Here is a 55959-nt window from a genome sequence, read left to right as displayed (position 1 = left end):
GGCCGATGCCAGGCATGACGATGTATTTGAAGATGTCGCGGCCCGTTTTGCGGAGCCCCTTCCGCCACGCAAAGTACGCGATGACCGACGCGTTCACGAAGCTGAAGGCGATGAGCGCACCGAAGTTGATGAACGCAGAGATGAGCTCAAGCGAGAACTCGATAGCGAGCAGTGAGACGATGCCGACGAGCACGACGTTGAAGACCGGCGTGTGGCTCGTCGGGTTGATGCGGCCGAACCACTTGCGGGGAAACACGTTGTTGCGTCCCATGACGAGCAGCATGCGCGACACCGACGCGTGCGACGCCAGGCCCGAGGCGAGCGTCGCCGTAAAGCCGGCCGCGACGAAGATGACCTGGAACACCTGACCGCCGACGATGAGGCCAATCTGAGGGAGCGGGTCGTCGGTGAATTCGCCAAACGGGGTGTTGTCGGGGAACCGAAGCTGGGCGAAGTAGCTCGCGACGAAGAAGATCGCGCCGCCGATCAGCACCGTGAGCAGGATCGCACGGGGCATGGTCTTCGCGTCCTTCGCCTCTTCGGCGTACATCGTGATCGCGTCGAACCCGATGAAGCTGAAGCAGACGACGGTCGCCGCCATGAGCAGCGACTGCGAGTTGAGCCCCTCGTGTACGAACGGCCGCGTGCTCGCGAGCGTCGCGAGCCCCTCACCCGCGAGCACCTGCTGCACGACGAGGCCGATGAAGACCAGAATGACGATGACCGCGAAGCTGAGCAGCAGTGCGTTGAAGTTCGACGTGCCACGCATGCTGAACGCAACGATCGCGGTGACGGCGATGCAGTAGAGCACGACCCAGATCCACGGCGGCACCGTCGGGAACATCTGCTCCATGTAGAGGCGAATGATGAGCGCGTTCACCATTGGCAGCAGGATGTAATCGAGCAGTGAGGTCCAGCCGACCATGAACCCGAGGTTCGGATGCATTGACTCACGAACGTAGGTGTAGGCCGACCCGGCGCTCGGAATCTCGCCGGCCATTTTGCCGTAGCTGATCGCCGTAAACAGCATGACGACGAGGGCGACAAGGTACGCCATCGGCACGGTGCCGTCGGTGATCTCAGAGACGATGCCGAACGTGTCGAACACGACGGTCGGGGTCATATACCCGAGGCCGAGGCCAACGATGGCCCACATTCCGAGATTGCGGCGCAGCGCGCCTTGTTGATGCACAGCAGACATAGACGAGGTCTTTCTCGCAAGGACTCCGGGGAGTCGGAACTGCTCCGGAGACGACCGGATTGGGTCGACTTTAAACCAGCGCAGCGCGATTCATGGTCAAGGAATCACGGTGACTGCGTGCAGATTTTCTCCCGCGAGCCGAGTGCGACCGCCGAGCGCTTCGAGCTCGAGCACGACGGCGATTCCGGCGACCTCGTAGCCGAGTTCGCGCACGAGCTCGCAGCTCGCCACGAGGGTGCCGCCAGTCGCGAGCACGTCGTCGAGAATCAGTACCCGGGTGCCGGGCGCGAGGTCGCGCTGCAGCTCGAGCGTTGCGGTGCCGTATTCGAGCTCGTAGGTACGGGATGCCGCGGGCCGCGGTAGCTTGCCCGCCTTGCGAATCGGCACGAGACCGCACCCGGTGCGAGCGGCCGCCGCGCCCGCGAGCAGGAACCCGCGGGCCTCGGCGCCAGCGACAACGTCGAAATGTCCGTTGAAGGGTGCGAGCAGGGCGCGCAGCACGATATCGAAGGCGTGCGGGTCGGCCATGATCGGCAGAATGTCGCGAAACATCACTCCCGGTTCGGGGTAGTCAGGGATGCGCGCCGTCAGCGCGAGGGCACGCTCGGCCTCGGCGGCGGTCGGTGCCGCAATATCGCGTGGCATCGCCCTACTCGCCCTGGCCCAGGCGGTGGAGCAGCTCGGTCATGCGCACGTGTACCTGTTCGATGTTGGGGATGTCGTCAAGGTAGAGCGGGTTGTCCGCCGAAGTCTCGAGTACGAGCGTGCCGCAGCGGAACATCCGGTCGATCAACGAGCGTTCGTACGCGACGTTCGAGACGCTGCGCAGCGGAATGTCGTGGCCGCGCTTGTTGAAGACACCCGCGCGCGTGATGACGCGGCGGTCGGTGATCGTATAGGTCGTCGTGAACCAGTTGATCCAGGGAACGAGGGCGACCGGAACCAACACGACGACGCAGACGCCCCAGATGATGTACGAGCCGATGGGTTGCGCATCGGCGGGCATCAGAATCGTGCCAACGATGGCGGCCGCGATGACGAGGAGGCCGAGCAGAAGCCAGCCGAGGATGCGCTTGATGTGCGTGCGGAGGTGAAACACGATGTGCTCGTCAGCTCCGAGCAGTCGACGCGGGATTCCCATGCGGCAAGCGTACCGGGCGGTGAGGCTCGCCGGGTGCCCCGCCGCTAGGCTCAGAGCATGACCACCCTGCGCGAGCTCCAGGCGACTATCGACGACTATTTCCCCGAGGCAGACGCGGAATCGTGGGATGCGGTCGGGCCCGTCTCGGGCGACCCATCGCGCGACGTTTCGCGGGTGTTGCTCGCGGTGGACCCCGTGTCAGCAACGGTCGACGAGGCGATTGAGTTCGGTGCCGACCTGCTCGTGACGCACCATCCCCTGCTCCTGCGAGGCGTCACATCGCTTCGAGAAGACCGAGCGAAGGGCGCGGTGCTGGCCCGACTAATTCGCGCCGGCTGCGCCCTGCACACGGCACACACGAACGCCGACATTGTCGAGTCGGGACCAACCGGCGTCATCTTTGATCGTCTCGGCATCCCTGCTGCCGGACGCGCGCCGATCGAGCCGAACTCCCGGCGCCCGGAGCGGGGCATCGGGCTCGTCGGCGAGCTCGAATCGCCGGTCACTCTCCGCGAGTTCGCCGAGCGGGTCGCCCGGGTCATGCCAGCAACCGCGGGCGGTGTGCGGGTCGCGGGCGATCCGGATGCGCCCGTCCGTCGGGTCGCGTGCTGCTCGGGTGCGGGCGATAGCCTGCTCGCGCATCCCCTCGTCACCGGCGCTGACGTGTATCTCACCTCCGACCTCAGACACCACCCCGCCTCGGAGGCGCGTGAGCAGGCACTCCTCGATGGCCGCCCGGCCCTCGTCGACGTGTCGCACTTCGCGAGCGAGTGGCTCTGGCTCGAGGGCCTCGCCGAGCGGCTCCGCGCCGACCATCCTGGCCTCGAGGTGCGCGTCTCGACCCGAAATACCGACCCGTGGACGTTCCTCGTCACCCAGTAGGGCGCCGAGAAGTTTGGGAGAATGGACGACTATGAAGGCTTCACAACAGCACCAGCTCCGGCTGCTCGAGCTCGCAAACCTCGACGCCGCGCGGGCTCGGCTGCAACACACCGCGAAGAACATCCCCGAGCAGCTCAATCTCGAGAAGATCGAGGGTGACCGCCGGGCACGCCGCGCAGCAACCGCGCAGGCGCTCGGCGAGCTCGAGGATGCACAGGCCCAGTTGCACCGCGTGGAGTCGGACGTCCAGACCGTCGTCCAGCGACAGCATGCCGACGAGGAGAAGCTCGAAAAGTCCACCTCCACGAAGGAAGTGACGGCGTACGAGACCGAGCTCGCTTCACTCCGGCGCCGCCGCGACCGCCTCGAGACCGAACAGTTCGAGCTCGAGCAAGAGGTCGAACGGCTTCAAGGCATCTACGACGAGGCGAGGGAGACGATGCGGGAGCTCGAGACACTCGCGACCGACCTGCTCGAGCGGCGCGACCTCGCGCGCGAGAACCTCAAAGCCGAGGCCCAGGAACTCGCGACCGCCCGACGCACGCTCGTCGATGGCCTGCCTCGCGACCTGTTCGAGCTGTACGAGGGCATCCGTGGGAAGCTCGGAATCGGCGCGGCCGAACTCGTCGGAAACGTTTCGATGGCCTCAAATGAGACCCTCGAGGTCGTTGACCTCGCAAACGTTCGCCGTGCCGCGGCCGACGAAGTGCTGTTCTGCCCCATGACCGGCGCGATTCTCGTGCGCACCGAACGATCGGATGTCTAGCCCCGTGAACCTCATTGTTGAAGCCGACGGCGGCTCCCGCGGAAACCCCGGCATCGCGGGTTCGGGCTCGATCGTGATCGACGCGGCGACGGGCGAGGTACTCGAGACGATTCCGCGCGCCCTCGGCGTCTGCACCAACAACGTCGCCGAGTACACGGGGCTCGTGCTCGGCCTACAGGCCGCCTTTGCGCGCGATCCCGAGGCGAGCGTTGAGGTGCGCATGGACTCCAAGCTCGTGGTCGAGCAGATGTCTGGACGCTGGAAGATTAAGCACCCCGACATGCAGAAGCTCGCAGCCATCGCACGCGAGCTCATCGCCGGCCGCGACGTGCGCTTCACCTGGATTCCGCGCGCGAAGAACGCCCGCGCCGACGCCGCCGCAAACGCCGCGATGGATCGCCCGGGCGACTACCAGGGCCCGAACCCGCTCGCGGGGGACTCGCTGTTCTGACCGGCTCCCCGCCGCGCGGTAGACTTGCCGGTCGAGTGGGTCGGCCAGACGGTCGCGTGTCGCCTTCGGGCGGCCCGAGGAACGTCCGGGCTCCGCAGAGCAGGATGGTGGGTAACGCCCACCCGGGGTAACCCGCGAGACAGTGCCACAGAAAGCAAACCGCCCGAAAGGGTAAGGGTGAAAGGGTGGGGTAAGAGCCCACCGGGGGAGCGGCGACGTTCCCCGCAAGGTAAACCTCGTCTGGAGCAAGGCCAACAGGAAGCGTTGACGCGGCTCGCCGAGCTTCCGGGTGTGCTGCTAGAGCGGCGGGGTAACTCGTCGCCGAGATAGATGGCCGTCGGGGAGGCAACTCCTCACAGAACCCGGCGTACCGGCCGACCCACTCGGCCGCACCCGACCGCGTCTACGTCCACCCTTCCTCGGCGAGCAGCGCGGCACCGACGATGCCCGCGTTGTTCGTGAGCTGTGCCGCGTCGATTCGGGTCGGCACGTCGATGAACGGCAGGAACTCGTCAGCCCGCTTCGAAATCCCGCCCGAGACGATGAACAGGTCGGGGGAGAAGAGCTGTTCCAGCTTCGCGAAGTAGGGCGTGAGGCGCTTCTTCGCCCAGTGCTTGAGGGGTAGGTCTTCTTTCTCGCGCACCTTCGCCGACGCGTATTTCTCGTAGTCGCCGTGCTTGCCGAGCGACAGGTGGCCGAGCTCCGTGTTCGGCACGAGGTTGCCGTTGTGGATCAGGGCCGAGCCGATGCCCGTGCCGAGCGTGATCACGAGTAGCGCGCCGTGGGCGTCCTTTGCGTGACCGAACATCACCTCGCCGTAGCCGGCCGCATCCGCGTCGTTGATGAGCGATACCGGGGTGCCAAGGCGCTCCGAGAATGCCTTTGCGGCCTCAAAGCCAATCCATTCGTCGGCAATATTCGCCGCCGACAGCGCCACTCCACGGCGCACGACCGACGGCATGCACATGCCGATCGAGTAGTCGCTGCCGGACGCCTCGGGTTGCGCGAGGATTTTTCCGCGCAGTTCCTCGACGGCGTCGAGCACGGCGTCGATGGGGGCGCCCTCCGGCGTCTTGACCTTCTGCCGTTCACCGACGAGCGAACCGTCGTCGAGATTCACGAGTGCGCCCTTGATCCCGGTGCCGCCGATGTCGATGCCGATGCCGACCGGCGATTGCGTCTGTGCCATGCGCCTAGCCTACGCAGTTCACGAAGCGAGATACCCGAGGCGCGTCACAGTTGTGACGGCGGGAGCGTGAGGATCTCGGGCCCGTCCTCACGAATCACGATGGTGTGCTCGAACTGTGCGCACCGCGAGCCGTCGCGGGTCACAACCGTCCAGTCATCGTCCCACTGCTCCCAGTCCTGCGACCCAGTGACGAGCATCGGCTCGACCGTGAAGATCATGCCGGGCTCGATCACGTCGGTGAAGCGGTCGGTGTCGTAGTGCGGAATGATGAGGCCCGAGTGGAACGAGCGGCCGACGCCGTGCCCGGTGTAGTCGCGCACCGACTCGTACCCGAAACGACTCGCGTACTTCTCGATGACGCGGCCAATGACGTTCACCTGACGCCCGGGTTTCGCGGCCTTGATGCCTCGCATCGTCGCCTCGTAGGTGCGCTCGACGAGCAGGCGCGACTCCTCGGCCACATCTCCAACGAGATACATGCGGTTCGTGTCGCCGTGCATTCCCTCGAAGTATGCGGTGATGTCGATGTTGAGGATGTCGCCGTCTTCGAGCACCGTGTCGTCGGGAATGCCGTGACAGATGCACTCGTTGAGCGACGTGCAGATCGACTTCGCGAAGCCGCGATACCCGAGGGTCGAGGGATACGCGCCCCTGGCAATGAGGAATTCGTGGGCGAGCTCGTCGAGCCGCTCGTGCGTCGTTCCAGGAACCACGAACGGCTCGAGGTACTCGAGCGCTGCCGCAGCGATGCGTGACGCCGCCCGCACGCGACCGATCTCCTCTTCGGTGTAGAGGTCGCCCGTGCCGTCGGGTTCGTTCGGCGTCTGCTTGCCCACGTATTCGGGGCGGGGGATGCTCGCCGGCACCCGGCGCTCGGGCGTGACGATTCCGGGAACGAGCAGACCTGTTTCGGAGTTTTTCGGCATATCGTCGAGTCTATGACTGATCAGCAGCCCGAATTCTGGTTCAACACCCGCACCGGCGAGGTCGAGGAGGGAAAACAGTCGATCTCGTCTGAGCGACTCGGGCCCTTTGCGAGCCGCGACGAGGCCGCGCACGCCAACGAGAAGCTCGCCGCGAACGCCCGTAAGTGGGCTGAAGAAGAGGCGGCTGAAGAGGCCGAGTAGCCGCGGCCCTCAGTTCGACTTCGGGTACTAGTAGCTCTCGTCGGCCGACGGATACGCGCCCTCGTGCACGTCGTCGACGTAGCGGCCGACTGCCTGCGCGAGCTGATCGGCGAGGTCGGCGTAGCGCCGTACGAACTTCGGTGAGCGGCCGGTCGTGTAGCCGAAGGCATCGGTCCAGACCATCATCTGGCCATCGCACTCGGCCCCGCCACCGACGCTGATGGTCGGGATATCGAGCGCCTTCGTGACGCGACCGGCAACGTCGGCCGGCACCATCTCGATGACAACGGCGAACGCGCCGGCCTCCTGCACCGCGAGGGCGTCCTCGAGCAGCTGCTGCTCCGCCTCGCCGCGGCCCTGGATCACGTGACCGCCGAGGTTGTGCTCTGACTGCGGGGTGAAGCCGATGTGGCCGAGCACGGGGATTCCGGCCTCGGTGATGCGGCGAATCTGCTTGCGCATGCGCACGCCGCCCTCGAGCTTCACGCCGTGGGCACCCGCCTCCTTCATGTACCGCACTGCGGTCTGGAGCGCGTGCTCGGTCGACTCCTCGTAGCTGCCGAACGGCATGTCGGCGACGACGAAGGCGCGCTCGGCGGCACGCGCCACCGACCGGGTCATCGTAATCAGTTCGTCGACGGTAATCGGCAGTGTCGAGTCGTACCCGAGCATGACGTTCGCCGCCGAGTCGCCCACGAGCAGCAGGTCGACGCCCGCCTGATCAAAAACCCGCGCCGTCGGCGCGTCGTAGGCGGTGAGGCCGGTGATTTTGATTCCGTCACGCTTCGCTGCGGCAAAGTGGCGGGTGCGGACGCGCTTGACTGGGGTCTTCTCCGACATGCCCGCCATCCTATCCCTGCGCGTACGGAGCCGGTGTCTCATAAGCTCGTACCTATGAGCCAGCAGCAGGATTACGTGCTCCAAGCCATCGACGACAACGACATCAGGTTCGTGCGTCTCTGGTTCACCGACGTGCTCGGCACGCTGAAATCGGTGGCGCTCACGCCCGCCGAGGTCGAGGGGGCGTTCGCCGAGGGAGTCGGCTTCGACGGCTCCACAATCGAGGGCCTCACCCGGCGCAGCGAGTCCGACATGCTCCTGCGGCCCGACCCCTCGACGTACCAGCAGCTCAGCTGGCACGGCGTTGAGCGCAGCGCCCGGATGTTCTGCGACCTCAGCACGCCCGACGGCCAGCCAGCGCTCACCGACCCGCGCAACGTACTGCGCCGCACCCTCGAGCGGGCCGCATCGCTCGGGTTCGACTGCTACGTGCATCCCGAAATCGAGTTCTACGTGCTCGGCCAGATCGGGCTCGGGGCGGGGGATGTCGAGCCCATTGACTCGGCCGGGTACTTCGACAACATTTCAGGCGGCATCTCTCACGCGTTCCGCGGTCGCGTCGTCCGGCTGCTCGAGGAGCTCGGCATCGCCGTCGAGTTCAGCCATCACGAGGGTGGCCCGGGCCAGAACGAGATTGACCTCCGGTACGCCGACGCCCTCACGATGGCCGACAACCTGATGACGTTCCGCACGGTCGTGCACGAGGTCGCCGCCGAGCACGGCGTGCACGCGACCTTTATGCCGAAGCCGCACGTCGACTGGCCGGGCTCGGGCATGCACACCCACATCTCACTGTTTGAGGGTGAGACGAATGCGTTCTACGAGCCCGGCTCGCAGCACCAGCTTTCGCGCACGGGGCGCCAGTTCATCGCCGGGCTGTTGCGGCACGCCCGCGAGATCACCGCGATCACCAACCAGTCGGTGAACTCGTACAAGCGACTCTGGGGCGGCGACGAGGCGCCGAGCTACATCTGCTGGGGCCACAATAATTCCTCGGCGCTCGTGCGCGTGCCGACCTACAAGCCGAATAAGTCGCGTTCGGCCCGCCTTGAGTACCGCGCGATCGACTCGCACGCGAACCCGTATCTCGCGTTTGCCGTGCTGATCGAGGCCGGTCTGCGCGGCATCGAGGGGGAGTACGAGGTGCCCGAGGAGATCGACGGCGACCTGCGCGACCTCTCGGTGCGCGAACGCCATGTGCTCGGCTACGACGACCTCCCACACGACCTGGACGAGGCGCTGCTCATCACCGAACAGTCTGAGCTCGTCGCGCAGACGCTCGGGGAGCAGCTGTTTGAGTTCTTCCTCGAGAACAAGCGCAACGAGTGGAAATCGTTCCGCCGCCAGGTCACCGAGTTCGAGCTGCGCCAGGGGCTCGGCCTCTAGACCCGGCCGCAAGATGATGCGCGAGGGCACCCGAACCCGAATCCTCCGAGCCGGCTTCAGCGACTCGCGTCGAGCTGGCGAACTGCTCGACGAGCTCGCCGGCCTCCTGCAGCTCGACGACGAGACCACGCTCTCGCTGTTCGAGACCTTCGACCCAGAGCCCGAGGTCGCGCTTCGGGAACTCGTCGAACTGCTGCAGCGCGAGCCCGATCTCGCCAAGACCTGGGGGAGCGAGCTCGACAAGCTCCGGTCGGTGATTACGCTCTTCGCGACCTCGACCCGCCTTGTCGAGCTCGTGCGTCGGCATCCCGACGTTGTTGATGAGATCTACACGGGCTCACCGGAACTCCCGACCTCGGCGGGAATGGATCGCCGACTTCGTGCCGCGGTCGAGGACCTCGAGGGCGACGACGCCGTCGAAGCGCTCCGCATCCGCTATCGGGTCGAACTCGCCCGCATCACCCTCTATGACATGCGCCTGCCGCAACCCGAGGTGTCGATCCACCGCATCGGCGAGGCCCTCGCCGACCTCGCCTCGAGCACGATCGACGTTGCGCTCGATCTCGCGCGCAGGGAGATTTCCGCGCCCGCGGCAAGCTTCGGCAAGTACCCGGCTGACGAGGTTGCCAACGTGCGGCTCGCCGTGATCGGCATGGGAAAGTGCGGCGCACGCGAGCTCAACTACATCTCTGACATCGACGTCATGTTCGTCGCTGAACCGGCCGAGGGGAGTGGCCTCGAGGTGCCGCGCGCCATCGAGATCGCGACCCGACTCGCCTCGCGAATGATGCACATCGTCATGGACTACGCGGTCGAGCCACCCCTGTGGGAGGTCGACGCGAACCTGCGCCCCGAGGGCAAGGACGGAGCTCTCGTCCGCACGCTCGACAGCTATCTGCAGTACTACGAGCGCTGGGCCGAGAACTGGGAGTTCATGGCCCTGTTGAAGTCGCGCGCCATCGCCGGCGATCTCGAGCTCGGTACCCGGTTCACTGACGCCGTTGCGCCCCTCGTGTGGAACGCGGGCGATCGGGACGACTTCGTGCTTGGCGTGCAGCGAATGCGCAAGCGCGTGATCGACCACATTCCCCGTGAGGAAGTCGACCGTGAGCTGAAGCTCGGGCCCGGTGGCCTGCGCGATATCGAGTTCCCCGTGCAGCTCCTCCAGATCGTGCACGGACAGGTCGACGAACACCTGCGGGTGCGGAGCACGCTCGATGCCATCACCGCACTCACCGCGGAGGGGCACATTGGCCGCGACGACGCAGCCCAGTTTTCGAACGACTACCGATTCTTGCGCCTGCTCGAGCACCGTGTGCAGCTCCGACGCCTGCAGCGCACCCACCTCGTGCCAGATGACCAGGCGGCCCTTCGTGCCCTCGCCCGCGGCGCCCGCAGCGAGAGCGTAGGCCAGCTGCGCAGCACACTCGCCGAGGTGCGTCGGCGCGTGCGCCAGCTCCACGAAAAGCTCTTCTTCCGGCCCCTCGTCGCCGCAGCCTCACGCCTCAGCGCCGACGAGTTCCAACTTGCCGACGAGCGCGTGCTAGTTCGTCTGCGGGCAATCGGCTACCAGGATGCGCGCGGCGCGCTCGCGCACATCCAAGCGCTCACGCAGGGGGTATCCCGGCGCGCAACCATGCAGCGCAACCTGCTCCCGGTGCTGCTCGAGTGGCTCGCGGAGGGAACCGATCCCGATCAGGGGCTCCTCGCATTCCGGAAGCTCTCCGAGCAGAACGGCGAGGCGTCCTGGTACCTGCGGCTACTCCGCGACTCGAACCTCGCGGCACGCCGGCTGTGCGCCGTGCTCGCAAACAGCTCGTTCTGTGCGACGTTCCTCGAGCTGTTCCCTGAGGCCGTCAAGTGGCTCGACAGCGACAGCGCCCTGCGTCCCCGCACCGAGCAGGAGCTCTGGCCCGAGTTCGAGGGAGCTTTGAAACGACATGACGACGAGGTTCGTCTCGGCCGAATACTCCGAGGACTGCGTCGTCGCGAGATGCTCCGAATCGCGCTCACCGCGGTTCTCGGGGGAGACGAGCTCGACGCGATCGCACAGGGGCTGACGACGGTCGCCGAGCTCACGATTCGCGGCGCAATCATGGCCGTGCGCCGCATCGATGAACGGGCGTATCCGCCCTTTGCGGTCATCGCCCTCGGCCGGTTCGGTGGCCGAGAGCTCGGTATCGGCAGCGACCTCGACGTGGTGTACGTGTACGGCACCGACGGCTACGAGGGGGACGACGCCGCGGGCGCGGCACGCACGTTCGTGCGCCGCATTCAAGAGGTGCTCGACGACGCCCGACTGCCGATCGACCTCGACGCCGATCTGCGACCCGAGGGGAAAAATGGCGAGCTCGTGCGTTCGCTCACCGCCTATGACAACTACTACGCGAAGTGGTCACTCGGGTGGGAGGCACAGGCGCTCCTGCGAGCCCGGGGGATCGCCGGCGATCAAGACCTCATTGACGGGTTCATAGAGATCGCGGATCGCACGCGATACCGCTCGAGCGGACTCGCGGCGAAAGAACTCATGGAGATTCGCCGAATCAAGGCGCGCGTCGAAGATGAGCGGCTGCCTCACGGCGTCGATCCGAGGCGTCACCTCAAGCTCGGTCGTGGTTCGCTGAGCGACGTCGAGTGGCTCGTGCAGTCGATTCAGCTCGACCGCGGACACGACATCCCCGAGCTGCGCACCACCTCGACGCTCGATGCACTCGAGGTCGCGCGGCAGCACGGCATCGTCTCGTACCAGGACGTCGAGACGCTCAGGGCGGCGTGGGTGCTCGCGAGCCGAGTTCGCTCGGGTGTGCTGCTCTACTCGAACGCGCAGACCGATGTGCTGCCAGGCGACCCCTTCGCGCTCGAGGGCGTGGCCCGCATCCTCGGCTACGAGCCCGGCTCCGGCGTCGAGCTCGAGAACGACTATCTGAACGCGACCCGCCGCGCGCGTGCCGTGTTCGAGCGGGTCTTCTACGGCGACGAATAGCCTCCGAATAGCGAACCGGCCCCGCGTCTCAGTGTGAGACGCGGGGCCGGTTCGCTGTTCAGCGGGCTACTAGCAGCCGAACGTGAGGTCGAACTCGTACGGGTGCGGGCGCGCCGCAAGCGGGGCGACCTCGGTCTCGAACTTGTAGTCGATCCAGGTACGGATGAGGTCCTCGTCGAACACGTTGCCCTTGAGCAGGAACTCGTGGTCGGCCTCGAGCGCGCGCAGTGACTCGACGAGCGAGGTCGACAGCTGCGGGATGCTCTTCGCCTCTTCGGGCGGAAGCTCGTAGAGGTCCTTGTCAATAGGCTCGTGCGGCTCGATGCGGTTCTGAATCCCGTCGATACCGGCCATGAGCTGCGCGGCGAACGCGAAGTACGGGTTCGACGACGCGTCAGGCGCGCGGAACTCGATGCGCTTCGCCTTCGGGTTCGTGCCGGTGATCGGGATGCGGATGGCCGCCGAGCGGTTGCCCGCCGAGTAGACCAGGTTGATCGGCGCCTCGTAGCCCTTCACGAGTCGGTGGTACGAGTTGGCGCTGGGGTTCGTGAACGCGGCGAGGGCGTTCGCGTGCTTGAGCACACCACCGATGTACCAGCGGGCCGTGTCCGACAGCGAGCCGTAGCCAGCCTCGTCGTAGAACAGGGGCGAGCCGTCCTTCCAGAGCGACTGGTGGGTGTGCATGCCCGAGCCGTTGTCACCGAAGAGGGGCTTCGGCATGAACGTGGCGACCTGGCCCCAGTCGTTCGCGACGCCCTTGACGAGGTACTTGAACTTGAGGATGTCGTCGGCCGCGTGCACGAGCGTGTTGAACTTGTAGTTGATCTCCTGCTGGCCGCCGGTGCCCACCTCGTGGTGCGCACGCTCGACCTCGAGGCCCGCGTTGATGAGTTCAAGCGTGATTGCGTCGCGCAGGTCGGCCGTCTTGTCGACGGGGGAGACGGGGAAGTAGCCGCCCTTGTAGGGCGTCTTGTTGCCGAGGTTGCCGCCGTCCTCCGCACGTGCGGAGTTCCAGGCACCCTCGACCGAGTCGACCTGGTAGAAGCTCCGGTTGCCCGTCACCTCGTGACGCACGTCATCGAAGATGTAGAACTCGGCCTCGGGCGCGAACAACGCGGTGTCGGCGATGCCGGTCGACGCGAGGTACTTCTCGGCCTTCTTCGCGGTCTGGCGCGGGTCGCGCTGGTAGATCTCACCGGTGCGCGGGTTGTAGATGTCGAAGATCATGACGAGCGTCGGTTCCGCCCGGAACGGGTCGAGGTACGCCGTTGTGACGTCGGGGATCAGCTGCATGTCCGACTCGTTGATCGTTGCGAAGCCATCGATCGAAGAGCCGTCGAAGAGCTGGCCGTTCGTGAAGAAGTCCTCATCGACGGTGCTCGCTGGAATGTTGAAGTGCTGCTGCACGCCCGGCAGGTCGGTGAAGCGGATGTCGAGGAATGCGACACCCTGCTCCTTGATGTATTCCAGCACTTCACTTGGTGTTTTGAACATTTCGCTCCATCTCGGGAGGTTGACACGGGTCAGCGGGCATCTTCAATACTACGTGGCGCCGCGGGCCGGGTCGCTCGATGACACGGGAACGCGTCCGATCGGCCGATAGGATGGGGCAATGCCCCCGAACGCTGCCGATAGCTCTGTTCCTTCGAGTGCCTACCCCGGCGATCGGCTCGGTCTTCCCGAGAGCGGACCCGGGTCGCTCGCGAGCTTCGGGCGTCGCTTCGCCGGACTCGTGGTCGACTGGGGCATCGCGGTTGCGATTGCGTACTTCGCGTTCCAGTACAACCCATTCGCGGTGATGGGTGTCTTCGTTTTGCTGACGTGGCTGAGCATCGCGCTACTCGGCGGCTCGATCGGGCACATCGCGCTCGGCATGCGCCTGAACACAGTTGCGGGCGCCACCCCGGGATGGTGGCGCCCGCTTGTGCGTCAGGTGCTCGTGCTGTTGGTGTTGCCGCCCCTCGTCACCGATGAAGACAGCCGCGGCATGCACGACATCGCAACGAGCCTCGTGCTTCGCCGCTACGTGCGCGGCTAGCGCAGCTGCGACCGCGAGGGCCGAATCTTTGCGGGGTCCATGCCCTTCGGGATCGGCAGCTCATTACGCGAGAGCGACTGGAGCCGGGCCTCAACGGCGAGAATCTCGTCGCGACGGAGCTTCTTGGGGAGCCGCTTCACCTCGCGCTTGAGCTTCCCGAGCGGAACACCGCCCTGGCCAACGAGGATGTGTGTGACGGTCACGGTCGGCACGACGCGCTGCACCTTCCGCCGCTCATCGGCGAGCAGCTTCTTCGATGCGGCGTTGTCCGCCTCGGTGAACAGCACGATGCCGGGCTTCCCGACTGCGCGGAACACGACGTCCTGCGTGCGAGGGTTGAAGGCAACCGGCATGTCGCTCGTGCGCCACGTTCCACGCAGGCTCGACTGCAACACGGAACCGGTGGCGCCCTGGCGGCCCTCGAGCTGCGAATAGGCGACCTTCTCGGCTCGGTTGTTCAGCACAAACATGAACAGCAAGAGGCCGACTAGCACGCCGAGCAGCATGAGGATGATCCACATGATCACGTTGGTGCGGTACATGAAGAAGCACACGAGGAACGCAGCAACGATGGGGAGCACGGCGCCGATGATCATCATCGCGACGCCCGGCTTGTCGTACTTCGCTGTCATCTTGAAGACGTCAACGATTTGCCGGAAGCGGCCGGGCTCCTTGGTGCTGGATTCTGAGGATTTCGCCATAGTTCATCCAGGATACCCGTCCGTGACTCTCCACAGGCGCCGCCAGTTCGATCGTTCTCCACAAGTTGCGAATTGCCCCACTCACCTCTCCAGTCCTGCGGGCACAATGCTGGGCATGCGTTCAAAACAGCAGATGGCCCTGGGCCGGCCACCGAGTGTCGGAGACGTTGTCGCGGGTTGGCGACTCGTGCGACCGCTGCCAGAAGAGATCCCAGGAGTGGCAAGCTTCGTCGCCGTCGCCGAGGCGGGCGGGCGTCGTTCCGGCAGCGAGCACTGGCACCACTTCGCGAGCGAGGAGCCTGCGTCCCTGCGTCACCTACGCGTCAACGTCGCGGTCGACGAGGAAGCCCGTTCGCGTATCTCGCGCGATGCCGCGGCGCGGCATCGGCATGGCGGTGACTTCGTGCGGCCGCGGCTCGAGCTGTTGACCGATGACGCGTATCGAATCACCGTGAGCGAGCTCGTCCGGGACACGAGCTTCTCTGCGCTCGTGACGGCGCGGGTCTCGCTCGCGCCGGGGGCCGTCGTGACGCTGCTGGTTCCCCTACTCGAAACGGTCATCCGCGCACACGAGAGCGGCCTCACCCACGGAAGCCTCACGTTGCAGTGCTGTCGTATCGATGACCGCGGCCGCCCCTGGTTTGATGACTGGTCGGGCAGCGTCGACCTCGAGGAGCTCACCACGATGCGCCGCGACTTCGCGGTGCAGGAGGAGCTCCGCGCCGTTGGCCGAATCTGCGATGCTGTGCACGCCCTCTCGACCACGCCGGGTGAGGGTCAAGTGGCGCCGCTCATTGCAGCGCTCTCGTCGGGCGCGCCGGTGGCCGACGCACTACCACGGCTCGTCGATGCGCTGTTCGCGTGGGCTACGCCGGCCGCGGTGCCGATCATGAATCAGGCGAAGCCGAGCGCCGCCCTCGACCCGTCGATCTCATCGCAGGTCGCACGAGGGAGCCGACCGACGGCACCCGACGTCGGCGCCACGGCTGGCGACGAGGAAGACCTGCTCGGCGCAGCAATTGATTCGCAACCGAGGCGACGACGGGCAAGGGGGGAGACCGGTGGCCTCGCGCTGCAGTTCCGGATACTCGCGACGCACGCCGCCGCGGTTCGCCCTGCCGCGTGGCTCGGCCTCGTGGGCGCGGGAGCCGTCGGGGCAGTTCTGGCGCCACTGCTGTAGGCGCTCTGGTTGCCAGCATCTCCCGGAACGCGGCGGCGGGCGGGGACCAAGTGGTCCCCGCCCGCCGCCGAGCTATTCGAGGTTCGAACTAGATGCCGAGGTCGTTCTCGAACGCGCCCTCTTCGAGCCGCTGCTTCACCTGCGTGAGGTAGCGGGCCGCGTCAGCACCGTCGATGATTCGGTGGTCGTAGCTCAGTGCGAGGTACACCATCGAACGGATCGCGATGCTCTCGGAGCCGTCAGCCGTCTTCACAACCGTCGGACGTTTCACAACAGCGCCCGTGCCGAGAATTGCCTCCTGCGGCAGGAACACGACCGGCGTGTCGAACAGCGCGCCGCGCGAACCGGTGTTGGTGACCGTGAAGGTACCGCCGGCCAGCTCGTCGGGGAGCAGCTTGTTGTCACGCGTGCGCGTTGCGAGGTCGTCGATCGACTTCGCGAGGTCAGCGATGTTCATGTCGCCAGCACTCTTGATAACCGGCGTGAGCAAGCCACGCTCGGTGTCGACCGCGATCGAGATGTTCTCGGTGTCGGGGTAGACGATCTCGCCATCCTGCACGGTCGAGTTAATGATCGGGTACGTCTGCAGCGCTTCGATCGCCGCGAGCGTGAAGAACGGCAGGAACGAGAGCTTCGAACCGGTCTTCTCGAGGAACTCGTTCTTCTTCGCTGCGCGGAAGTTCGCGACGCGGGTCACGTCGACCTCGATCACCGTCGTGAGCTGTGCGGTCGTGGTCATCGACTCGACGGCACGCTCCGAGACGACCTTACGAAGACGGCTCATCTTCGCGCGAGTGCCGCGCAGCGGCGAAACCTCGTGCGGCGTCTTCTCGCTCGGCACACCAGCCGCGGCCGGAGCGGCTGCGGGAGCCAGGGCAGTGACCTGCTTGGCCGCCTCGAGCACGTCTTCCTTGCGGATACGGCCGCCAACACCGGTGCCCGAGATCTGCGTCAGGTCGACGCCCTTCTCGGCGGCGAGCTTGCGCACGATCGGCGTGACGTACCGCGGGTCGCTCTTCGTCTCGGGACGCTTCGGTGCCGAGGGAGCAGCGGGAGCAGCAGGAGCAGCAGGTGCAGCGGGAGCAGCAGGTGCGGCCGGGGCAGCAGGTGCCGCTGCGGGAGCCGCGGGCGCAGCCGGAGCCGCAGGAGCAGCCGGAGCCGGGGCCTTCTCTGCGGGCGCCTCGGCAGCGGGGGCCGGTGCCTCCGCCTCGGGGGCAGGTGCTTCCTCAGCCGCCGCGGGAGCCGCGCCGTCGCCGATGCGCGCGAGCACGGCACCGACCTCGACGGTCTCGTCTTCCTGCACGAGAATTTCCTGCACGGTACCGGCGAACGGCGACGGAACCTCGGTGTCGACCTTGTCCGTCGACACCTCAAGCAGCGCCTCGTCAACCTCAACCGTCTCGCCGACCTGCTTCAGCCACCGAGTCACGGTGCCCTCGGTCACGCTCTCACCGAGCGCCGGGAGGGTTACATCCTGGCTCATTACTTCTCCTAAAGATTTCGTGTCGAACGGACTACATCGCGTGCAGCGGGCGGCCTGCGAGCGCCATCATGGCCTCGCCGATGGTCTCACCCTGGGTCGGGTGCGCGTGAACGAGCTGGGCAACGTCTTCGGGGTAGGCGTCCCAGTTCACGATGAGCTGCGCCTCGCCGACGAGTTCGCCAACGCGTGCGCCAATCATGTGGATACCGACGACGGGGCCGTCGTTCACGCGAATCGCCTTGACGAAGCCGGCGGTGCCGAGAATCGAGCTCTTCGCGTTCCCCGCAAGGTTGTACTCGTACGCCGTGATGTTCTCGGCGCCGAACTCCTCGGCGGCCTTCTTCTCGCTGAGACCAACCGACGCCACCTGCGGCTCGCAGTACGTGACCTTCGGGATGTTCTTGTCTTCAACGAGCACGGGGTTCTGACCCGCGATCTGCTCAGCAACAAAGATGCCGTGCTGGTAGCTGCGGTGCGCGAGCTGCAGGCCGGGGGTGATGTCACCAATGGCGTAGACACCCGGGACGTTCGTCTCGAGCTTCTCGTTCACGAGCACGAAGCCGCGGTCGGTCTCGATGCCAACCTCTTCGAGCCCAATGTTCTGCGTGACGGGGCCGCGGCCGATGGCCACGAGCAGCACGTCGCCGTCGATCGTCTCGCCCTTGTCGGTCTTGACGTGCACGCCGTACTCGTCCTGCGTGACCGACTCGAACTTCGTGTTCAGCTGGAAGTTGATGCCGCGCTTCTTGTACGCACGCTCGAGCGCCTTCGAAATCGACTCGTCTTCAGCCGGTGCGAGGTGGGGGAGGCCCTCAACGATCGTGACCTCGGCGCCAAGCGCGCGCCAGAGGCTCGCGAACTCGAGACCGATCACACCGCCGCCGAGCACGACCGCACGCTGCGGCACCCAGTCCATCAGCAGCGCCTGGTCGCTCGTGATCACGTTGCCCGTGATGTCGAGGCCCGGAATGCTCTTCGAGTACGAACCCGTTGCGAGCACGATGTTCTTCGCGATGAGTTTGTCGTCACCGACCTGCACCGTCTTCGCGTCGATGAGGCGGCCCTCGCCCGCGAACACGTCGACCTTCTTCGCCTTGAGCAGGCCCTGGAGACCCTTGAACTTGCCCGAAACGATGCCGTCGCGGAACGCGGCGATCTTCGCGCCGTCAATGCTCTCGAGGCTGAGGTTCACACCAAGTCGTGCGCCGTCTTCCACCGCGTCGGCTACCTCGCCCGCGTGCAGCATCGCCTTGGTCGGAACGCAACCGCGGTGCAGACACGTGCCACCCAGCTTGTCCTTTTCGACAAGGGCGACGGTCTGTCCCAGCTGCTTGGCTCGAATCGCGGCGGCGTAGCCAGCGCTACCTCCGCCAAGGACTACGAGGTCGAAATTGTGATCGGCCACTCGGAAAGCTCCTTTGAAGTTGAAACGGGATCTCACGGCGAGATCGAGGCGTGACGGCGGGGTTCTCGCGGACACAGCCCGCACCAACCCTACACCTGGGAATTACGAGTTTCCGAGCGACGAAAGCAGTTCGACGAGGGTGCGCACCGGCACACCCGTCGCCCCCTTCGCGACGTACCCGTACGCAGTCTTCGAGTCGGCCGGGCCGGCGATGTCGAAGTGCAGCCAGGGAATCTGGTCGCCCTCGTCATCGATGCCGATGAAGCGCTCGAGGAACGCGCCCGCAAACAGCATGCCGCCGGCACGGTCACCGGGCTTCGAGTTCACGATGTCCGCGATGTTCGAGTCGAGCTTCTCGGCGATCTCTTCGGGGATCGGCATCGACCAGAGTGGCTCGCCGACGACCCGGGATGCCGCGAGCGCGCGCTCGCGCCATTCGTCCTCGTTCCCGAGGAGCCCGGTCGTGCGGTCGCCGAGGGCCACCACCTGCGCGCCCGTGAGCGTCGCGATGTCGATGATGAGGTCGGGCTGCTCCTCCGAGGCGAGCGAAAGCCCGTCGCAGAGCACGAGGCGACCCTCCGCATCCGTGTTCGTCACCTCAACGGTTACGCCCGAGCGGGTCGTGAGCACATCGTCGGGCTTAATCGCGCTGCCCGAAGGCATGTTTTCGGCGAGCATGCACCAGCCACTCACGTGCACCGGCAGGCCGAGGGCGGCGACGGCACGAATGGTGCCGACCACCGACGCGGCACCGCCCATGTCGAACTTCATCCCGACCATCGAGGCGGCGGGCTTAATCGAAAGCCCACCCGAGTCGAACGTGATGCCCTTGCCGACGAGCGCGACGTGAGTTGTCGCGCCCTCGGGCGCGTACTCGAGGTGCACGACGCGCGGCGGGTTGACCGACCCGGCACCAACGCCGAGCACGCCGCCGCAGGCCTCGTCGATGAGCTTCTGCTCATCCCAGACCTCGACAGTCACGGCATCGTCGCTGAAGACCTCGGCGACGGCGTCGGCGAAGTCCTCGGGCACGAGCGCACTCGGCGGCGTGTTGACGAGGTCGCGCGTGAGCACGACGGCGTCGACGATCGCCGACGCGCGGGCGACGACCTCGTCGCTCGCGCCAGCGGCGGCGACCGCTGCTTCACCGGCAACCTCTTCGTTCGCCGACTTAAAGCGGTCGTAGCGGTAACCACCGAGCACGTGGCCCGTCAGCAGCGCCTCGAGCTCCGCATCGGTCGGCTCGACGAGGTCGTAGACCACGGCGTTCGCCTTGGCGAGCGTGCGGGCTGCGGCGCCGGCGGCGCGGCGAAGCGACTCGGCGTCACGGGTCTCGCCGATACCCACGAGGAGCGCGGCGCCTTCGCCATCCTCTTCGTCGGTGGCGACAAGGATGCGCGTGGTCTGGCCCTGCTTGCCGGTCACGCCGAGCTGCTCGAGCCGGCCGGCGTCGAGACCAAGGTCGGCGGTCGTCAGCGGTTCGGGCGCCTCACCCTTTCGGACGGGAATGACCGTGACAACATCGGTGGAAAACGGAGCGAGATCAGTACGAATTTCAGCAGACGTCATACCCACGAGCCTACGCCCGGGAAACTGGGGAGGGCGTAGCATTGGGGCATGCTTTCAGACCCCGCGATGTACCGAGTTGGCGAGGCCTGGCACGCCGTGCCGCAGGGGCTGCCCCTCGTGGCACTCCTGTCGGGATACCGCGACGCGGGCCAGACCGTGCGGCAGGGGATCGAGGCACTCTTGAGCCAGGACGAGGGGCGCGTGGTCGCGGAGTTTGATCCCGACCTCCTCCTCGACTACCGGGCGCGTCGCCCCGTCGTGAAGCTCGACGGGAACGAGGTGACCGAATACCGCGTCCCTCGGCTCGATCTGCGCCTGCTGAGCGATTCGCTTGGCCAACCGTTTCTGCTCCTGAGCGGATTCGAACCCGACTTCCGCTGGGAACGCTTTACGCTCGATCTGCTGCGCCTCCACGAGCACTTTGGCGTGAGCACGACGACGTGGGCGCATTCGATCCCCATGCCGGTTCCGCACACCCGGCCATCGCGACTCGCCGTGACCGGGAATCGTCCGGACTTCATCGACAACAATTCGGTCTGGCGCACCAACGTCGAGGTGCCCGCGCACGCGCTGCACGAACTCGAGTTCGAGCTCACGTCACGCAGCGAGCCCGTCGTCGACCTCGTCGTATTGATTCCGCACTACCTCGCCGACTCGGCGGTACCCGCCGGCGCCATGAAGCTGCTTGAGGGGATCGGCAGTGCCGCCGGCATCATGATTGACACCGAGTCGCTGCGGGAGCGCGATCGCGTCTTCCTCACCGACGTCGACGCCCAGATCGCCGAAAACGAAGAAATGCAGCGGCTCATCCGCGCGTTCGAGGCGCAGTACGACGGGGTTGTCCGTGGTACTCCGCAGGAGAACCCGTTCGCCGACGCCGACGGGGAAATGCCGAGCGCCGACGAGATCGCAGACGAGCTCGAACGGTACCTGTCGGCCCGTCGGCGTCCGGGCGAGAACTCATGACGACTCCACCTCCTTCAACCGAATCACTCCGCACCCTGCCGCCCCGGCTCCCCGGCATCATTTTCACGCTGGCGCTCGCCGCGTACATCGTTGCGGTCACGCAGCGCTCGTCGCTCGGTGTCGCTGGAGTCGATGCGATCGAGCAGTTCGACGCGTCGGCCACCGCGCTCGCCAGCCTCGCCATGATGCAGGTGTTCGTCTACGCCGCGATGCAGATTCCCGTGGGCATGATGCTCGATCGCTTTGGTCCATCGCGATTGATCCTCACGGGTGCCGTGCTCATGGCGCTCGGGCAGATCACGGTGGCGATCGCCCCCTCGATTGAGGTCGCGGTGGTTGGCCGCGTGCTCGTCGGCATCGGCGACGCAACGACGTTCGTGAGCGGGCTGCGCATCATTTCGGCCTGGTTCCGGCCCCGGAAGGTGCCGGTCATGCAGCAGTGGTTCGGGAATCTCGGCCAGGTCGGCCAGTTCCTCTCGGCCGTACCCTTCGCGACGCTGCTCCACCTCACCGAGTGGACGACCGCGTTCCTCACGACCGCGTCGCTGTCGGTCATCGTGTTCGTTGCGGGCGCGATCGCGCTCCGCGACGCACCCGGGCAGCGATTCGTCACCCAGCCCGGCTCGATCCGCACCGCGTTTACCCGCCTCGGTGAGGCGTTCGCTCGGCCGGGCACCCGCCTCGGATTCTGGTCCCACTTCACGACGCAGTTCATCGGGAACGTCTTCGGGCTCCTCTGGGGCTACCCGCTCATGGTGCAGGGCCTCGGGCTCGACCCGAGCCTCGCATCCGTCTTGCTCATCATGCCGGTCGTCACCGGCATGATCGTCGGACCGTGGCTCGGGCTGCTCACGGCGCGCTACCCGCTTCGACGCTCGAACATCGTCATCGCGGCCGCCGCCACCAGCGCGACGTTCTGGGTCGTGCTGCTGCTGTGGCCCGGCACACCGCCACTGTGGTACTTCCTGCTCGTGCTGTTCGCGATGGGCTGCGCCACCACGGGGTCGAACATCGGGTTCGACTTCGCCCGCACGTTCAACCCCTCTTCGGTCTACGGCTCAGCCTCGGGCATCGTGAATATCGGCGGGTTCCTCGCAAGCGGCATCGCGTTCTTCTCGATCGGCCTTGCGGTCGACCTCATGACCGGCGGCGCCACGCCCGACTGGGGCGCGTTCCGCGTCGCGATGTGGACGATGCCGGTGCTCACGGCCCTCGGCATCATCGCGATTCTCGTCGAGCGACACCGCACGCGGGGGCGGATGGCCGCAGAGGAAGGCGTCGTGGTCGCGCCACTTTGGCTCGCGATCGTGCGTCGAATCCGGCACGATCGCGGCTCACGGGAATAGTTCGGGCGGCTCGCGTGTACCATTTACTATCTGCCCCAATCTGTTCCGCCCGCGGGACTTGACTTGGGCATTCGTTTTGCCCGCACCAAGTGAGGGGGTCCGTAATGGCCGCAGGCGCTACCACGAACGCGACACAGACGCGTTCCGCAGATGAACTCAATTCGCTCAAGCTTGCCGACCTGAAGGCGATCGCCAAGGAATCGGGAATTCGGGGGTTTTCGGCCCTGAAGAAGTCCGAGCTCGTCGACCGCATCCTCGACGCGTCGAAGGGCGGCGACTCGGAGGAGTCGACCACGAAGAAGGCACAGGCGCGGGGGAGCGCCACCTCGAAGAAAAAGAAGGCGACGGCCGACGACGGCGAAGAGCACATCGTCGTCGACCTTGACGAAGACCACGAGGTCGACGCGCGCGACATTCGCGACTCGGTCGACGACGAAGAGCACGCAGAAAAGGACGAAGACCCCGACCTCGGCAAGCGCGACGACAAGAGCGAAGACCCCGAGGAAGACGCCATCAAGGCCGAGTCGGCCGTGAAGGCTGCCGGCGCCCTCGTGCTGAAGAACACCGATGACGATGACACGCCCGTGTACTCGGCAACCATCACCGGTGCGACGGCCGACCCCGTCAAGGACTACCTCAAGCAGATCGGTAAGGTGCCGCTGCTCGACGCCGCAGAAGAGGTCGACCTCGCGATGCGCATCGAGGCGGGGCTCTACGCCGAAGACAAGCTGCTGCGCCAGCCCGACATCGAGGCGAAGCTCAAGCGTGAGTACAAGTGGATTGTGCGCGACGGTCGTCGTGCGAAGAGCCACCTGCTTGGCGCCAACCTACGCCTCGTGGTCTCGCTCGCGAAGCGCTACACGGGCCGCGGCATGCAGTTCCTCGACCTCATTCAGGAGGGCAACCTCGGCCTCATTCGTGCGGTCGAGAAGTTCGACTACACGAAGGGCTTCAAGTTCTCGACCTACGCGACGTGGTGGATCCGCCAGGCGATCACCCGCGCGATGGCCGACCAGGCCCGCACGATCCGCATTCCCGTGCACATGGTCGAGGTCATCAACAAGCTCGCGCGCGTGCAGCGGCAGATGCTGCAGGACCTCGGGCGCGAACCCTCGCCGGAAGAGCTCGCGCACGAGCTCGACATGACGCCCGAGAAGGTCGTCGAGGTGCAGAAGTACGGCCGCGAGCCGATCTCGCTCCACACTCCCCTCGGTGAAGACGGCGACTCGGAGTTCGGTGACCTCATCGAAGACACCGAGGCGGTCGTCCCGGCCGACGCCGTCAGCTTCACGATGCTGCAGCGTCAGCTCGAATCGCTGCTCGACTCGCTCTCGGAGCGCGAGGCCGGCGTGATTCGCATGCGCTTCGGCCTCGGCGACGGCATGCCGAAGACCCTCGACCAGATAGGAGAGACGTTCGGCGTGACCCGCGAGCGCATCCGTCAGATCGAGTCAAAGACGATGGCCAAGCTGCGTCACCCCTCGCGGTCGCAGTCGCTGCGTGACTACCTCGAATAAGGAGACGCCACATGGAGGCAAACGAAGGCAAGGCCCTGACCTCAACGGTCGACGGGGTCGAGTACGAACGACTCCCGATCAAGACGCGCGTCGTCATGCCCGGTGACGACCTGCACGAGATCGTGCGCACCTACGCCGCCGATGCGGTGCAGGATGGCGATGTCCTGTTCGTCACCGAGAAGATTGTGGCGATTACGCAGGGCCGTTCGATGCTGACGCACGAAATCACGCCGCGCCCCCTCGCGAATTTCCTCGCGAAGTACGTGACGAAGACCCCGCACGGCATCGGCCTCGGCATGCCCGAGACCATGGAGATGGCGCTGCGCGAGTGCGGTACCCCGCGCATCCTGCTCGCCTCGGGTGTCGCCGCGGTGACCAAGGCCTTCGGCCGCTCGGGCGACTTCTATCGCGTTGCGGGCGAGAAGGCGCGGGCTATCGACGGGCCCACGAAGAACACGATCCCCCCGTACAACGAGTCGGTCGTGCTCGGTCCGAAGGACCCAATGCGCGTCGCTCGTGACCTGAAGATCCTGCTCGGCAACAAGGTCGACGTGCTCATCGTCGACATTAACGACATCGGCGGAAACATCCTCGGCACGACGCTTGACCGCGCCGACAACGACAAGTGGGTGCGCATCCTCAGCGACAACCCGCTCGGCCAGGGCCACCAGTCGACCCCGATGGGCGTGATCCGCAAGCACGCATAGGTCGCGTTCGGGCATATGAAGCGGCGGGGATGCGCACGAGTCAGTTCGTGCGCATCCCCGCCGCTTCGTGCGTGGTGCTCGGGCTACTCGCCGACGACGGCGCGGTAGCGGGGGAGGAGCCCCCGGCGCTGCCCCGAAACGGACGGCTTCGCCTGGAACACACCGGTGTTGTAGTTGCCCTCGATCAGCACCGGACGCTCGGGCCCGATCGCGACGTCCCACCCGACGTAGGGCACCTCGGGGATCCGCTTCGCGGCGGCCGCGACGAGGTCGAGCGCGGCCGCGAAGTGCGGTACCTCGAAGCCGACGATCGGCACCCCGCTCAGTGGGTGGATCGCGTGGATCGCGTTGTTGTCGTCGAACGCGGGATACTGCGCGATGCCGTGCTCGTCGACCATCGTGTACATGCCGCCGCCCGAGAAGTTGTCGACGTCGCCGCCCGCGCCGATGCGCAGCGCGACGGCGATGACGTCCACCCGCTCACCGGAGTTGAACGTCACGATGCGCATCGTGTTCACGCTCGACTCGTTGAGGTCCCGCATGTGGTCGTGCTGTGTGAGGAACTCTTCCAGCAGGAACTGCCGATCGCGGATGCGCTGGCTCCGGAACTTCGCGAGGTCGGTGCCGATGTCGGCCGGCCGGATCCGTTCGATGCCCTTGCCGCCGAGCGAGTCGGGCACCTTCGCCATGAGGTTCGGGTGCCGCTCGACGAAGGCGGCGAGTTCATCGTCGCTTGCCTTCCGCAGGTCGAGCCACTCGCGGCCGAGGAGGTCACCAAACTCGGCGTTGAAGTTCGACTTATCGGCGAGGCGCAGGTTCGCCTCGCGATTCGTGTTGAAGCGGCGTGCGTAGTGGTCTGACTTCGGGTGCGTCATGAACGTCGCGCGCTCCTTACCGCTCAGCAGCGCGAAGTCCCAGTCTTGGTAGTCCTGGAAGGCGCACTCGTACTTGGCCGCCGACCAGAACATGTCGATCGCAACCGCGAGGCGCGGCTTGCGGAAGTTCTTGCCGATGTCGCCCGACAGCTGCCACACCCGCGGCAGGTTGAGCGCCTTCACCCGCCCGATCAAGTAGTTGAGTCGGAGACTGTTGCGGGATGCACCTGGCACGAAGACCTCTTTCGTCACGGAAAACGGTGCCTCGATGCTATCGCGCGGCCGGTGCGCCTCCCGGTGCACCGCCGCACGCTCGATAGGATTGTGCGCTGGACGAGGAGGGATGAGCGTATGGCGCAGTCGTATTCGGCTCAGGATCTGCAGGTGCTCGAGGGGCTCGAGGCCGTTCGGAAACGCCCCGGCATGTACATCGGGTCGACCGACTCGCGCGGCCTCATGCACTGCCTCTGGGAGATCATCGACAACTCGGTCGACGAGGCGCTCGGCGGTCACGGCGCGAAGATCGACATCGTGCTGCACGAGGACGGCTCGGTCGAGGTGCGCGACGAGGGCCGCGGCGTGCCAATCGACATCGAGCCCCGCACGGGCTGGACCGGCGTGCAGGTCGTCTACACAAAGCTGCACGCGGGTGGCAAGTTCGGTTCGAACAACTACGGCGCAGCCGGCGGCCTGCACGGCGTCGGTGCCTCCGTCGTCAACGCCCTCTCGAGCCGCCTCGACGTCGAAGTGGCGAAGGGCGGCAAGCGCTACGCCATGAGCTTCCAGCGCGGCCACGCGGGTGTGTTCGCCGACTCGGGGGAGCCACGGCCCGACGCCGCCTTTACTGAGCAGCCGGGCAAGGCCGAGCTGCGCGAGCTCGGCAAGGCGCCAAAGGGCGTCACCGGTACGACCGTGCGGTACTGGGCCGACCCGCAGGTGTTTGTGCGCGATGCGGAGTTCCAACTCGAGCAGCTGCGCGACCGGGCCCGCCAGACGGCATTCCTCGTGCCGGGGCTCGAGATCAACCTGCGCGACGAGCGCGACCCCGACGACATCGAGCACGAGTCGTTCAAGTACGACGGCGGCATCTCAGAGTTCGTGGAGTACCTCGCGCCCGACGCGGCGCTCACCGACGTGTGGCGGATGCAGGGTGAGGGGGAGTACTCCGAGACCGTTCCGGTGCTCGACGAGTCAACCGGGCATATGGTGTCGCGCGAGGTGCAGCGTCGGATGGAGGTCGACCTCGCGCTCCGGTGGGGCGGCGGCTACGACACCGTCGAGCGCAGCTTTGTGAACATCATTGCGACCCCGAAGGGCGGCTCGCACGTGACCGGCTTCGAGGCTGGCCTCCTGAAGATCGTGCGCGATGAGGTGACGAAGAACGCGCGCAAGCTCAAGGTCGGCAACGACAAGCTCGATAAGGACGACATCCTCGCCGGCCTCACTGCGGTCGTGTCGGTGCGCATCCCCGAGCCGCAGTTCGAGGGCCAGACGAAGGAGGTGCTCGGCACCCCGCAGGCTCGGCTCATCGTGCAGAAGACCATCGTCGACGGCATGAAGGAGCGCTTCGCGTCGACGAAGCGGCAAGACAAGACCGAGACGACGATGCTGCTCGAGAAGATCGTCACCGAGATGAAGAGCCGCATCGCGGCGCGCGCCCACAAGGAGACGCAGCGCCGCAAGACGGCCCTCGAGAACTCGTCGCTGCCGGCGAAGCTCGTCGACTGCCGCACGAACGAGGTCGACCGCTCCGAGCTGTTCATCGTCGAGGGTGATTCGGCGCTCGGCACCGCGAAGCCGGCCCGAGACTCCGAGTACCAGGCGCTGTTCCCGATTCGCGGCAAGATTCTCAACGTGCAGAAGGCGTCGCTCGCCGACATGCTGAAGAACGCCGAGTGCGCGAACATCATTCAGGTGCTCGGTGCAGGTTCAGGTCGCTCCTTCGATATTTCGCAGGCGCGGTACGGCAAGGTGATCATCATGTCCGACGCCGACGTCGACGGCGCGCACATTCGCACGCTGCTGTTGACGCTGTTCTTCCGCTACATGCGCCCCATGCTCGAGGCCGGGCGCGTCTACGCGGCCGTGCCGCCGCTGCACCGGGTCGTGGTGATGCACCACGGGAAGAAGCCAAACGAGACGATTTACACGTACAGCGAGGCCGAGCTCCAGGCACTCCTGAAGAAGCTCGATCGCGCGGGGAAGCGATACCAAGACCCGATTCAGCGGTACAAGGGCCTCGGTGAGATGGACGAAGACCAGCTCTGGGACACGACCATGAACCCCGAGCACCGGCTGCTGCGCCGCATGAACCTTCGCGACGCGGCCGATGCCGAGCGCATTTTCGAGGTGCTCATGGGCAACGAGGTCGCCCCGCGTCGAGAGTTCATCGTTGACGGCGCCGAGCAGGTCGTGCCCGAACTCATCGACGCGTAGGCGCCTCGCGGTGCTTGCCTCGCCGCGGGCGCCTAGCCGTTCAGCGTTGGCGACACCCCGAGCTTCACGTCGATCTCAGTCTGCTTGCCGTCGCGGATGATCGTGAGCGTCGCGGTGTCGCCCGCCGTGAGTGTCCGCACCGCGCCGACGAGGCTCGACGAGCTCGAGACGTCCTGGCCGTTCACCCCGACGATGAGGTCGCCCTCTTCGATGCCCGCCTCGTCGGCCGGGCCGTCGGCCGTGATCTCCTTGACCTCGGCACCGAGAATCACGCTGCCCTCGAAGCTCGCCTGTCCGTCGACATTCGCTGTGCCGAGCCACGCGTGCTCGACCGTGCCCGATTCAATGAGCTGCGACGCGACGTTCTGCACGAGCGCGACCGGGATCGCGAAGCCGATGCCGATGCTGCCCGAGGCGCCCGACGCATCCGTGCTCCCGAGCGTCGCGATCGAGGAGTTGATGCCGACGAGCTGCCCGGTCGCGTCGACGAGCGCGCCGCCCGAGTTGCCGGGGTTGAGCGCTGCCGACGTCTGAATCGCGTTCGTGACGACCGAGTTGCCGCTCACCTCGCCGGTGGTCACGGGCCGGTTCAGCGCCGAAACGATGCCCGTCGTGTAGGAGCCCGAGAGCCCGAGCGGCGAGCCGATTGCCATGACGCCGTCGCCGACCTCGAGGGCATCGGAGTCGCCGAGCGTGATCGGCACGAGCGCATCGGTCGCGTCTTCGACCTTGATGACGGCGAGATCGGTGGCGGGGTCGGTGCCAAGCACCGTCGCCTCGTAGCCCCGGTTGCCGACCGTAATCGTGACGCTGCCGCCGTCGCCCGCGCCCTCGACGACGTGGTTGTTCGTAACGATGTGGCCCTCGTTGTCCCAGACCACGCCGGAGCCCTGGCTCGTGCCCTGCGAGGTCTCGACCTGAATGGAGACCACCGAGTTCTCGATCTCGCTCGCGACCGCCGTCCAGTTCGTGTCGTTCGCATCGGCCTGCATGACCGTGTTCGTCGACCCGCCCGAGACTCCGCCGCTCGGCAGGAGTGCCCAGGTGCCGACCGCGCTGCCGACGCCGACGATCAACGCGGTTGCCGCCGCGATCCCGATCACGGCGCCGGTGCCGAGGGGCTTCTTGGGCTTCCGAGCCGCCACTGTTCCGGTGTGGCTCGTCTCTGGAGCCGGGAACTGCACCGCGGGCTCGGGGCCGGACTGCTGCCCGTGCCCTGCCTCCTCGGTCACGTCGAGGCGCTGCGTCGCCGCCTGCCCTGCCGGCGGAACTCCGTACCAGCCGGTCGCGGGCTGTTGATACGAGCCGGGCCCGTAGGAGTTCCGCTCGTACGGGTTCGCGCCTTCACGGTCGGAGGATTCGTGCTCCGGTTGGGGGTCCTCGGGTGTCGCAGCAGGGGGTGTCGCAGCAGGGGGTGTCGAGGAGCCGATCGGTGGGAGGGCCGGCATATCGCCGAATTTGTTGGCTCCGGTGTGTTCTTCGGACATGGAGTGAATCCAATCACCGCCCGGCTGGGCGTTTTTCGGTAAGAAGGCGAATTTCTGTTGCGAGATTCGTGCGAGCACGCTGATCCCAGAGCTTGGATGCGGCGGAGGTACCGAAAAGTTCCCGCCGGTCGAGAAGTTCTTGCAACACGGCGAGTCGGGCCTCGACGAATGCATCGTCGGCGACGTGCGCGTACTCGCGTCGCACGCCTCGAACGTACTCGTCGTACCGCTCCGTCGGGGCCGCCAGTATCGCGAGATCCGCGTCGCCGAGCATCGCTGCGGCGTGGGCGTCGCCGGGTTCGAGGACGGTGTCGGGCGGCACACCGGGGTCGGTGCTCAGGATGAGCCGATGCACGGCATCGGTCACGGCAGGAAGTTCCCCGAGCGCCGAGAGTTCGTCGCGGGCGAGATCGGCCGAGCGCCGCTCGTCCTCACCGGGTCGACCGTCGTACACCGCGTCGTGGAACCAGGCTGCGAGCAGCGCCTCGCGGGGGAGCGGCTCGCCGCACGTCGCCAGGAGGTCGAGGTGCAGGAGCACCTCGTGCAGGTGCTCGACGCTGTGGTAGCCCCGGTGCGGTTCCGCCCACCGCGCGAGGAGCCGTTCGCCCGCGTCGTCCCACGCACGCGTATCCACCGCTGGGCGGCCAGCCTCACGAAGCTCGTCCCACCAGACGCGCAATTCGGCGAGGCGCGCCTCGGGCCGCGCCGCCGTGCGCTTCGCCTGTGGGATTCGTAGTCCCGATTGTTCGAGTCGTCGCGCGAGTTCGTGTCCGGTCACCGGCTCGGCGCCCGCCGCGACGAGCCGCGAAACCTCATCGACGCGCACATCATAGTGGTCGAGGTCAAAGCGTCGGCGCGCGAGGCCCTGCGAACGGGCAAACGCGTGAAGCTCGGTAAGAGAGGTGTCGGACACGAGGTGTGCCCAGGTCGTGCCGTGGGCGGGCCAGCGGGCCGGATCGATGAGCACCGTCATTTCACCGACGATAGCGGGCCGTGCGCAGGATCGTTCGCTACCGTCGGGCGTCGTGAATGATTCGATGCGTTCGTGGCTGGCCGAGGTCTGGAGCCGCATCGTGGCCGCCGAGGCCCCGCCGCAACTGCACGGCACGGTGCTCCTCGTTGCGCTGGTTGCCGCGGCCGCCGCGGTCGGCGTACCGGCGCTGTGGCGCATCCTGCGCATCGCGGTCACGCTCGTGCACGAGCTTGGGCATGCCATGGTCGGGATGCTCGTCGGCCGCAAGTTCACGGGCTTCGTACTGAACGGCGACATGTCGGGGCACGCGGTCACGAGCGGTCCGGCACGCGGAGCCGAGCGTGCGCTCACGACCTGGGCCGGGTATCCCGCCCCGGCGATCGTCGGTGCGGCGCTCGTGTGGCTCGGCGGAGTGGGTTGGTCGGCACCGGCGCTCACGGTGATGCTCGGCGTGCTGCTCGTGTCGCTCGTCCGTGTGCGTTCCTGGCTCACGCTGCTCGTCATGCTCGCGAGCATCTGCGCCGTCGGAGCCCTGTGGTGGTGGGGCGACGACGACGTGCAGGCCGCGACCCTCCTCGCGGTCGGCCTCGTGCTCGTGGTTGGCGCGTGGCGCCACCTTGGCGCGGTGTGGGGGAGCCGGAACTCGACGAGTGACCCCGCGGTGCTCGCGCAGCTCACGCGCGTACCGGCGCTCGTGTGGAACGCGTCATTCGCCCTCGTCTGCCTCGCCGCGACCGCACTGTGCGTGCTCGAGGTGTGGCCGCTCGTGCGCCCGTAGCGCCGACGCGGCTCAGAGGTGGAGGCGCTTGCCGAGTTCGTGGCGCATCGCCCGGCCACGCAGCAGTTGAATCGGTGCAATCACCGCGCAGCTGATCGCACCGCAAATCACCGACGGCACGGGATTCGTCGTCCACCCGAGCGCCGCGAAGAGGATCGGCGCGAGCCCGAGCAACACCGTAATCGCGCTGTAGACGAGGTGTTCGCCGACCTCGATGCGCGCGAGCCGAACCGTGCTGAGTAGGCCCAGGGCGGCGGCACCGCAGAGGATCGGCACGGTGTATGTGAGCGACCACGCGTGCCAGTCGGTGAGATAGTCCCAGTAGACGCACACGAGGCTCGAAATGATGACGAGGTAGACGGTTGTCTTTGCGACGTTTCGTCGCTTGCGCACCGCGGTGAGCACGATGAGCCAGACCGCGCAGACCCCGAGCCAGATCGACCGGGTAGTGCCGAGGCTCGCGAGCTCGTGTGGGAAAAGCAGCTGCGCCGCGAACGAGAGCAAGATGACCGCGAGAGAGCCGAGTAGCAGGCCCTGGAACAGGCGCCGTCGAGAGAACTCCAGCGGCACGACGGCGAGCGGGTTCGCACTCGCCGGGCCGGCGATGGGCGCTCCGCACAGGGGGCAGCCGGGCCACGTCCCCTCGACGTCGACTCCGCAGTCTTCGCAGCGCCTCATACGTCTGCCTCGAGTTCCGCAACCTCGAGCTCGGTGACGGGCACCGCCGCGACGGTGACGTAGACGCCCTCCCGCGTGAGGTGTCGGGCAAATTCGCGCACGTGATCGGTCTCAACGAACGGTGACGTGAACGAGACGGTGAGTGTCTCGCCGTGGCTAATCGCGCAGAACTGCGGGCGTACCGCGGACACGTGAAAGAACATGCGCCGGATGCGCGCGTCTCCGGGGGAGGGCAGCGTTACGCGGCCGAGGTTCGACACCGCAACCGTGAGGCCGCGGTTGTTCCCAAGGTTGATGAGCCGCAGCAGCGCATCCTTTAGCGGTCGCGGCACAACCCGCAGGAGCGGCGCGCGTTCCGCGCGAATGAGCTTCTGCAGTTTTCTTTCAAGGGCCTCGCGACTCGCCTTCGGACGAAACTGCGCCTCGAGCGCGCGGGCGACGCCGCCAACACTGTCATCGCCGTCGCCATAGGTGTGCTCGATCCGCACCGTCGCAAAGAAGTTGCGCGCCGACGTCGACTCGAAGAACTGCCGCAGATTCACCGGCACCGATGCGGCGAGCGTGTCGGCGGTATCCGCTGCCTCCGCCGTCGCTCGCACCGACTCGAAGAACAGGGCCGTGAGATACATCGTGAGTGACACGCGTTCGCGGCGCGCGAGCGCAAGTGCCTGCGCGGCGGGCAGCGTGAGTTCGACGAGGCGCGTGCGGTTGTCTGGCGTGCGGGTGCCGCGCACGCGCAGCACGCTGCGGGCGCCACCCCTGACCGCTTCGCGCAGGGGATGCCGTGCACGCGGCGGAACGGAAGTGGGCGCCGTCGCAGTGTCCACCGTGGCGCCCGCCGCGGCACGATCGAAGTCGGTGTCACCGGGTGCCTCCCGCGACTCCCGCCGCCGACGGGCAAAGTGGTGACCAAAGCTGTCGGGGATGAGCCCGTGCACCTGCTCGGCTCGGTCGTCGGGCCAGGCGGCATCAACCGCGTCGAAACCCGCGGTCTCGGGCCGCGCATCCGGACGTGCACGCAGGTAGTTCGTCACGAGGTCGGAGAGGAACCACAGGGCGCCGGTGCCATCAGAGAGCGCATGAAACAGCTCGAGCGAGATGCGCCGGCCGTGATAGCGCACACGAAACAGCAGGTTTCGGCGATCCGATCGGTAGATGGGGGAGCAGGTCACCTCGGTGTCCGGTTCGACGACGGGGCGCAGATCGCTGTCTTCGAGGTAGTACCAGAACACGCCGCGTCGCATAACCGCGTGGTAGAGCGGGAACCGTTCGAACGTGTCGTCGAGGGCCGACTGGAGGAGCTGCGGATCGACCTCGTGGTCGATCTCGACGCTCATGCGAAACACCTTCGGGTCGACCTCGGTGCGCGCGGCGAGGAAGATGTTTGACGCATTGTCGAGGCGCACCCAGTCGCGCGGCGGTCGCTGCGGTTTCGTCATGGCTGAGCCTGCCCACGATCTTCATCGAGAAACGCGTTGATCACCTCGTACGCGTCACGCATTGGCCGGGCGAACCGGGGGAGCTGAATGAACCCGTGGAGCGCCTCGGGTACCCGGTGCACGAGTGCTTCGTTTCCGGCTTGTTCGAGCGCCTGCGCGTACGCCTCGCCCTCGTCGCAAAGTAGGTCGCGCTCGGCGGTGATCACGAGGGTCTTCGGCTGGTGCGAGAGGTCGGGGGCTTCGAGTGGCGCGACATAGGGGGAGCGGCGCAGCTTCGGGTCGGGAACGTAGAGATCGAAGTAGTCGTCGACCTCGGCGTTCGTGAGGCGATAGCCAGTCCCGTGCTCGCGCACCGAGTCGAAGGGCGACGTTGCGGGGTCGTGATCCCAGTGCGTCACGGGGTAGAGCAGAATTTGGCGGCCGACGCCCCGATGGCCCTCGTCGCGCAGCCGGAGTGAGACGGCGGCGGCGAGGTTCGCACCGGCCGAGTCGCCGATGAGCACGATGTTGCGCACGTCGTCGATGCCGGCGCGACCGGGTGAATCCAACAGCTGTCGCGTAACTTGATAGCAGTCGTCAAAGCCGGCGGGGTAGGGATACTCGGGCGCGAGTCGGTAGTTCACCGATGCGACAACACAGCCCGTGAGGTCAGCCATGGCGGCACACGTTGGCGTATAGGTCTCGATGTCGCCGGTAACCCAGCCGCCGCCGTGAAAGAACAGCAGCACGTCGTCGCCGTTGCGTTCGGCGGGCTGGAAGATTCGCACCGACACCTGGCGACCGTCGACACGCGTCGCGGTCTGCCGATACGAATTGCGCAGCCGCGGACGCCACACCGACGCGATTCGGCGCTGCAGGCGTCGCACCTTGCCATAGTCCTCGCGCATATTGACCCGCGGCGCCGCGAAGAGCCCAAGGATTGCTCGCGAGACGCGGTTCAAGGGCGCGACCTTTGGCATGCTGCGGATGTCATACCTGCCATTGTGACGCCAGGGGAGCCGGAGTGGGCCGAGGGATCGCCAACGACGTCGAATCCGCCCTGCCAAGTCAGGTCGTAAATGACATAATGTGCATTATCGGATATCAGCAGCGGGGCGCGCCGTCACAGCAGCCTCGCGGGATCGCGTAGTATTGACGTGTCGGCCATGCCGACGATTTTTACCGCAATCCGAGCTTTCGTCGACCCAGGGAGCACCGCAGTGAACTACGTCATCGCCTTCTTCAGCATTCTCGTATTCATTGCTGGACTCTGGTGCTACGGACTCGCGTTCCAGATGCCGAACGACACGCTCTCGATGCTCGTCTTTATCGGCGGTGTGCTGCTCAACGCCCTCGCGTTCTTCATTCCGTGGCAGATCGTCGGCCACAGCCGCAAGTAGCCACCACAGTCCTCGCTCATCGCGCCCTTGATTCCACAGAATCAGGGGCGCGTGCCAGTTCACCGCAATAGCGTCTCGAAGGAGTTCGCGTGTCGTACTCATCCGCCGTCGATATCTCACTGCGATTCACGGTGCCCGTCGAGCGGGTGTGGCAAGCAATCGTTGATGCCGATGAGTTTGCGAGCTGGTGGCCCTACGGCGGCCACATCGACGCGCACAAAGGCGGTTCGATTCACCTTAGCACACCCCGTCCAAAAAAGAAGCGTGATCGAACCCTCACCGGCAAAGTCCTCAAGTGCGACGAGCACGAACGGCTGGTGATCGCTGCCCACGCCGAGCCTCGAGACGTCGACACCCGCGTGACGCTGCTGTTTAGCCAGCTCAAGCACAAGTCGCGGCTCCGCCTCGTCGAGGAGGCAACCGATGACGCGCTCTCGGCAGTGATGGTCACTGAGATTCGCGACGGCTGGCGCGAGGTGCTCGCCGCACTCGATACACACCTGGCGAAATAGCGAGAGCGGGCCGAGGTGCTCCCCCGGCCCGCTCTGCCAACTCTCGAGGCGACCTACTCGACGCCGAAGCTCGACACGTCGCCGACCAGGCGCAGGTTGTCGCTCGGCACCGGCTCGACCGCGGCGGCGGCAACCTCGGCAGCGAACTCCGCGACATTGTACAGCTTGCCAGCCTCTTCGCGCCGGGCCGCGATGGCCCCGGGGTTAAGGCGGTTCAGCAGCGTCGCCGTGATCGTACCCTCAATCATGTCGCCCGACACGACGACGAAGTCGATTCCGTCCTCACTGAGGCTCGGCACGAGCTCGAGCAGCGCATCCTCGCCGGCCCGCTTCGACAGTGCCACCGGCTCGTACTCGGGCATCGTCGGGGTCGTGCGGATGAAGTGGGCCTGATGGCTCGTGACGAAAACGACGCGGGCGCCGGGCGCCATGAGGCGGCGCGCGGCCGTCAGCACCGAGACCTGCGCGTCGCGGTTCAGGCGGAGCGCGTAGTCCTCCCCCATGTTCGCTTCCATGCCGCCCGAGGCGTTGAGCACGAGGATGTCGAGCCCGCCGTAGGCCTCCTCGACCGTCGACATGAGGTCGGCGACGCTCGCGTCGTCGGTGAGGTCAGCCCCCACCGCGATCGCCGTACCACCCGCAGCGACGATCTCGTCGACGAGCTTGTCGGCACGAGCGGCCTTATTGCGGTAATTCACGACCACCTTCGCGCCGGCATCGGCAAAGTAGCGGATCGTGTCGGCTCCGACTCCGCGCGAGGAGCCGGTGACGAGCACGCGCTTGTCAGTGAGGGATCCGGGCGCGAGCGGATTCAGCGTTGAGTCAACCATGCAGGCGATTCTAGTCGGGTGACGTACTTCGCTCCGCCCGCCCCTCGCATCCTCGCCCATCGCGGACTCGCACTCGGCGTGCCCGAAAACACGATCGCCGCGTTCGAGGCCGCCCTCGCAACCGGCGTCACGCACCTTGAGACCGACGCGCACGCCACGAGCGACGGCACGGCCGTGCTCTGGCACGATGCCGACCTCACCAGATGGAACGGACAGCCTGCTCGTATCGATCAGTTGCGCTACACCGACCTGCAAGCGCTGCGGGTCGACGGGCATACGATCCGTTCGGTCGAGGAGACCCTCGCAACACTCCCCCACGCTCGCTTCAATATCGACGTGAAGTCGCCCGCTGCGGCCGGGTCGGTCGCCCGCGCCGTCCGGGAACTCGGCGCAGAAGACCGGGTGCTCCTCACCTCGTTTCAGGAGTCCACGACGCGGCAGCTGCGGATGCTCGTACCGGCCGCGGCGCAGGGCGCGAGCAGCCGACGCATCTCCGCCGCTGTCGCGGGAATGCAGCTTCGCTCGCCGGCGTTAATCTCAAGAGCGCTCGGACGCAGCGACGCCGTGCAGATTCCCCGGCGAGCGGCCGGACTCGACCTCGTCACGCCCGAGCGGCTCGAGTGGTGGCATCGGTACGTGCGCGAGGTGCACGTGTGGACCATCAATGACCCCGAGGAACAGCGCGAACTGCTCGAGCTCGGGGTCGACGGGGTCGTGACCGACCGATGCGACCTCGCGACGGGCGTCACCCAGGAATTCCTGGCACAATAGAACGTTGGTGTGTGCGCGCCCGCGGGCGCCGGCACCCCACGACGACCACGAAAGGAACCATGCAATGGCAGATCGCAGCCTGCGCGGAATGCGCCTCGGCGCACAGAGCCTGCAGAGTGACGAGGGCGTGGTGCTCGTCGACCACCAGCTTCGTACGTACCAGACCGAAGACGGCGAACGCTTCGTCGTGACCTTCGCCGCCGACGCCGAGGCGCCCGAGGTGTGGCCGTCGCCGAAGACGGGTGTCGAGGGCCGGCTCCTCGACACCGAGGGTGACATCGTGCCCTACGAGGCTCCCGAACAGAAGCCGCAGCGCACGCACTGGGACATGCTGCTCGAGCGTCGCACGGTCGAGGACCTCGAAGAGGTACTCCAGATCCGTCTCGATTACCTGCGCGAGCGCCGCGGCACGACCGCGCAGCGCCGCGAGCCCACTGCGGGCAAGTCGCAGAGCCCGGCGCCGGTGATCGAGATCGAGGGTCGCGCGAAGGCGCAGACCGCCGCCGAGAAGGCAGCCGCGGCGAAGGAAGCCAAGAAGAAGCCGGCCGCGAGCAAGAAGAAGAAGTAGCTCGCGCCTTCACACGCTTCGCGAACACGCGGGCGGACGGTTTAGCCGTTCGCCCGCGTTGCGTTTCCGCGGGACCCGCCGAACTGCAGCGCGCGGGACGTGCCGGGCAGCAGCGCGCGGGGCGCGCCGAGCAGCAGCGCGAGCCCGAGTCCCCCGAGCAGCACGTCGATTCCCTCGCCGAACGCGGTCGCGGGGGTGAGCCCCGAGGCGGGCTGTACTTCGACGACGAACGCCCCGGGCTCGTACCAGTCGAGTGCGGCGAGTTCGGTGCCGTCGGCCGCATAGGCGGCGCTCCATCCGACGGTGGATGCCTGCACGAGCGGCTTCCCGGCCTCGACGGCGCGCAGCCGCGCGGTCGCGAGCTGTTGCGCTGATTCGTCGCTTCGCCCGAAGTCGGCATTGTTCGTCGGAGCGAGCAGCACGCCCGCGTCGCCGCGCGCCGCATCCCGGGCAAGCGAGTCGTCGACGATGTCGTAGCAGATGAACACGCCGTAGCCCGTGCCGTTCACCTCGAGCACGTTTGGGAGCGTTCCCGGCGAATAGCCGCGCTGAATGAGCCCAATGAGGTCGGGGGCGAGCGCCATGAAGAAGTCGCGGTCGGGCACGTACTCGCCGAACGGGATCGGGTGCGCCTTGTCATATTGCTCGGTCACCCCGCCGGCGTCCCAGAGCAGCTGCGAGTTGAAGAACTCCGTCGCGGGGTCGTCATAGTCACCCGTGCGCGTGACGGTGTTCATGAGGATCGGGGCGCCCGCCTGCTCTTCGATGAGGTTCAGCAACTCCTCGGCGTCGTAGTTGTCGAGCGGGCTGACGTCGACCGATCCCTCCGGCCAGAGCACGAGGTCGAGGTCACCGGCATCCTCCAGCGCATCGAGCGTCGTCTGCGCGTGTGCGAGCAGTATTTCCCCGCGCTCCGCCGGGATGAAATAGCTCGCGCCCGGCGTATCCCCCTGCACCGCGAGGATGCGCACGGGCTCGCCGTGCGCCGTCGGCCACTGCGGCACGACGGCGAGCAGGCCCGCCGCGGCCGCCAGCCCCGTGATTCTCGCCCCGATCCGCCACCCATCAGAATTCTCGCCCCACCGGCGGCGACGTGCCACCACCTCAATCGCGAGGGCAACCCAGAGCACGATCGCGAACGTGAGCCCCGAGAACCCCACGAGCGAGACGAGCTCGATGAGTGGCGAGTTCGACTGCGATTGGGCAATTCGCCCCCACGCGAATCCCCCGTACGGGAGCACCGATGAGAGGGTCTCACGGAGCGTCCACAGCCCCGCGATCGCGAGCGGAAGCATCCCGTACCGACCCAGTCGCCCTGGTAGGCGGCCAAGGCGCCGATACGCGGCCGCGATCAGCATCCCGCCGACGAGCCACCACAGCCCCATGAGCGCCGACAGCGCAACCCAGGGCACGGGGCCGAGGAATAGCGACGTCCACTGCACGTGCAAGAGGTAGAAGACCAGGCCGCCAGCGAAACCGAGGCCGGCAGCCCTCCCCAGTCGCTGCCCGCGAAGGGCGATCAGGTGCAGGGCGATCCCGATGGGCGCGCACCACCACCAGGCTCGGTCGGGAAAGGCAAGGGCGAGCACGCCCGATCCGGCGAGTGTCGCGGCCATGGCTGCGGGGAGGTCGAGCGCCCGCGTCGACGCCTCGGCCAGGGGTGCGCGCCTCACGACTGGGTGCCCGAGTACGCGACGATGCCCCGGTGGATCAGTTGACGTGCCTGCTCAGCCGTGGTCGCCATCCGGCCGCCCGCGGCCTTGCCGATCTGGTCGAGCACGTCGAGCACCTGTCGAACCTGCCGCACAAAGTCACCGGCCGCGAGGTCGGTGCGCTCGAGCACACGATCGAGCGGCACGCCGCTTGCCCACCGGTACATGGCTGGCGCAAGCCCGGTCGACAGCTCGGTCGTGCGTGGCACGCCGTGCCGCTCCTCGAGCTCGTCAAGCTCGAGCCAGAGTTCCTGCATCCGTTCAAGCGCGGGCCGAAAGTTGCCCTTGGGCATGTGCCCCATGAGGGGATTCTCTTCCTCTCGACGCGGCTCGAACGTAAGGCAGCTCGCGATCGCAGCGAGCTGGGCGGGGTCGAGCTCCCGCCAAACTTCGCGCCGCAGGCATTCGGCGGTCAGCAGATCTCGCTCGCCATAGATGCGCTGGAGTGTGCTACCGTGCACGGTCACCTCGAGCTGGTCGCCGTCAGCTCCTCGCCGCAGGTAGTCGCGGTCGAGTAGCAGTTCGGTCAGGCGGTCGAAGGTGCGCGCAACGGCGCCCGTACGGCGCTCGATGTCGCGCACGAGCCGGTCGGTGTCGCGCTCGAGCCGCCAGTATCGCTCGGCCCAGCGGGCGTGATCCTCGCGCTCCCGGCATTCGTGGCACGGGTGCTGCTGCAGCTTTCGGCGGAGGGCCTCGAGCCGCTGCTTGCGCTCCTCGCGCGCGGCGTGACTCCCGGCATCGCCCGGGTGGATCTTCTGCTTCTCGACGTCGCTGAGCTGCCGCCGCAGGCCCGAATACTCGAGAAAGTCGCCACGTTCGCAGTGCATCGCCTCGAGGTATCCCGTGAGCGCCTCACGCTGCTGACGCACCATACGCGCGATGTCAATCACCGAGCGGTCGGCCTGGAACTGCGCAAACGACGACTCGAGCAGCTGTCGCGTGCGGTCCCGCCCAAAACGGTCGAGCAGGTTGACCGTCATGTTGTACGTCGGGCGGAACGACGAGTTGAGCGGATACGAACGGCGCGAGGCGAGCGCCGCGATCGCCTCCGGCTGCATCCCGTCACGCCAAAGCACGACGGCATGGCCCTCGTGGTCGATACCACGACGCCCCGCGCGGCCCGTGAGCTGGGTGTACTCCCCCGGCGTGATCGGCACCCGAGAGACGCCGTTGAACTTCTCGAGGCGGTCGAGCACGACGGTGCGGGCGGGCATATTGATGCCGAGTGCGAGCGTCTCGGTCGCGAACACGACCTTGAGGAGGCGCCGCTGGAACAGCTCTTCGACGATCTCCTTCCACGCTGGCAAGAGGCCGGCGTGGTGGGCCGCGATTCCCCGCTCGAGCGCGTCGCGCCACTTCCAGAACCCGAGCACCGCGAGGTCCTCGTCGAGCATCGTGCGGGTGCGCTCCTCGACAATCTCGCGAATCTCGTCGCGTTCGGCCCGCGTATTGAGGTTGATGCCCCATCCGGAAACCTGCCGCACCGCGTCGTCGCAGCCAGCGCGCGAGAAGATGAAGAAGATCGCGGGGAGCAGCTCGGCGTCGTCGAGCAAGTCGATGATGGCGCCGCGATCGATGCGCTGCACCCGCGGGCCCCGCCCGCGCCCCTTCGCCCCGCGACCGCCCCGCTCCCCCTGTGCGATGCTCACGAGCTCGGGGTTGACCTGGTCGGTGATGCGATCGTTCTTCGTGCGGAACAGGTCGAACACGCGCGACCCGACGAGCACGTGCTGATAGAGCGGCGTCGGTCGAATCTCCGAGACGATGACCTCCGTGTCGCCGCGCACGGCCTGCAGCCAGTCACCGAACTCCTCGGCATTCGAGACGGTCGCCGACAGCGAGATCAGCCGTACCTCGCTGGGCAGGTGAATAATCACCTCTTCCCACACGGCGCCACGGAACCGGTCGGCGAGGTAGTGCACCTCATCCATGACGACATACGCGAGATCGTCGAGCAGGTCGCTGCCCGCGTAGATCATGTTCCGGAGCACCTCGGTCGTCATGACGACGATGCGGGCGCGAGAGTTGATGTTGACGTCGCCCGTGAGTAGGCCGACCTCGCTCGCACCGTAGTCGGCGACCAGCTCCTGGAACTTCTGGTTCGAGAGGGCCTTGATCGGCGTCGTGTAGAAGATCTTCGCGTTCGGGTCGCGCATCGCAAGAAACACCGCGAACTCCGCCACGACGGTCTTGCCCGCGCCCGTGGGCGCGGCGACAAGTACCGAATTGCCCCGGTCGAGTGCCTCACACGCCGAGAGCTGGAACGCGTCGAGGTCAAAGCGCTGCAGGCTTCGGAAGAGCTCGACGTTCGGATGCGCGGCTCGCGCGACTGCGCGGGCATACCGCTCGGCGGGGCTCGAGGAGGTCATGCGTTCAGCGTAGCGGCCGCTTCCTTCTCGTCACGCTTGCGACGCCGACGGTCGTTCAAGACCGCGATACCGACGGCGAGGAAGTAGAGCACGATCATGGGCACCATGAGCAGGAACATGGAGAGCACGTCGGCCGCGGGCGTGGCGATAGCGCCGAAGAGAGCGCAGATGAGCACGGCGTAGCGCCATGCCTTGAGAATCGACATGCCCTCGAGGATGCCGGCGAAGTTCAACATCACGAGCAGCACCGGCACAACGAACGCAATGCCGACGGCGAGGCACAGCGTGAGCACGAACGAGTAGTACGTCTTCGCGTCGTACCAGATCGTGTCTTCGATCGGCACGAACGTCGCCATCATCTCGATGATTCGCGGCATGATGAAGATGCCGAGCACGTTACCACCGAGAAAGAGCGGGATCGCAGCCCCCAGAAAGCCGAGCACGTAGCGCCGCTCGCCCTTACGGAGCCCAGGCATCATGAACATCCACGCCTGATACAGCCAAACGGGCGACGCGATCACGACGCCGAGGGTCAGCGCCACCTGCAGCCGAAGGTCAAACGCCGTCGTGACATTGCCGAAGTTGATCGAGACCCCGCCGTCACGCTGTTCGTTGAGCACGTCGATGGGCCGACGAAGAACGTCAAAGGCGAAGTCGGTGAGCAGGAAACCGCCGATCATCGCCACGATGATGGCGAGCGCGCAAATGATGAAGCGGTTTCGGAACTCGATCAGGTGATCGGCAAGGCGCATCTTGCCCTGCGGATTTGACTTCGACGAGTATTTCTGCCGCTTCCGCCGCTGCTTTTGCGGAGCGGTCACGGCTTAGCGGGTGTTCGGCGTCGTGGAGTCGGTGTCGCCGGGCCGTGTCGCGGGGCCGTTGCTCGTGTCGGCCGGCGGGGTAGTCGGCGCCTGTGTCGACGACTGCGAGTTGGTGCTCGCGTCGTCGGCGACGTAGCCCTCCTTCGCCGCCTTGTCGTCGTCGTTCATGTTGCGCACTTCGCCACGGAAGATGCGCATCGACTCCCCGAGGCTTCGGGCAAGCTTCGGCAGGCGCGGCGCGCCGAACAGCAGCAGGATGATGAGCAGGAGGATGACGAAGTGCCATCCGGACAGGTTCGGCATGAGCTATCCCTTCGTGGGCGTGTTGAGGAGGTGTGCGTACTGCAGCGGGTCGGCGTGCGTGAGGGCGCGTCCGCGCGCCACTCGACGTTCACGACGTTCGGCAACGCGTTCGGCGCGCGCCTCCCGCTCGGCGCGGTGGTACGCGAGCGCAGTTTCGCGGTGTGGTCCGAGGATATGCGGCAGTGTTCGTTCGGCTGACGCCGCTTCACGTGCCGCGTCAACCTGCTCCGCGAGTTGCGCGGCCTGCGCCGAGACCTCGTCGAGGCGATCGAGCTCCGCGAACATGGCCTTCGCCTTGCGGTACAGCCATACGGCGCCGACGCCGAGCACGACAAGCAGCAGGGCGACGAGCCCCGCCCAGATCAGTACCCACGACCACCACGGCATAGTTCCTCAGTCTAGTCGGTCGGCCCCGTCGCGCTGACGAGCGAGCGCCCCTTCGAGCCAAGTCATGACGTGTTCGCGCACGGCGGTCGGCCCCTCCACAACGAACTCACCGGCGTGCTCGGCGGCGAGACGCGCGGCCACGCCGGCCGACCGCAGCTTCAGCCGTAGTCGAATCTTGCCGTCGGCGTCGGCGGCCGGCAGCGAACGTCCCGCGAGATACGGGCGTACGGCTGCAACGGCGCCCGGCCCGACAGCGACGTCGACTGGGATGAGTCCGCGCCCCGTCACCACGAGTCCGCGATCGCGGTCCGCGGCGCTGTGCGGTTCGGCGGGCGTCTCGAGCCGCTCAAGCTCGAGGATGCGGTCGGCACGGAACCAGCGCAGGTCGTGCCGCAGGTGACAGTACGCGTTGAGATACACGAAGCCATTGCGCGCCTCGAGCCGCAGCGGGTCGACCTCGCGCTCGACCGGTGCCTCCGACTGCTCGGCGCTGTACGTGATGCGCACCCGCTGGCGGGCAGTGATCGCCGCCCCGAGCGCGTCGACGCGCGCGTCGCCACGGTTCGCGGCCTCGGGGCCAGTCGCACCGCGAAGCTTGGCGTGCAGCGCGTCGATGCGTGCCGCATCCGCTACCCCCGCAGCCTCGCGGAGCACCTCGAGCCCCGTCAAGACGAGCGCGAGTTCGTTCGCATCGAAGTTACGTGCGACCGGACGCACCGGGTCGTGCGTGAGCTTCACCCACGGTTCGTCTTCGTCGAGGCCGTCGGCGTCGAAGTCGAACATCTGCGACGGGTCGACCTGGCCCGACGCATCCGTAATCTCGAGCGACCACACGTAGTCGATGAGTCCACGCATCCGCTCGGGCGACTCGGAGAAGCTCGAAGCGAGCTCCCCGAGGTCGAGTCCGTGCGGGTTTGCGCGGAGGACGTCGAGCAGGCTCGACACCATGAGCGCGTCCGCTGGCCGGTCGGTCATGCCTCGTCTCCTCCTGTCGCGCCGATGCCGCGATGCGATTCGAGCGCCAGCTCGAGCCGGTCGATGACCGCACGACGCGTCTCGGCCGGGGTGGTGACGGTCGCCTCATGGGCGAGCCCCGCGAGCTCGTCTGCGAGCAACCCGCTGTCCCAGTCGTGCACAACGAACTCGTTCTCGTCGGCCGGCTCACCGCCGCGGGCGCGCATCCTCGCCTCTGCCTCGCTGCCGGGCCGCACGCGCACCGTCACGCTCGTCTTGGCGGCGAGCTCGTCGAGATTCGCTTCGAAGTTCGGGTCGGGAGTATGGGCCGCATCGACGTCGCCGATCTCGCACACGGGCGACGAGATTCGATTGAGCAGATACGTGCGGTAGTCGTCACGCTCGAGATCCCACGCGTGCAGGAGCCACCGCCCCGAGCGCAGCACGAGCCGCAGCGGGTCGACTCGTCGCGTGAGTGGGGCGCGCTTGCCCGGGTTCACGTAGTCGAACTCGACGCGTCGGCCGTGCGAGAGCGCCGCACGCAAGTGCGCAAAGGCGGGATGCGTCGAGACGCTCGCGGTCGGCAGCGACGGCAACGCCGCCGCCCCCGCCTCCCCCGAGGGCAACAGCTTCAGGTAGCCGCGACGTGCGTTTTCCGCGAGGTCTGCGTCGAGCCACACGCGAGACGCGAGGTCGGCGAGGAGCGTCTCTGCCGCGTCGAGTTCGGCGACACCGACCGTTTGTCCGCTGTTCTCGAGCCGGAATCGCCACCGCGCCCGATCCTCCGGCGCCTCGGGGTCGGGCACCGTCGCGATGTTGAAGCCGCTCGCAACGAGCTCAGCGCGGTCGCGTTCGAGCCGCTTCTCGAGTGCGGAAGTTCGCCCATCGCGCAGATAGTCATCGCGGTACCCCGGCACAATCTCGAACAGGTCGTTGCTCGACAGCGGCCGCGTTGTCCGCATGAGTGCCAGCAGCAGCTGGTTTTGCCGGGCGTGTTGGGGCTTAAGCACGTCAGCCATGGTTACACGAGCGCGACGATATCGGCGACGAACACGAGGGTGCTCCCGCCCGGAATCGGGCCGTAGTCCTCGTCTCCGTATCCGAGGTCGGAGGGAAACACGGTGACGATGCGGGAACCGACCTGTGATCCGACGAGCGCGTCTCGGAACCCCGTGACGACCATCGAGGTCGGGAATGCCGGCGGCAGGCCCGCATCCCAGCTCGTGTCGAAGCGCGAGCCATCGGCGAGCAGGTAGCCCGAGTATTGGACGATCGCGGTATCACCGTCGGCAACCGTCTCGCCATCGCCCTGCAGGACGGTGATGGTCTGCTGCTCCGTCGGGTCGGCCGCATCGGTGTTGATCGTCACCTCCGGTTCACCGGCGGTCGCCGAGACGGTTGCATAGTCGAAGGTCTCCCCGGTTGGTTGGCCGTCGGCCGAGACGCCGGGTTCGACCTTTACGACGTCGGCGACCATCAGCACGGGGTCGCCCTGCGTCCCCTCCCCCGCGACGAGCTCGAACGGCACCGACGCGACGACGCGCGAGCCGTCAGCGATGCCGACGAACAGGGGTTTCACGAATGCGGGCAGCTCGGGATTCGAAAGCTGCGTTGCCGGCCCGAGCGAGGAGTACGCACTGAGCGCGTCGCCGTCTTCGGCGTAATAGCTGCCGACGATGACCACAACCGTGTCGTCTTCGGTGAGCGGCGCGCCTGCGCCCTCGACGACCACCTCGCGCTGGATGTCAGTCTCGTCGCCGGTCAACTCGGCCGGTTCGGCGATGGTCACCTCCGGCTCACGGCCGGGGTCGCCCGCAACTTCAACGCCGGTTAACCGGTCACCGCCGTAGACGACTTCGGCGGGCCCGGCCGTCGAATCGGTCGTGGTGGTGGAGGTGGATGCGCACCCGACGAGCGCGAGCAGCGCGAGCGTGCCGCACGCGAGGGCGCGGAGGGTGCGGTGTCCGGGCCGGACGCTCATTGTTCGGCCGGGGTCGAGCCGAGGATGTCGATGACGAGCACGATCGCGTCGCCGTTCCCGACCGGCATCGTGCCAGCCGCGGTGTTCGCCGCCACCGTCGCGGCGGGCACGACAATGACGCGCTGCGAGCCAACCTGCACGCCCTGGAGTTCGGCTGTCGCGCCGAAGAGCCCGTCGTTGTCGGCACCGATCTCAGTCTGGATCGGTGCCTTACCGCCCCACGAAGTAGCGATCTGCGTCGATGACGTCCATTCGAACGCCGAGAACTGGGCCGTGATCGTGTCGCCGGCCTTGAGCGCCGGGCCGTTCCCCGCGATCGTCGTCGCGCTCCGCACCTCGGTTGGCGCAGCCTCGTTCGGCATCGTCACCCCGGGAGTGCCGTCGGGGGCCGTCACGACCGCGGGAATACCGTTGTGCTGCGGGGCGATGCTCCCGGTGGCCGCCGAGTGATAGACCCGTTCAACATTGATCTCAACCGTCGCGGTTGCCGTGAGCTGCTCCTCGGTGAACTGGAACATGTCGCCCGAGAAGATCTGCTGCAGCTCCATCGTCGCGGTGATGTGTTCGCCGCTCGTTGCGCACTGCATCGCCTCTTCAACGCCCACCATGCCGGCGTCGCCGAGCGCGGCGGTATTCACCGGCAGCGGGTTGCCGTTCGCATCGGGGTTGATCGACGTCTCGGGGAACACCTCGGTGCCGTTCGCGAGGGTGACGCTGAACGTGAACTCGGCGATACCGCCGTCGTTGATGACTGGGCCGGTGCCGCTCCCGCCAGTGTGCTCCACCTGAACCGACTCGGCTGGCGTGCACGAGCTCACGAGCTCGCTCGAGGGCACCTGCGCGCAGGCTGCCAGCGCGACGGCGGGAATGATGAGGCTACCGGCGAGGCCGATACGGGCGAGGCGTCGTGGTGCAATCACGCGTGATCAAGTCCTTCTGTTTCGGTCGCATCCAGTATCTCCCCTTCTGACCGGCTCGCGTGCTGTGCGCCTCGCCGCGCCTCACGCCCGCGCTTTCGGAGCACCTTGTCGCTGACGTGCCGTTCCCCCACCGCGTCGGGCGTCCAGGCATCGGCGTCGCTCGGCGTCCAGGCTTCGCGGTCGGCGTCAGTGCCTGCCGTCTTCGAGGTCTGCCGCTTCAGCGGCAGGGTCGTGCCCGGCGCGAGTCGGCGCGCGGTGAGCAGGAATCCGGTGTGCGCCACCATGCGGTGGTCTGGCCTCACCGCGAGCCCCTCGACGTGCCATCCCCGCACCATCGTCTCGTCGGCGTCGGGCTCGGTGAAGCCACCATGTTCGCGAATTGCTTCGGCGACGCGCGAGAGCTGGGTCACCGTCGCGACGTAGCAAACCAGCACGCCGCCGGGCACGAGTGCCTCGGCAACGGTTGGCAGGCACTCCCACGGCGCGAGCATGTCGAGCACGACTCGGTCAACCGAACCGGGTTCGCACTCCCGTGGCAGGGCCTCTTGCAAGTCGCCAATAGCGATGCGCCAGTTTTTCGGCGGGCCACCGAAGACGCTCTCGACGTTCCCGCGCGCCACTTCGGCAAACTCCTCGCGGCGCTCGAAGCTGATCAGTTCCCCTTCGCCTGCGAGCATGCGCAGGAGCCAGAGCGAGAGGGCGCCCGACCCAACACCAGCCTCGACAACGCGCGTGCCGGGTCGAATGTCGGCCTTCGCAAGAATCATCGCCGAGTCCTTCGGATAGATGATCGCGGCGCCGCGCGGCATCGACATGATGACGTCGGTGAGCAGGGGTCGCAGCGCGAGGTACTCCATCCCGCCGGTCGACGTAACGACCGAGCCGTCGGGCAGCCCGATGATTTCGGCGTGCTCGATCGTGCCGTACTGCGAGTGCACGCGCCCGCCGTCGGTGAGCCAGGTGGTCGTGAGGCGCCCCTTCGGGTCGGTGAGTTGCACGCGCTCACCGGCGCGAAACGGGCCTGACGGCGGCGACTGAATCATTCGGTGGGGGCTCCTGCATCGGATACGTCGGTCGGGTTGGTCGGTTGTGCGCGGAACGCGGCGTACAGGTCGCGCAGATGTGCCCAGTCGAGGCCCCGCAGCGACTCGCGCAGCACATAGTCGGGGCTCGGCGGGATGCGCATGCCGTGCGGCACCGCGAGGGTCACGCAGCCTGCGGCCAGTGCGCCGCGAATCCCGTTCATCGAGTCTTCGATCACGAGGCAGTCGGCCGGGTCGACGCCGAGTCGCGCGGCCGCGAACAGGAAGGGTGCGGGATCCGGCTTCCCGGGGCGCACGTCGCTGCTCGTCACGGTGATCGTGAACTCGCCGCCATGGAGGTGATCGAGCACGACGTCGGCGAGGGGCCGACTCGAATTCGTGACGAGCGCAGTGGGCACTCGGTGCGCGTTGAGGTCGGCGAGGAGCTCGACCGCGCCCGGTCGCCAGGCCACACCGTCGGCCACGCTCTCACAAACGTCGTCGTAGACCTCATCGAGCATCACTTCGGGGTCAATCGTCATGCCGAGACGCTGGAACATCCCCACGGAGATCTCGGGAGACGCGCCGACGAGTTTGAGCTCTTGTTCGCGGGTGAGGGCGGGCAGTCCGTGGCGCGCGAGGAGCGCCGACTGCGCCCGAAGCCAGTGCGGCTCGGTGTCGGCGAGGGTGCCGTCCATATCCCAGAGAACGGCGACGGGTGCGCGGGCGGTCATAGGCATCAATCCTACCGATCGCGGGGGTCGAAGGTCGTAGGGTGGTGGGAACCCCCGATTCCGATGGAGAACCCGAGTGACGTCACAGCTTCCCCTGCCGAACTTCGATCGACCGAATGCGTTTGCTTCGGGGAACACGCTCGTCGTCGCATTGCAAGGGTGGAACGACGCCGGGGAATCGGCGAGCGCCGCGGTGAGCGAACTCCAGGATCAGCTCGACGTCGACCTGCTTGTCGAGCGTCTCGAAGACGAGGACTACTTCGACTACACGGTCGCCCGCCCGCGCGTGGAGCTCGGCGGCGACGGGCAGCGCGTCATCCGCTGGCCGGGCGCGACAATTGCCGGCCCGGTCCGCGGTGGCCGCATCTACACGCTGACCGGCGTTGAGCCGAACTTCCGCTGGCGCCGATACGCGAGCGAGGTCATCGCGGCCTGCGAGCGCGTCGATATTTCCAGCATTGTGCTCGTCGGAGCGCTGCTCGCCGACGCGCCCCACACCCGAGACATCCTCGTGTACCTCAGCAGTGATGATGAGGGGCCGCAGCGCGAACTCGATATCGAGGGGTCGACGTACGAGGGCCCGACTGGCGTGCTGTCGGCGATTGCCGAAGAGGCGCACCGCGCCGGCATTGAGGTCGTGTCGATGTGGGCGTCGGTGCCCCACTACGCGCAGTCGCCCGAACTGCCGAACCCGAAGGCCTCCCTCTCGCTCGTCAACGAACTCGCGAAACTCCTCAAGGTCGACATCAGCTCTGATCACCTCCGCGACGACGCGTCAGCCTGGGAGGAACGTGTCACCGAGGCGGTCGAGTCTGACGACGAGTTGCGCGGCTACGTCGAGTACCTCGAACAGACCCGCGATGTCGTCGACTCCGAGGCCGCGACGGGCGAGGCAATCGCCGCCGAGTTTGAACGGTTCCTTGCCGACGGAAACGAGCCGACCGCCCGTGGCGGCGGCAAGGCACAGCTCGGCGACCTCTCGTCGTCGGCGAAGGATGCGCCCGGTCGCGACGATTCGCGCGACGACGCCGCCGACGACGGCCCGAACTCCGATGACGAGCCGGACTCGAACGGCGAGCCCGACTCATCCGAGGATCGCTAGCCGCGCAGGTCGATTCCGAGCAGGGCGTCGACCGCGTCGACCACCGCTGCCTCGGGCTCCTCGGCTGCCGCCCATTCGTCAACGATTGCGATGACGCCGGTCGTGTCGAGATCGTTCGCGATGCGCTCGCGCATGCGGTCGGACACGACGTTGCCCGCCCCGGTTGCGCGCGCCGCGGCGGCGAGCCACGACTCGAGCCGGGCCTCGTTGTTGGCGAGGTCGGCGTCGGTCCATTCCCAGTCGCTGCGGTAGTGGTGGCAGAGCACCGCGAGGCGAACCGCCCGCGCGTCGTGGCCAGCAGCCGTGAGGTTCGACACAAGCACGAGGTTGCCGAGGGATTTCGACATTTTCGTGCCCTCGTAGGCCACGAGACCAGCGTGGGAGAAGTGCCGCGCGAAGGGCTTGCCGGTGATTGCGCTCGCGTGCGCTGCGGTCATCTCGTGATGCGGGAACCGAAGGTCGCGGCCGCCCGCCTGCACCGTCACCTGCGGCCCGAGCTCGCTCGTCGCGATGACGGCGCATTCGACGTGCCAGCCGGGACGGCCCCGGCCGACGCTCGCATCCCAGCTCGGCTCCCCCGGACGCTCCGCGCGCCACAGCAGCGGGTCGAACGGCGAGCGCTTACCGGGCCGCTCTGGGTCGCCGCCAAACTCCTCGAAGGCTTCCGCGAGCCGTGCCGGCGAGTAGTGGCTCGAGGCACCGAGCTGATACAGCCCCGTGTTCTGTGCCGCAGTGACGTCAAAGTAGACGTCGTCGCCTGCGGCCCCAAGGGTCGGCACGGTATAGCCGAACCCGTCGGCCACGAGCTGGTCGACGAACTCCGCGATCTCGGTGACGACGTCCTTGACGCGCACGTACGACTGCGGCGGAATCACGCGCAGCGCGGCCATATCGCCACGGAAAAGGTCAGTCTGCGACTCCGCGAGCTCTTCCCAAGCAACGCCGGTCTTCTCGGCGCGCTCGAGCAGCGGGTCGTCGACGTCGGTCACGTTCTGGGCATACTCAACCTCGACGCCAGACTGTCGAAGAGCACGGATGAGCGAGTCGAACGCGACATAGGTCGCGGCATGCCCGAGGTGCGTGGCGTCGTACGGCGTGATGCCACACACGTACAGCCGGACGCGACCGTCCGCATCCGCCTCGAGGGGACGAACATCGTCGGCCGCGGAGTCGAAAAGTCGAACCGGAACCGCTCGGCCCTCAAGCTCGGGAACTTCGGGGCGGGGCCAGGAGTCGATACGCTTCACCCCGACAGTCTAGCCTCGCGCCACTCGCTAGGCACTGCCCGCGAGCGGGCTGACAACACCGGTGATCAGCAGAATGATGAGCACGGTTCCGAGGGCAATGCGGTACAGCACGAACGGCATAAAGCTGCGCGTCTCGACCCACTTCATGAGGAACTTGATGACCGCCCAGCCGACGGCGAACGCAATCACGGTGGCGAGCAGCGTCGCGCCCCAGTTGAGCGGTGCACCCGTGGGGTTGTCCTCGGTGAGCGCACCGACGAGTTCGTACCCGCCCGAACCAAGCACGGCCGGAATCGCAAGCAGGAACGCGTAGCGCGCCGCCGACGGCCGGTCATAGCCCATGAGGCGCCCCGCCGTGATCGTGCCGCCCGACCGCGAGACGCCGGGGATGAGCGCGAGCGCCTGCGCGAAGCCGTAGATTAAGCCGTCTTTCCAGCCGAGGTGCTCGAGCGTTTTGACGCGGCGCGCGAGCACGTCGGCGAGGCCGAGAATGATGCCGAACACGATGAGCGAGATCGCAATAATCCACAGCGATCGGAACTGGGTGCGAATGAGGTCTTGCAGCAGCACACCGAGGAGGACGATCGGCACTGAGCCGATGATGATGAGCCACCCCATGCGAGCGTCGGGATCGTTGCGCGCGACCTTGCCGGTGAGCGACTGGAACCATCGCGTGATGATGCGAACGATGTCTTTCCAGAAGCAGACGACCACCGCGAGCTCGGTGCCGACCTGGATGATCGCGGTGAAGGTCGCGCCCGGGTCGTCCATGCCCATCGCGAGCCCGGCCACCCGAATGTGCGCGCTCGACGAGATCGGCAGGAACTCGGTCAGGCCCTGCACGATCGCGAGCACGATCGCCTCAAACCAGCCCATCGGCACTTCTCCTTCGGGGTCGAAAATCACTGGGGCCCGGTCATGCACCGTTCGGCCCAGGCGCCGATACTACGCGCCGCCAAGTCGAAATTGGCGGCGCTGCACCGTGCGCTAGTAGTTGCGCAGGAAGTGTTCGAGCACGTTCCGCCCGAACACGAGTGACTCCAGCGGCACGCGCTCGTCCACGCCGTGGAACATCGCGGGGAAGTTCAGCTCCGCGGGCAGTTGCAGGGGCGCGAATCCGTAGCCGTCGATGCCGAGGCGCGCGAGCGACTTATTGTCGGTGCCGGCCGGAAGGAGGTACGGAATGATCCGTGCGTCGGGGTCGAATGCGCGGAGCGATGCGAGGCTCGCGTCGACAAGCGCGCCCGTCGAGGGCGCCTGCGCCCCGATCGCCTGCCAGTCGACCTCGACCTCAATGCCGTCGCCGACGAGGCGCTGAATCTCGTCGAGCACGTCAGCTTCCTGGCCCGGGAGCGGGCGCACGTCGATCGCGACCGATGCGGTCTCGGGAATGACGTTGTGCTTGTACCCGCCGTCGAGCATCGTCGGATTCGCGGTTGTGCGAAGTGACGCTCGCAGCCAGGCGGCCGCGTCACCGCCGCGGAGCGCGAGTTCGTCGGGAGCGACCGACTCGAAGTCGGCGCCCGTGAGCGCGCTCAGCGCATGAATCATTTCGGTCGACGTCTCATTGAGTTGCACCGGCCAGTCGTGGTTCGTGAGCCGCACGATCGCGCGCGCAAGCTCGGTGACGGCGTTGTCTTCAGCCGGCACCACCTTCGATCCGTGCCCCGAGGGGCGTCGCGCCCGCAGGCGCAGCCAGATCATTGCCTTTTCCCCCGTCTGCAACAGGTACGCGCGGTGCCCGTCGACGTGCACCGAGTATCCGCCCACCTCACTGATCGCCTCGGTCGCTCCCGCGAACAGTTCGGGACGGTGGTCGACGGCCCAGTGCGCACCGAGCTTGCCACCGTCTTCTTCGTCGGCGAAGAACGCGACGATCAGCTCGCGCTCGGGCAGGTCCCCCGAGGCGATGATGCGTTCGAGCGCCGTCACGATCATCGCGTCCATGTTCTTCATGTCGACGGCGCCGCGACCCCAGATCATGCCGTCGCGCACCTCGGCGGCGAACGGGTCGACGCTCCAGTGGGTCGCGTCAGCGGGGACGACATCGGTGTGCCCGTGCACGACGAGCGCGGGCTTGTTTGGGTTCCGGCCGGGGATGCGTGCGACGACGCTCGCACGGTTGGGCTCGGACTCGAAGATCACTGGCTCACTGCCGAGGTCTCGAAGCTTGGCAGCGAGGTACTCCGTCGCCTCCCGCTCCCCCGAGCTCTTGCCGTTGCCCCAGTTCTGCGTGTCAATGCGAATGAGGTCGCGCGTCATGGCGACGGTGGGGTCGGATTCAAGCGGATGCGGAGCAGTCATACCCACCACCCTAGGCTCGGCGTACCTCGATTTGCGCCGACCCGAAACACCCGTTAAAGTTGTCCTTCGTGCCCACGAGCACGAAACACCCTGCGCGGGTGGCGGAATAGGTAGACGCGCTAGCTTGAGGTGCTAGTGACCGTATTAGGTCGTGGGGGTTCAAGTCCCCCCTCGCGCACAGAATGAAAACAGCCCCTCATCTGGGATTCAATCCCAGATGAGGGGCTCCTTCATTTCGAAGGTCATGACAAGCCCGACCCTCGCGAACTGACGGCAATTCGCGGCATTTTCATTGGAAACGCCGCGAATTTCCGTCAGTTCGCGAAGGTTTCGGAGCGCCCGAATTCATCAGGTCTGCATCGGGTGCGGAGCGGTGCCATTGCAGACCGTTCGCGTCCCGAACTGCCGAACAACAGGTCGCGCCCTGCTTCGAACGAACTACGATTGGCAGGTCACCGACGAAGCAGGCGCACGGTGCCTCCCACTGACACACGCACCGAGCCGCTCGTCGACCCCTGATGGAAGGCAGTGATCAACTATGCACGATGATCGGTTCCGCGGTTCGGAGGACGCCCTCAAGGCGTTCATCGAGATCTTGGGGAAGCCGCATGTGCTCACCTCCGCTCGCGCGACGGGCCCGTACGCACGCGGCAACCGGTTTGGGTCAGGGCGCGTGCTCGCGGTGCTCCGCCCCGGCAGTCTTATCGACATGTGGCGGTCATTGCAGGTCGCGGTGGATCACGACCTCATCGTCATCACGCAGGCCGCGAACACGGGCCTCACCGGCGGTTCGGGCCCCGGCGACCAGGATTACGACCGCGAAGTCGTGATCATCTCGACGACGCGCATCGACCAAATCCATCTCATCAACGACGCCCACGAAGCGGTCTGCCTGGCCGGATCACGACTCCACGAACTCGAGGACGCGCTCGCGCCCCACGGCCGCGAACCGCACTCCGTGATCGGTTCGACCTCGATCGGGGCGTCCGTCATCGGTGGCATCGCGAACAACTCCGGCGGCAGCCAGGTTCGCAAGGGCCCGGCCTTCACTCAGCACGCGATCTACGCTCGCGTGAACAGCGAGAACCAGGTCGAGCTCGTCAACCACCTCGGCATCGAGCTCGGCGACGACCCCGCGCAGATACTCGACCGGCTGCAGCGCGGCGACTGGGACGCCGCGAGCGTCACGCCTCCCCCGGCCGATTCGCGGGAAACCGAGTACGGCGATCACGTCCGCGAGATCGCGCCAACCCCCGCCCGCTATAACGCCGACCCGAAGTTCCTGTTTGAGGCATCTGGCTGCGCGGGCAAGATCATGGTGTTCGCGGTGCGCACCCCGACGTTCCCGAAGGATGCGCACACGACGACCTTCTACATCGGTACGAACGATCCCCGCGAACTCGAAGACCTGCGCCGTCGCGTGCTCAGCGCCGACGGGCAGCTGCCGATCTCGGGCGAGTATCTCGACCGGGCCACGTTCGATCTCGCGGCGAAGTACGGAAAGGACACGTTCGTTTCCCTGAAGTACGCGGGCAGCCGCCAGCTGCGACGCATGTTCGCGCTGAAGACCTGGGCGAACGGCGTGTTCGCGAAGCTCCCGTTCTTTGGGCAGACCTTTGCCGACACGATCTCGCAGGCCGCCTTCGGCATGCTCCCCCAGCAGCTGCCGAAGCGTCTGCTCGAGTACCGCGACCGGTTCGAACACCACCTGATCATGGAGGTCAGCGACTTCCAGCGCAACGAGTTCGAGGCGCTGCTCACCGAGTTCTTCGCCGAGCCAGAGCGCGGCGGCGCGTTCCTCACCTGCACCGATGACGAGGCGCAGAGCGCGATGCTGCAGCGATTCGGCGCGGCGAGCGCAATCGCCCGCTACTTCAACCTCAACCGCGAGAAGGTCAGCGGCATGGTCACTTTCGACGTCGCCCTGCGCCGCGACGATGAGGACTGGCTCGAGGTGCTCCCGCAAGAGATCGCCGACCAGCTCGAGGTGAGCGCGTACTACGGCCACTTCTTCTGCCACGTACTCCACCAGAACCACGTCGCGAAGAAGGGCGTCGACACGGTCGAGCTGAAGCGGCGGATGACGGAGCTACTCACCGAACGCGGCGCGGCGATTCCCGCCGAGCACAACTTCGGCCGCCTGTACGACGTTCCGGCCGAGCTCGAGGAGCACTACAAGGAGCTCGACCCGTGCAACGTCTTCAACGCCGGGGTCGGCAACACCTCACCGCACAAGAACTGGGCGTGACCGTCTTCACCCGCTGAACCGCGAGCCCAGGAGTTCTTCGGGTCGCACGGCCCGCGTCAACGTACGCTAGGGAGGTGCGACCCGAACTTCTTTTCCCGCTCCAGCAGGCCGCAACCGACTCCGGAAGTGCCTTCGGCACGATCGGTGACTGGGCGGTGAGCGTCATGAACTTCCTCGGCGCCGCGGGCGTCGGCCTGCTCGTGCTGCTCGAGAACCTCTTCCCGCCGATTCCCTCCGAGGTGATTCTGCCG

General features: G+C 66.8%; 51 protein-coding genes, 1 tRNA gene, 1 other RNA gene and 2 pseudogenes (2 of these 55 running past the window's edge). 23 read left to right on the top strand and 32 right to left on the bottom strand.

Translation table 11 applies throughout. The features are described from left to right. From G328_RS13740 to G328_RS0101860, 3 genes are all read right to left on the bottom strand, one after another. Nucleotides 1-1156, bottom strand: partial view of an APC family permease gene (locus G328_RS13740; RefSeq protein WP_019617649.1) — the 5' portion only. Its footprint begins 227 nt before the window's first position; the window shows 1156 of its 1383 coding nt (coding positions 1-1156); its start codon is at nucleotides 1154-1156; its stop codon lies beyond the left edge, outside the window. Between the two features lie 141 nt (nucleotides 1157-1297). Further along, nucleotides 1298-1846: an adenine phosphoribosyltransferase gene (locus G328_RS0101865; protein ID WP_019617648.1), complete on the bottom strand. Its 549-nt coding sequence runs from the start codon at nucleotides 1844-1846 to the stop codon at nucleotides 1298-1300. Nucleotides 1847-1850: 4 nt separating this feature from the next. Then, nucleotides 1851-2342, bottom strand: a complete 492-nt coding sequence (locus G328_RS0101860) for a PH domain-containing protein (protein WP_019617647.1) — start codon at nucleotides 2340-2342, stop codon at nucleotides 1851-1853. A 57-nt stretch (nucleotides 2343-2399) separates the two neighbouring features. On the opposite strand from G328_RS0101860, the gene G328_RS0101855 reads away from it, so the two are divergent. The 4 genes from G328_RS0101855 to rnpB all read left to right on the top strand — a co-directional run bounded on the left by G328_RS0101855 (nucleotide 2400) and on the right by rnpB (nucleotide 4827). Further along, nucleotides 2400-3224, top strand: coding sequence for a Nif3-like dinuclear metal center hexameric protein (locus G328_RS0101855; RefSeq protein ID WP_019617646.1), 825 nt, complete (start codon nucleotides 2400-2402; stop codon nucleotides 3222-3224). A 31-nt stretch (nucleotides 3225-3255) separates the two neighbouring features. Then, a complete protein-coding gene (locus G328_RS0101850; protein WP_019617645.1) occupies nucleotides 3256-3990 on the top strand; it encodes a zinc ribbon domain-containing protein in 735 nt (244 codons plus the stop codon). Next, entirely contained in the window at nucleotides 3983-4441 is a 459-nt protein-coding gene (locus tag G328_RS0101845; protein WP_040904444.1) for a reverse transcriptase-like protein, read from the top strand. The genes G328_RS0101850 and G328_RS0101845 overlap by 8 nt, the downstream gene beginning before the upstream one ends. Before the next feature lie 36 nt (nucleotides 4442-4477). Beyond that, nucleotides 4478-4827: RNase P RNA component class A (rnpB, locus tag G328_RS15635), an RNA gene on the top strand. A gap of 17 nt (nucleotides 4828-4844) precedes the next feature. Here the strand turns inward: rnpB and ppgK are convergent. Further along, complete coding sequence (ppgK, locus tag G328_RS0101840; protein ID WP_019617643.1) at nucleotides 4845-5630, bottom strand: polyphosphate--glucose phosphotransferase; 786 nt, start codon at nucleotides 5628-5630, stop codon at nucleotides 4845-4847. Between the two features lie 44 nt (nucleotides 5631-5674). Beyond that, on the bottom strand, nucleotides 5675-6556 hold the full coding sequence (map, locus tag G328_RS0101835; protein ID WP_019617642.1) for a type I methionyl aminopeptidase: 882 nt from the start codon (nucleotides 6554-6556) through the stop codon (nucleotides 5675-5677). A 12-nt stretch (nucleotides 6557-6568) separates the two neighbouring features. On the opposite strand from map, the gene G328_RS0101830 reads away from it, so the two are divergent. Next, the gene (locus tag G328_RS0101830; RefSeq protein WP_019617641.1) at nucleotides 6569-6757 is read left to right on the top strand and encodes a hypothetical protein; all 189 of its coding nucleotides are present in this window, start codon (nucleotides 6569-6571) and stop codon (nucleotides 6755-6757) included. A gap of 27 nt (nucleotides 6758-6784) precedes the next feature. Here the strand turns inward: G328_RS0101830 and panB are convergent, their stop codons facing one another. Then, nucleotides 6785-7597: a 3-methyl-2-oxobutanoate hydroxymethyltransferase gene (gene panB / locus G328_RS0101825; RefSeq protein ID WP_019617640.1), complete on the bottom strand. Its 813-nt coding sequence runs from the start codon at nucleotides 7595-7597 to the stop codon at nucleotides 6785-6787. A gap of 54 nt (nucleotides 7598-7651) precedes the next feature. On the opposite strand from panB, the gene G328_RS0101820 reads away from it, so the two are divergent. Together G328_RS0101820 and G328_RS0101815 are read left to right on the top strand one after the other, a co-directional pair. Next, nucleotides 7652-8983, top strand: coding sequence for a glutamine synthetase family protein (locus G328_RS0101820; protein ID WP_019617639.1), 1332 nt, complete (start codon nucleotides 7652-7654; stop codon nucleotides 8981-8983). A gap of 13 nt (nucleotides 8984-8996) precedes the next feature. Further along, a complete protein-coding gene (locus G328_RS0101815) occupies nucleotides 8997-11966 on the top strand; it encodes a bifunctional [glutamine synthetase] adenylyltransferase/[glutamine synthetase]-adenylyl-L-tyrosine phosphorylase (protein ID WP_019617638.1) in 2970 nt (989 codons plus the stop codon). 69 nt (nucleotides 11967-12035) lie between these two features. Here the strand turns inward: G328_RS0101815 and glnA are convergent, their stop codons facing one another. Next, complete coding sequence (glnA, locus tag G328_RS0101810) at nucleotides 12036-13460, bottom strand: type I glutamate--ammonia ligase (RefSeq protein ID WP_026339584.1); 1425 nt, start codon at nucleotides 13458-13460, stop codon at nucleotides 12036-12038. 118 nt (nucleotides 13461-13578) lie between these two features. On the opposite strand from glnA, the gene G328_RS0101805 reads away from it, so the two are divergent. Next, nucleotides 13579-14004, top strand: a complete 426-nt coding sequence (locus tag G328_RS0101805) for an RDD family protein (RefSeq protein ID WP_019617636.1) — start codon at nucleotides 13579-13581, stop codon at nucleotides 14002-14004. On the opposite strand, the gene G328_RS0101800 is transcribed toward G328_RS0101805, so the two are convergent. Next, entirely contained in the window at nucleotides 14001-14705 is a 705-nt protein-coding gene (locus tag G328_RS0101800; RefSeq protein WP_019617635.1) for a DUF4191 domain-containing protein, read from the bottom strand. The genes G328_RS0101805 and G328_RS0101800 overlap by 4 nt on opposite strands. Before the next feature lie 115 nt (nucleotides 14706-14820). Here G328_RS0101800 and G328_RS0101795 point away from each other — a divergent pair, with 115 nt between their 5' ends. Next, nucleotides 14821-15885, top strand: a complete 1065-nt coding sequence (locus G328_RS0101795) for a hypothetical protein (RefSeq protein ID WP_154651497.1) — start codon at nucleotides 14821-14823, stop codon at nucleotides 15883-15885. Between the two features lie 88 nt (nucleotides 15886-15973). Here G328_RS0101795 and sucB read toward each other — a convergent pair. The 3 genes and pseudogenes from sucB to G328_RS0101780 form a co-directional block, all read right to left on the bottom strand. Then, nucleotides 15974-17377, bottom strand: a pseudogene (sucB, locus tag G328_RS0101790) (2-oxoglutarate dehydrogenase, E2 component, dihydrolipoamide succinyltransferase); the annotation flags it as partial. A 22-nt stretch (nucleotides 17378-17399) separates the two neighbouring features. Next, on the bottom strand, nucleotides 17400-18773 hold the full coding sequence (gene lpdA / locus G328_RS0101785; RefSeq protein WP_026339583.1) for a dihydrolipoyl dehydrogenase: 1374 nt from the start codon (nucleotides 18771-18773) through the stop codon (nucleotides 17400-17402). 102 nt (nucleotides 18774-18875) lie between these two features. After that, the gene (locus tag G328_RS0101780; RefSeq protein ID WP_019617630.1) at nucleotides 18876-20342 is read right to left on the bottom strand and encodes a leucyl aminopeptidase; all 1467 of its coding nucleotides are present in this window, start codon (nucleotides 20340-20342) and stop codon (nucleotides 18876-18878) included. 48 nt (nucleotides 20343-20390) lie between these two features. On the opposite strand from G328_RS0101780, the gene G328_RS0101775 reads away from it, so the two are divergent. The 4 genes from G328_RS0101775 to G328_RS0101760 all read left to right on the top strand — a co-directional run bounded on the left by G328_RS0101775 (nucleotide 20391) and on the right by G328_RS0101760 (nucleotide 24878). Continuing rightward, complete coding sequence (locus G328_RS0101775; RefSeq protein ID WP_019617629.1) at nucleotides 20391-21308, top strand: proteasome assembly chaperone family protein; 918 nt, start codon at nucleotides 20391-20393, stop codon at nucleotides 21306-21308. Beyond that, on the top strand, nucleotides 21305-22654 hold the full coding sequence (locus tag G328_RS0101770) for an MFS transporter (protein ID WP_019617628.1): 1350 nt from the start codon (nucleotides 21305-21307) through the stop codon (nucleotides 22652-22654). The genes G328_RS0101775 and G328_RS0101770 overlap by 4 nt, the downstream gene beginning before the upstream one ends. 104 nt (nucleotides 22655-22758) lie before the next feature. Continuing rightward, nucleotides 22759-24171, top strand: a complete 1413-nt coding sequence (locus G328_RS0101765) for an RNA polymerase sigma factor (protein ID WP_019617627.1) — start codon at nucleotides 22759-22761, stop codon at nucleotides 24169-24171. An 11-nt stretch (nucleotides 24172-24182) separates the two neighbouring features. Next, entirely contained in the window at nucleotides 24183-24878 is a 696-nt protein-coding gene (locus tag G328_RS0101760) for a coenzyme F420-0:L-glutamate ligase (protein WP_019617626.1), read from the top strand. A gap of 83 nt (nucleotides 24879-24961) precedes the next feature. Here G328_RS0101760 and G328_RS0101755 read toward each other — a convergent pair whose 3' ends face one another. Then, nucleotides 24962-26005: a sugar-transfer associated ATP-grasp domain-containing protein gene (locus tag G328_RS0101755; RefSeq protein WP_154651496.1), complete on the bottom strand. Its 1044-nt coding sequence runs from the start codon at nucleotides 26003-26005 to the stop codon at nucleotides 24962-24964. A 99-nt stretch (nucleotides 26006-26104) separates the two neighbouring features. Between G328_RS0101755 and G328_RS0101750 the strand changes: the two genes are divergently transcribed. Beyond that, a complete protein-coding gene (locus G328_RS0101750; RefSeq protein ID WP_019617624.1) occupies nucleotides 26105-28189 on the top strand; it encodes a DNA gyrase/topoisomerase IV subunit B in 2085 nt (694 codons plus the stop codon). 32 nt (nucleotides 28190-28221) lie between these two features. Here G328_RS0101750 and G328_RS0101745 read toward each other — a convergent pair whose 3' ends face one another. After that, nucleotides 28222-29676 (bottom strand): S1C family serine protease, encoded by a 1455-nt coding sequence (locus G328_RS0101745; RefSeq protein WP_235619835.1) that lies wholly within the window; start codon nucleotides 29674-29676, stop codon nucleotides 28222-28224. Between the two features lie 13 nt (nucleotides 29677-29689). Then, a complete protein-coding gene (locus G328_RS0101740) occupies nucleotides 29690-30649 on the bottom strand; it encodes a DUF4031 domain-containing protein (protein ID WP_019617622.1) in 960 nt (319 codons plus the stop codon). 64 nt (nucleotides 30650-30713) lie between these two features. Here G328_RS0101740 and G328_RS0101735 point away from each other — a divergent pair, with 64 nt between their 5' ends. After that, a complete protein-coding gene (locus G328_RS0101735; RefSeq protein ID WP_040904443.1) occupies nucleotides 30714-31427 on the top strand; it encodes a M50 family metallopeptidase in 714 nt (237 codons plus the stop codon). A 12-nt stretch (nucleotides 31428-31439) separates the two neighbouring features. Here G328_RS0101735 and G328_RS0101730 read toward each other — a convergent pair whose 3' ends face one another. Genes G328_RS0101730 through G328_RS0101720 form a run of 3 tightly spaced genes read right to left on the bottom strand, consistent with a single transcriptional unit; the run spans nucleotide 31440 to nucleotide 34503 of the window. Further along, nucleotides 31440-32105 carry a DUF6320 domain-containing protein gene (locus G328_RS0101730; protein ID WP_019617620.1) on the bottom strand — a complete coding sequence of 222 codons (666 nt, stop codon included), beginning with the start codon at nucleotides 32103-32105 and terminating at the stop codon, nucleotides 31440-31442. After that, the gene (locus G328_RS0101725; protein ID WP_019617619.1) at nucleotides 32102-33544 is read right to left on the bottom strand and encodes a hypothetical protein; all 1443 of its coding nucleotides are present in this window, start codon (nucleotides 33542-33544) and stop codon (nucleotides 32102-32104) included. Before G328_RS0101725 ends, G328_RS0101730 begins: the two co-directional genes overlap by 4 nt. Further along, on the bottom strand, nucleotides 33541-34503 hold the full coding sequence (locus G328_RS0101720; RefSeq protein WP_019617618.1) for an alpha/beta hydrolase: 963 nt from the start codon (nucleotides 34501-34503) through the stop codon (nucleotides 33541-33543). Before G328_RS0101720 ends, G328_RS0101725 begins: the two co-directional genes overlap by 4 nt. Nucleotides 34504-34743: 240 nt before the next feature. On the opposite strand from G328_RS0101720, the gene G328_RS15600 reads away from it, so the two are divergent. Together G328_RS15600 and G328_RS0101710 are read left to right on the top strand one after the other, a co-directional pair. Continuing rightward, the gene (locus tag G328_RS15600) at nucleotides 34744-34923 is read left to right on the top strand and encodes a hypothetical protein (RefSeq protein WP_019617617.1); all 180 of its coding nucleotides are present in this window, start codon (nucleotides 34744-34746) and stop codon (nucleotides 34921-34923) included. 89 nt (nucleotides 34924-35012) lie between these two features. Next, nucleotides 35013-35435, top strand: a complete 423-nt coding sequence (locus tag G328_RS0101710) for an SRPBCC family protein (protein ID WP_019617616.1) — start codon at nucleotides 35013-35015, stop codon at nucleotides 35433-35435. Between the two features lie 53 nt (nucleotides 35436-35488). Here the strand turns inward: G328_RS0101710 and G328_RS0101705 are convergent, their stop codons facing one another. Next, entirely contained in the window at nucleotides 35489-36265 is a 777-nt protein-coding gene (locus G328_RS0101705; protein ID WP_019617615.1) for an SDR family oxidoreductase, read from the bottom strand. An 18-nt stretch (nucleotides 36266-36283) separates the two neighbouring features. Here G328_RS0101705 and G328_RS0101700 point away from each other — a divergent pair, with 18 nt between their 5' ends. Both G328_RS0101700 and G328_RS13730 read left to right on the top strand, forming a co-directional pair. Next, nucleotides 36284-37036 (top strand): glycerophosphodiester phosphodiesterase family protein, encoded by a 753-nt coding sequence (locus G328_RS0101700; protein WP_019617614.1) that lies wholly within the window; start codon nucleotides 36284-36286, stop codon nucleotides 37034-37036. 64 nt (nucleotides 37037-37100) lie between these two features. After that, nucleotides 37101-37445, top strand: a pseudogene (locus G328_RS13730) (RNA polymerase-binding protein RbpA); the annotation flags it as partial. A 200-nt stretch (nucleotides 37446-37645) separates the two neighbouring features. Here the strand turns inward: G328_RS13730 and lnt are convergent. The 11 genes from lnt to G328_RS13715 are packed head-to-tail and all read right to left on the bottom strand — an operon-like array spanning nucleotide 37646 to nucleotide 48807. Then, nucleotides 37646-39277, bottom strand: coding sequence for an apolipoprotein N-acyltransferase (lnt, locus tag G328_RS13725; RefSeq protein ID WP_154651495.1), 1632 nt, complete (start codon nucleotides 39275-39277; stop codon nucleotides 37646-37648). Continuing rightward, a complete protein-coding gene (locus tag G328_RS0101685) occupies nucleotides 39274-41685 on the bottom strand; it encodes a DEAD/DEAH box helicase (protein WP_019617611.1) in 2412 nt (803 codons plus the stop codon). The genes lnt and G328_RS0101685 overlap by 4 nt, the downstream gene beginning before the upstream one ends. Then, nucleotides 41682-42506: a twin-arginine translocase subunit TatC gene (tatC, locus tag G328_RS0101680; RefSeq protein WP_026339580.1), complete on the bottom strand. Its 825-nt coding sequence runs from the start codon at nucleotides 42504-42506 to the stop codon at nucleotides 41682-41684. Before tatC ends, G328_RS0101685 begins: the two co-directional genes overlap by 4 nt. A gap of 3 nt (nucleotides 42507-42509) precedes the next feature. Then, on the bottom strand, nucleotides 42510-42809 hold the full coding sequence (gene tatA, locus G328_RS0101675; RefSeq protein ID WP_019617609.1) for a Sec-independent protein translocase subunit TatA: 300 nt from the start codon (nucleotides 42807-42809) through the stop codon (nucleotides 42510-42512). 3 nt (nucleotides 42810-42812) lie between these two features. Next, nucleotides 42813-43196 carry a hypothetical protein gene (locus G328_RS0101670; RefSeq protein ID WP_019617608.1) on the bottom strand — a complete coding sequence of 128 codons (384 nt, stop codon included), beginning with the start codon at nucleotides 43194-43196 and terminating at the stop codon, nucleotides 42813-42815. Nucleotides 43197-43202: 6 nt separating this feature from the next. Further along, nucleotides 43203-44171, bottom strand: coding sequence for a helix-turn-helix transcriptional regulator (locus G328_RS0101665; protein WP_019617607.1), 969 nt, complete (start codon nucleotides 44169-44171; stop codon nucleotides 43203-43205). Further along, nucleotides 44168-45160, bottom strand: coding sequence for a helix-turn-helix transcriptional regulator (locus G328_RS0101660; protein ID WP_154651494.1), 993 nt, complete (start codon nucleotides 45158-45160; stop codon nucleotides 44168-44170). Before G328_RS0101660 ends, G328_RS0101665 begins: the two co-directional genes overlap by 4 nt. 11 nt (nucleotides 45161-45171) lie before the next feature. Next, the gene (locus G328_RS13720; RefSeq protein ID WP_019617605.1) at nucleotides 45172-46131 is read right to left on the bottom strand and encodes an FKBP-type peptidyl-prolyl cis-trans isomerase; all 960 of its coding nucleotides are present in this window, start codon (nucleotides 46129-46131) and stop codon (nucleotides 45172-45174) included. Next, nucleotides 46128-47051: an FKBP-type peptidyl-prolyl cis-trans isomerase gene (locus G328_RS0101650; RefSeq protein WP_019617604.1), complete on the bottom strand. Its 924-nt coding sequence runs from the start codon at nucleotides 47049-47051 to the stop codon at nucleotides 46128-46130. Before G328_RS0101650 ends, G328_RS13720 begins: the two co-directional genes overlap by 4 nt. After that, on the bottom strand, nucleotides 47048-48094 hold the full coding sequence (locus G328_RS0101645) for a tRNA (adenine-N1)-methyltransferase (RefSeq protein WP_019617603.1): 1047 nt from the start codon (nucleotides 48092-48094) through the stop codon (nucleotides 47048-47050). The genes G328_RS0101650 and G328_RS0101645 overlap by 4 nt, the downstream gene beginning before the upstream one ends. Next, nucleotides 48091-48807 carry an HAD family hydrolase gene (locus G328_RS13715; protein ID WP_019617602.1) on the bottom strand — a complete coding sequence of 239 codons (717 nt, stop codon included), beginning with the start codon at nucleotides 48805-48807 and terminating at the stop codon, nucleotides 48091-48093. The genes G328_RS0101645 and G328_RS13715 overlap by 4 nt, the downstream gene beginning before the upstream one ends. A gap of 76 nt (nucleotides 48808-48883) precedes the next feature. Here G328_RS13715 and G328_RS13710 point away from each other — a divergent pair, with 76 nt between their 5' ends. Further along, complete coding sequence (locus G328_RS13710; protein ID WP_019617601.1) at nucleotides 48884-49909, top strand: proteasome assembly chaperone family protein; 1026 nt, start codon at nucleotides 48884-48886, stop codon at nucleotides 49907-49909. Here the strand turns inward: G328_RS13710 and mshC are convergent. The 3 genes from mshC to G328_RS0101620 all read right to left on the bottom strand — a co-directional run bounded on the left by mshC (nucleotide 49906) and on the right by G328_RS0101620 (nucleotide 53460). Continuing rightward, entirely contained in the window at nucleotides 49906-51147 is a 1242-nt protein-coding gene (mshC, locus tag G328_RS0101630) for a cysteine--1-D-myo-inosityl 2-amino-2-deoxy-alpha-D-glucopyranoside ligase (protein ID WP_026339579.1), read from the bottom strand. The two genes, G328_RS13710 and mshC, sit on opposite strands and share 4 nt — an antisense overlap. 36 nt (nucleotides 51148-51183) lie before the next feature. After that, on the bottom strand, nucleotides 51184-52032 hold the full coding sequence (locus tag G328_RS0101625) for an undecaprenyl-diphosphate phosphatase (protein WP_019617599.1): 849 nt from the start codon (nucleotides 52030-52032) through the stop codon (nucleotides 51184-51186). 111 nt (nucleotides 52033-52143) lie between these two features. Next, the gene (locus tag G328_RS0101620) at nucleotides 52144-53460 is read right to left on the bottom strand and encodes a M20/M25/M40 family metallo-hydrolase (RefSeq protein ID WP_026339578.1); all 1317 of its coding nucleotides are present in this window, start codon (nucleotides 53458-53460) and stop codon (nucleotides 52144-52146) included. Between the two features lie 92 nt (nucleotides 53461-53552). On the opposite strand from G328_RS0101620, the gene G328_RS0101615 reads away from it, so the two are divergent. The 3 genes from G328_RS0101615 to G328_RS0101605 form a co-directional block, all read left to right on the top strand. Beyond that, nucleotides 53553-53638 (top strand) — tRNA-Leu (locus tag G328_RS0101615). 360 nt (nucleotides 53639-53998) lie between these two features. Next, nucleotides 53999-55708, top strand: coding sequence for a D-lactate dehydrogenase (gene dld / locus G328_RS0101610; RefSeq protein WP_019617597.1), 1710 nt, complete (start codon nucleotides 53999-54001; stop codon nucleotides 55706-55708). 74 nt (nucleotides 55709-55782) lie between these two features. Then, on the top strand, nucleotides 55783-55959 hold the 5' end (the start) of the coding sequence (locus tag G328_RS0101605) for a DedA family protein (protein ID WP_019617596.1). It continues 537 nt past the right edge of the window; only the first 177 of its 714 coding nucleotides appear in the window; its start codon is at nucleotides 55783-55785; its stop codon lies off the right edge, out of view.

It is taken from the genome of [Zimmermannella] faecalis ATCC 13722 (genome assembly GCF_000381765.1).
GTDB lineage: Bacteria > Actinomycetota > Actinomycetes > Actinomycetales > Microbacteriaceae > Gulosibacter > Gulosibacter faecalis.
This window is presented reverse-complemented; position numbering and strand designations above follow the sequence as displayed.

Bases quoted from the DNA above. Each gene is read 5' to 3' on its own strand.
- G328_RS0101670 (WP_019617608.1), bottom strand. From the start codon at position 43,196: ATGCCGTGGTGGTCGTGGGTACTGATCTGGGCGGGGCTCGTCGCCCTG.
- dld (WP_019617597.1), top strand. From the start codon at position 53,999: ATGCACGATGATCGGTTCCGCGGTTCGGAGGACGCCCTCAAGGCGTTC.
- G328_RS0101830 (WP_019617641.1), top strand. From the start codon at position 6,569: ATGACTGATCAGCAGCCCGAATTCTGGTTCAACACCCGCACCGGCGAG.
- G328_RS0101795 (WP_154651497.1), top strand. From the start codon at position 14,821: ATGCGTTCAAAACAGCAGATGGCCCTGGGCCGGCCACCGAGTGTCGGA.
- G328_RS0101770 (WP_019617628.1), top strand. From the start codon at position 21,305: ATGACGACTCCACCTCCTTCAACCGAATCACTCCGCACCCTGCCGCCC.
- G328_RS0101845 (WP_040904444.1), top strand. From the start codon at position 3,983: ATGTCTAGCCCCGTGAACCTCATTGTTGAAGCCGACGGCGGCTCCCGC.
- G328_RS0101765 (WP_019617627.1), top strand. From the start codon at position 22,759: ATGGCCGCAGGCGCTACCACGAACGCGACACAGACGCGTTCCGCAGAT.
- G328_RS0101725 (WP_019617619.1), bottom strand. From the start codon at position 33,544: ATGACGAAACCGCAGCGACCGCCGCGCGACTGGGTGCGCCTCGACAAT.
- G328_RS0101820 (WP_019617639.1), top strand. From the start codon at position 7,652: ATGAGCCAGCAGCAGGATTACGTGCTCCAAGCCATCGACGACAACGAC.
- G328_RS0101865 (WP_019617648.1), bottom strand. From the start codon at position 1,846: ATGCCACGCGATATTGCGGCACCGACCGCCGCCGAGGCCGAGCGTGCC.
- panB (WP_019617640.1), bottom strand. From the start codon at position 7,597: ATGTCGGAGAAGACCCCAGTCAAGCGCGTCCGCACCCGCCACTTTGCC.
- G328_RS0101855 (WP_019617646.1), top strand. From the start codon at position 2,400: ATGACCACCCTGCGCGAGCTCCAGGCGACTATCGACGACTATTTCCCC.
- G328_RS0101720 (WP_019617618.1), bottom strand. From the start codon at position 34,503: ATGCCAAAGGTCGCGCCCTTGAACCGCGTCTCGCGAGCAATCCTTGGG.
- G328_RS0101775 (WP_019617629.1), top strand. From the start codon at position 20,391: ATGCTTTCAGACCCCGCGATGTACCGAGTTGGCGAGGCCTGGCACGCC.
- G328_RS0101620 (WP_026339578.1), bottom strand. From the start codon at position 53,460: ATGACTGCTCCGCATCCGCTTGAATCCGACCCCACCGTCGCCATGACG.
- G328_RS0101860 (WP_019617647.1), bottom strand. From the start codon at position 2,342: ATGGGAATCCCGCGTCGACTGCTCGGAGCTGACGAGCACATCGTGTTT.
- G328_RS0101815 (WP_019617638.1), top strand. From the start codon at position 8,997: ATGATGCGCGAGGGCACCCGAACCCGAATCCTCCGAGCCGGCTTCAGC.
- G328_RS0101645 (WP_019617603.1), bottom strand. From the start codon at position 48,094: ATGATTCAGTCGCCGCCGTCAGGCCCGTTTCGCGCCGGTGAGCGCGTG.
- G328_RS0101705 (WP_019617615.1), bottom strand. From the start codon at position 36,265: ATGGTTGACTCAACGCTGAATCCGCTCGCGCCCGGATCCCTCACTGAC.
- G328_RS13720 (WP_019617605.1), bottom strand. From the start codon at position 46,131: ATGAGCGTCCGGCCCGGACACCGCACCCTCCGCGCCCTCGCGTGCGGC.
- G328_RS0101800 (WP_019617635.1), bottom strand. From the start codon at position 14,705: ATGGCGAAATCCTCAGAATCCAGCACCAAGGAGCCCGGCCGCTTCCGG.
- G328_RS0101735 (WP_040904443.1), top strand. From the start codon at position 30,714: ATGCGTTCGTGGCTGGCCGAGGTCTGGAGCCGCATCGTGGCCGCCGAG.
- G328_RS0101750 (WP_019617624.1), top strand. From the start codon at position 26,105: ATGGCGCAGTCGTATTCGGCTCAGGATCTGCAGGTGCTCGAGGGGCTC.
- glnA (WP_026339584.1), bottom strand. From the start codon at position 13,460: ATGTTCAAAACACCAAGTGAAGTGCTGGAATACATCAAGGAGCAGGGT.
- tatA (WP_019617609.1), bottom strand. From the start codon at position 42,809: ATGCCGAACCTGTCCGGATGGCACTTCGTCATCCTCCTGCTCATCATC.
- G328_RS0101780 (WP_019617630.1), bottom strand. From the start codon at position 20,342: ATGACGTCTGCTGAAATTCGTACTGATCTCGCTCCGTTTTCCACCGAT.
- G328_RS0101665 (WP_019617607.1), bottom strand. From the start codon at position 44,171: ATGACCGACCGGCCAGCGGACGCGCTCATGGTGTCGAGCCTGCTCGAC.
- G328_RS0101745 (WP_235619835.1), bottom strand. From the start codon at position 29,676: ATGTCCGAAGAACACACCGGAGCCAACAAATTCGGCGATATGCCGGCC.
- G328_RS0101805 (WP_019617636.1), top strand. From the start codon at position 13,579: ATGCCCCCGAACGCTGCCGATAGCTCTGTTCCTTCGAGTGCCTACCCC.
- map (WP_019617642.1), bottom strand. From the start codon at position 6,556: ATGCCGAAAAACTCCGAAACAGGTCTGCTCGTTCCCGGAATCGTCACG.
- G328_RS0101760 (WP_019617626.1), top strand. From the start codon at position 24,183: ATGGAGGCAAACGAAGGCAAGGCCCTGACCTCAACGGTCGACGGGGTC.
- G328_RS0101850 (WP_019617645.1), top strand. From the start codon at position 3,256: ATGAAGGCTTCACAACAGCACCAGCTCCGGCTGCTCGAGCTCGCAAAC.
- G328_RS0101740 (WP_019617622.1), bottom strand. From the start codon at position 30,649: ATGACGGTGCTCATCGATCCGGCCCGCTGGCCCGCCCACGGCACGACC.
- G328_RS0101685 (WP_019617611.1), bottom strand. From the start codon at position 41,685: ATGACCTCCTCGAGCCCCGCCGAGCGGTATGCCCGCGCAGTCGCGCGA.
- G328_RS13715 (WP_019617602.1), bottom strand. From the start codon at position 48,807: ATGACCGCCCGCGCACCCGTCGCCGTTCTCTGGGATATGGACGGCACC.
- G328_RS0101730 (WP_019617620.1), bottom strand. From the start codon at position 32,105: ATGAGGCGCTGCGAAGACTGCGGAGTCGACGTCGAGGGGACGTGGCCC.
- G328_RS0101625 (WP_019617599.1), bottom strand. From the start codon at position 52,032: ATGGGCTGGTTTGAGGCGATCGTGCTCGCGATCGTGCAGGGCCTGACC.
- ppgK (WP_019617643.1), bottom strand. From the start codon at position 5,630: ATGGCACAGACGCAATCGCCGGTCGGCATCGGCATCGACATCGGCGGC.